This window comes from Sphingobium nicotianae, from assembly GCF_018603885.1.
GTDB classification, from domain to species: Bacteria; Pseudomonadota; Alphaproteobacteria; order Sphingomonadales; family Sphingomonadaceae; genus Sphingobium; species Sphingobium nicotianae.
Map to the genome: position 1 here is coordinate 126247 of NZ_JAHGAW010000007.1, position 56552 is coordinate 182798.

A 56552-nucleotide genomic window follows, 5' to 3' on the forward strand; every position below is an offset into this window, starting at 1 on the left:
GAAGAGTGTCGAGACGGTCACGGGCGGCGCATCGGCCGCTTATGGCACGGACGCGCTCGCGGGCGTCGTCAACGTCATCCTCGACAAGGAACTGAACGGCATCAAGGGCCAGGTCGACTATGGCCAGACCTTCCGGGGCGACGGCAAGACAACGCACGTCTCGTTCGCGGCGGGCACCGGCTTTGACGGCGATCATGGCCATATCATCTTCGGCGCGGAATATCAGAACAGCGGCGTGGTCGGCGACTGCGTCTATGTCCGCGAATGGTGCGCCAAGTCGCCGGACACGTTCGACAATCAGTTCTTCGCGACGAACAAGCTGCCGCGCACCATCCGCGGCGATAACGGCGCCTACACCAATTACGCGCTCTCGACGGTCATCCGCATGACCACCCTCGGCCCGCGCTTCAACCCGCTGCCGCTGCGCGGCCTGGTGTTCAATGATGCGGGCACGCAGGTGCTGCAATATGACGCGGGCCAATACACGTCGAACAGCGGCTTCGGCGAGCGCCAGGGCGGCACCTGCACGCTCGACTGCTCGCCCTGGTCGGAAGTCCAGCTTCGTCCCGAGGTCAAGCGCCTGTCGCTTTTCTCGCATGCGGACTATGAATTCTCGCCCAAGCTCAAGGCGTTCATCGAAGGATCCTATGCTTCGCGCGCCTCGCACGTCGCGGGCATCTCGCTCGGGCCGTCCTCGGGCACGCCGATCCGTTCGGACTATTTCTACCTCAAGGGCGTCACTTATTATGATCAGGCGAGCGGCACCAACAAGCTGCTGTCGGATCTGATCGCGGCCAACCCATCGAGCCAGCCGACCATGAACGGCATCTCGCAGGCGCCGGGCGTGCCGACCACCGCGCTCTTCATCGCCAAACATATGCGCAACGTTCCGGGCACGCGCCAGTCGGTCAACACCGACATGGGCACCTGGCGGATCGCCACCGGCCTGAAGGGCGACCTGGACATCTTCAACGGCCTGAAGTGGGATGCCTATTATCAATATGGCCGCACCACACAGGACGTTGTGGTCACCGGCAACCGCGTGAACCGCTTCTTCATGTATGCGCTCGATGCGGTCGATCAGGGCCTGGCCACCACCGGCGTTGCCAACGGCGTCGCTGTCTGCCGCGCCACGCTGCCCGGCCCGGCGAACACCTCGACACCGGCCGGCTTCGAGCAGCACTGGAACCAGGCTGATGCCGCAGGCTGCGTCCCGCTGAACATCCTGGGCAAGAACACGGAAAATCCGGCCGCCATCGCTTATGCCTATCGCGACGCGACCGAGCGCTTCACCTACAATCAGCATGTTGCGGCACTCAATGTCAGCGGCGATGTCTTCGACGGCTGGGCCGGTCCGATCAGCATCGCGCTCGGTGGCGAGTATCGCTTCGAGAGCGGCGCGACGACGCACAACAAGCTGCCGTTCAACGTGACCAACACCAACAGCCCGTTCGGCAACGACATCAAGGGCGATCTGAAGATTCTCGAGACCTACGGCGAAGTGAATCTGCCGCTGCTCAAGGATTTCCCGATCGCGCAATATGTCGAGCTGAACGGCGCTGTCCGCGAAACCTTCCAGACCAACAAGGACGGCACGAGCGGCAATTCCAAGAACCTCAAATTCACCACCTGGAAGGCCTCGGCGATCTGGGATGTGACCGACTGGCTGCGGTTCCGTGCGACCCGCTCGCGTGACGTGCGCGCGGCGAGCTTCACCGATCTCTACACCAATCTGCCGACGGTGGATCCGGGCCCGCCGGCCGGCGGCGTGCCGAACTGGTATATCCCGCCGAGCAGCTATCCCAGCACGGTCGTCAACGACTTCGCGAAGGTCACCTACCCGGCGAACTTCGCGCTGAAGCCGGAAGTCGGCAACACCTTGACGGTGGGCGTCGTCTTCCAGCCGAAGGGCTTTGCGACGGGTCTGCGTCTGTCGGTCGACTATTATCGCATCGACCTGCAGGGCGCGATCGGCGTGTTGACGGCGAATGACGTCTTCGCGGCCTGTTACAATGCGAACAGCTTCTGCGACAAGATCCTGGCCGCCGACGGCACGCCGTTCAGCCAGCTGGCCGTCAACGATCCGAAGCGTCAGGATGTCGGCACGGTCATCCGCGGCGCCAACAATATCGGTTCGGTGCTGACGGAAGGCTGGGACGTCGAGCTGCTCTATTCGCTGCAGCTCGACAAGATCGCCGCGTCCCTCCCGGGCCGGCTGACCCTGCGCGGTCTGGCGACGATCAACGACAAGATGATCGTCGACCCGAACACGACGGACTCGATCAAGGGCGTCGATTATCACAATCAGACGGGCGGCTCGGCCTTCTCCGGCTTCACGGCGCCGTCCAAATATATCCTGACCAGCTACGCCACCTATGACATTGGCGGCTTCAGCATGACCTGGGATGCCAAATATATCCCGAGGGGCATCTACGACGTGCGCAAGAGCACCTCGCTGCCCTACACGGATGGCTTCAGCATCAACAACAATGACGTGGGCGCCCGGCTCTATATCGGCCTGTCGACCTCCTACCGGTTCAATCTTGCCGGCGGGAAGCAGAATGCGGAATTCTTCCTGTCGATCCGCAACCTGTTCGACCGCGATCCGCCGAGCACGCCGAGCAACGTCAATGGCTCGTCGGGTTATGTGGCGGGCAATGGCGGGCCGACCAACCCGGTCTTCTACGATACGCTGGGTGCTCGCTGGCGCGCAGGTGTCCGCGTCGCCTTCTAAAAAATCCTTGCAAGGAATCTTCGGCCACGGCGCACCTCTCCTCGGTCGCCGTGGCCGATTTTTTCCTGATGATGAGAGAAGGCGCCTTTCGCGCCTAGCCCGCCAGTCCCAGCGTCGCCCAGTCGAGGGTAAGAGCCGTGTCGCCGGCTTGTGCGGGGGCAGCACCGGCAGGTCGGATGATCAGCGCGTTGGCCTGCGCGGCGGCGCGCATTGCGGCGCTGTCCTGATAGCCAAGCGGCGTGGCGATGCCGTCCTTGAGCGTTGCGCGGATGAAATCGGTGCGATTGCCGACCCCAGCCATGTCCGCACCCAGCCGCGCGGCCTGGGGTCGGGGAACCGCATCGGATGCGCCGGCCAAATGACGGACCAGCGGGAGCAGGAAGAGCGCGCCCGTTACCAGCGCTGAAACGGGATTGCCGGGGAGACCGATCACGATCGCCCGATCGAGCCGTCCGACGATCAGCGGCTTGCCCGGCCGCATCGCGATCCGCCAGAAATCGATGCTGCCGCCTGCCGCTTCCAGTGCCGGACGGACGAGATCATGATCGCCGACCGAAGCGCCGCCCGATGTCACGATGATGTCCGCCTCGCCGGCCGCGCGCAGGGCGTCGGTCAGGGCCGGCAGATCATCGGGGGTCAGCCGCTCGTCAAGGATCGTGCCGCCGGCGCCTTCGATCATCGCGCGCAGCATGATGCCGTTGGAGGCGGGCAGCTTGCCCGGCGGGCAGGGCGCGCCGGGCGGCACCAGTTCGTCGCCCGTGGAGAGGATTATCACGCGCGGACCGGGGCGCACCGGCAGCTCGGCATGGCCGGCCAGCGCGGCGAGCGCGATCTGCGGCGGACCAAGGCATGTTCCGGCGGGGAGCAACAGGTCGCCCAGGGCAAAATCGCTGGCCCGGGGCCGCACATGGCGGCCGAGCTCGCCCGGCCCGTCACCGGTCATGCGTACCGTTCCGACCCGCGCCTCGACATCCTCTTGCAGCACGACCGTATCCGCGCCGGCGGGCATGGGCGCGCCGGTGAAGATGCGCATGGCCGTGCCCGGCGCGATCGCCTGCGCCGGGGGCACAGCCCCGGCCGCCATCTCGCCGGCCAGCGTCCACGGGCCGGGAATGTCGGCATAGCGCACGGCATAGCCGTCCATCGCCGAGAGGTCCGTCCACGGCTGATCGCGCCCTGCGAGGAGCGGCTCGGCGAGATAGCGGCCGATGGCCTCTCCGAGCGGCATCGGCCGGGCGGGCAATGGCGTCGCCAGCGCGAACAGCCGCGCCTGCGCCTCCTCGACCGGGAGCAGGCTCATGCCGCGGCTCCGTCGATCATGCGGCGGAAATAGACGACGCGTTCGGTCTCTTCGAAGCCGATCGCACTGTGAAAGGCGTGGCTGGAAAGATTGTCGAGCAGGGCATCGGACGCAAGCTCCGCAGCGCCGCGCGCGCCACCCCAGCGCTTCGCTTCCTCGACGAGCGCCCGCGCCACGCCCTGGCGGCGATGACCGGGCGCGACATAGATGCCTTCCAGGAAAGCGACGGGTGATCCGTCGCAGCCGTTCACATAATCCCGGCGGAGCGTGACTTCGGCAAAGCCGATCGGCTCATCCCCGTCAGCACATGCGATCAGGACAAGATAACTGGGCTCCGCGCCAATCATGTCTGGCGCCAGGATCGTCAACTCGTCGATCGAACTATCCGGCCAGAGTGCCAGGCGAAGGGATTCGATTGACGCCAGATCGTCAAGCGAGGCAGGCACGATCCGCATGGCTCACGCCGTCCAGTCGCCGGACTTGCCGCCGGCCTTGGCCGAAACATGAATGTCACCGATTGTCATATGCTTATCGACCGCCTTGAGCATGTCGTAGAGGGTCAGCAAGGCAGCGGAAACCGCCGTCAGCGCCTCCATCTCGACGCCGGTCTTGCCGCTGGTCCTGACTGTCGCGGTGGCAGTGGCGCCCGTGGCATCGAGTGCCAGATCGAGCGTGATACCGGTCAGCGGCAAGGGATGGCACAGCGGGATGATCTCGCTGGTGCGCTTGGCGGCCATGATCCCGGCGATGCGCGCGGCGGCGAACACGTCGCCCTTGGCGGCGCTGCCCTCGGCAATGGCGGTGCGCGCCGCGTCGTTCATGGCGATGCGGCCGGTCGCGGTCGCGGTGCGCGCCGTGTCGGCCTTGGCGGTGACGTCGACCATGCGCGCCGCGCCGGCCTCGTCGGTATGGCTGAGCTTGCTCATGCCCGGAACCTCATGCGCCGATCAGCGCGCGCGTCGCCGCCTCGACATCGGCCTGGCGCATCAGGGACTCGCCGACGAGGAAGCAGCGCACGCCATGCGCGGCCATCGCGTCGAGATCGGCACGCGAGCCAAGACCGCTCTCCGCGATGAAGGTTCGGTCCGCAGGCGCGCGGCCCACAAGCTCATAGGTTCTCGCAAAATCGACTGTGAAGTCCTTCAAATTACGATTGTTCACGCCGATCAGCTCGGACTTGAGCAGAAGCGCGCGGTCCAGCTCCGCCTCGTCGTGCACCTCGACCAGTGCGTCCATGCCGAGTGCCATCGCCACTTCCTCGATCTCCAGCATCTGCGCGTCGGAGAGGGCCGCGACGATGATCAGGATCGCGTCCGCGCCGATCGAGCGGCTCTCCAGCACTTGCCAGGGGTCGACGATGAAATCCTTGCGCAGCACCGGCAGCGAACAGGCCGAGCGCGCCGCCACCAGATAATCCTCATGTCCCTGGAAATAGGGTGCATCGGTCAGCACCGAGAGGCAGGCGGCGCCGCCGGCCTCATAGGCGCGGGCATGGGCCGGCGGATCGAAGTCGGCGCGGATCAGCCCCTTGGACGGGCTCGCCTTCTTGACCTCGGCGATGAGGCCATAGCCATCGAGCGCCGCACGATCGAGCGCCCGGCGGAAGCCGCGGGGCGGCGTCTGGCCGGTGCAGCGCAACTCCAGCTCGGCGAGGCCGGTCTGGGCCTTGCGTGCCGCCACTTCCTCGCGCTTGGTCGCGATAATCTCGTCGAGCTTGTTCATCGATAGGCGATCCAGCAGTTGAGCAGGGCGTTGGCAAGCCCCTTGTCGATCGCCTCGGCCGCTTCCTCAACACCTTCAGCCAATGTGTCGACGGCGCCCGCGACCATCAGGGCGGCGGCGGCGTTGAGTAGAACCGCATCGCGATAGGCGCCCGGTTCGCCGTGAAGCAGGGCTCGCAGCGCGGCAGCATTATGCGCCGGATCGCCACCACGGATCGCCTCGAGCGGATGGCTCGGCAGGCCGGCGTCGGCGGCGCTGATCCGACGCATCGCGACAAGACCATCGCCGCGCACCTCCGCGACGTCATTGCCGCCGGCAAGGCTGAGCTCATCCAATCCCTCATCGCCCGAGATCACCATGGCATGCTCGGTGCCGAGCGCGGCCAGTGCCTGCGCATAGATCGGCACATAAGCCGGCCGGGCAATTCCGATCAGCTGACGCGTGACCCCGGCGGGATTGGCGAGCGGCCCCATCAGGTTGAAGATCGTGCGTCGGCCGATCGCCTTGCGGATCGGCCCGAGCCGCTTGAGCGAAGGGTGGTGCGCCTGCGCGAAGAGGAAGCAGATGCCGATGTCGGCGAGGCTGCGCTCGGCATGGCGCGCGGCGGCATCGAGATCGAGCCCCAGCGCTTCCAGCGTGTCGGCGGCGCCCGCCTTGGAGGATGCGGCGCGATTGCCATGCTTGGCCACCGGCACGTCGCAGGCCGCGACGACGAGGCTGACGGCGGTCGAGACATTGAGCGTGTGATGCCCGTCGCCGCCCGTGCCGCAGACATCGATTGCCCCTTGCGGCGCCGCGATCGGAATGAGGCGCGCGCGCATCTCGCGTGCGGCGGCGGCGATCTCGATATCGGTCTCGCCGCGCTCGGAAAGCGTCACCAGGAACCGCGCGATCGCTTCCTCGCTCACCTTGCCGTCGAGGATCGCCGCAAAGGCGTGCGCGGCTTCGTCCGCGGCGAGCGGCGATGCTGGATCGGGCAGGGCGGTCAGGGCAGTCATAACGGCGTCCATAGGGGCGGTGACGCCGAAATGTCGAGCCGTTCGAGCGCGTGGAACGCGAAATGCTCGGCATGCGCTGCGAGGCCGGACAACGGAGCATTCGGGATATTACGCATTATTGCCCTGTCAGTCGGAGCGTATCTGACGGGTAGCATCGGCGTACACGCCATGCCTGCCGATCCGAAAGGCCGGCCGGGCAGCGCCGGTTTCGATTGAGGAGAAGCTTTTCGCTTTGCCGTGTGCTCATGGAGGATGCCATGAATCGCTCGATTTCCCTGCTGGGTCTCTCCCTGTTCGTCGCGCCGCTCGCCGCCTGCGTGGACGACGGCTATGGCGTCATGTCGGTGGGCATGTCCTATCCCTATTCCGGTTATTATGACGGCTTTTACGGGCCGATCTATGATGGCTATTGGGGCAGTAACGGCTTTTTCTACTATCGGCAGAACGAGCGCGACCGGTTCCGGCGGGGCGGGCATGACCATTTCCGCAGGGAGGGGAATATGCCCGGCGGCAACTTCCGTCCCATGCAGGGCAATGTGCGGCCGGACGGACGTGCGCATATGCCGCATTTCGATGGCGGGCGCGGCCGCGATGGCCGGCCCGGTCGGGATGAAGGCGGGCACGATCACCACTGACAGGCTGATGGCGGCGTGACGCGGTGAGAGGGGGACGTTAGGCCCGCTTCTTCATCGTCACGCCCGCCGCCCTTATGGAGTTGGCGGATCGCGAGAAAGCGGGAAAGGCTCGCTACAGGGCGGCCTGCTCGGACTCCACATCGGCCTCGGGGATATCCACGATCCGCCAGACGACCGGCACCTTGCCGCCGCCTGCCTTGCGTCCGCTCATATCCGCTTCGAGCCGGCCGCCGCTTTCCTGCGCGTCGTGCACCAGCCCCCAGCCGATGTCCGCCAGCCGCGCCTTGACGCGATTGACGTAGCCCGGAAGCTCGGTCCGCTGCCAGGAGAGATAGACGAACCGGTCCTGGGGCCGCCCGAAGGCGAAGGGACCGAGGAACACCGGCGGCTGCGTTTCATCCTCCGCCGCCGCGACCCGCAGCTCGAAATCGAAGGCCAGCTTGCCGTCGTCCCGCAGGACGCCCTCGTGCAGCTGCTCCTTGTTGTCCTGCAGACCGAAACGGACCGCGCTCCCATCCCCATCGGGCGGCTTCGGATCGTCACGCAGCAGGCGCATCTTGAGCGCGGTCGTGGCTGCCATCAGGCGCGCTCGGCGACTTTCATGCCCGCCGCCGTCATGAAATTGGCCAGCATGGCGTGGCCATGCTCGGTGGCGATGCTCTCGGGATGGAACTGGACGCCGTGGATCGGCAGGCTCTCGTGGCGGAAGCCCATGACCGAGCCGTCCTCGCTGGTCGCATTGATCAGCAGGCTGGCGGGAATATCCTCGACGATCAGCGAGTGATAGCGCGTCGCGGTGAAGGGCGAGGGCAGGCCCGCGAACAGCCCCGTGCCATCATGGCGGACGGGCGACGTCTTGCCATGCATCAGCCCGCCACGCACGACCCGCCCGCCGAAATGCTGGCCGATCGTCTGGTGGCCGAGGCAGACCCCGAGCAGCGGCTTGCCCGCATCGGCGCAGGCCGCGACGAGATCGAGGCTGATGCCCGCCTCATTCGGTGTGCAGGGGCCGGGCGAGAGCAGGAAGGCCTCGGCGCCTGTCGAGAGCGCCTGGCCCGCCGACATGGCATCGTTGCGCACGACTTCCACCTCGGCACCCAGCTCCATCAGATAGTGGACGAGGTTCCAGGTGAAGCTGTCATAATTGTCGATGACGAGGATCATGGCTTCGCATCTAGGGCGCGGGCGGGTGGTGCGCAAGACGCGAGGCAGGCTATAGGGACAGCATGACCGACAGCGACGATCCCATCATCCTGCTCACCACCGGCGGGACCATCGACAAGCTCTATTTCGACGCGCTCAGCGAATATCAGATCGGCGAGTCCATCCTGCCGCGCCTGTTCGCCATGGCGCGGGTGACGCAGCCGTTCGAGATCGAGGAAGTGCTGCGCAAGGACAGTCTCGAACTGAGCGATGCGGACCGCGCCCTGATTGCCGCGCGGGTCGCGGCCGCGCCGTCCTCGCGGATCGTCATCACCCACGGTACCGACACGATGACGGAAACGGCGCGGGCGCTGGCGGACATTCCCGGCAAGACGATCGTGCTGGTTGGCGCGCTGGCCCCGGCGCGCTTCGTGGAGAGCGACGCGACCTTCAATCTCGGCATGGCCTTCGCCACCGCGCAGGTGGCGCCGCCCGGCGTCTATATCACGATGAACGGGACGGTGTTCCGCGCGGATCAGGTGGTGAAGGACCGGGAGCGTGGGGCATTCGTGAAGACCCGGTGAGGTCTACTCCGCCATGAATTGCGCCACGTCCGCGATCCAGTATTCCGGCCGGAACAAGGTGCCGTGCCCCCGCGTCTTGTCGCTCGCCGACACCAGCACGAAGCGCGCATGCGGCATCCGCGCCACCGCCTTGTCGGCGATGCCCAGCGAGACCGGATTGACGAGATCGTCGGCGAAGTTGATCCACAGCAGCGGCGCGCTGATCCGCCCGAGCTTGTCCCAGGGATTGTAGGTTCGCGAGGCGTCGGTCTGGTAGATCATGTCATTGGCATCGCGACCCGACGCCAGGCTCGCCGCCATGCCCTGCTCGACGAACGCGTCCGCCGCCGCCCGCGTCGGATAGCCGGTCTGTAGATTGAGCGCGCTTCCCGACATCAGCATCTGGATGCTCGTCGCGGTGCGCAGACCGGCGAGGGGCGGCGTGGTGTAGTTGCCCCCCTTCCACAGCGGATCGGCCTTAATCGCGTCGATCGTCAGCTTGCGCTGCATCCGGTTCTGCCCGGCGACTTCGACCGGATAGGCACCGATCGGGATGAACTTCTCCGCGAACTCGGGATAGGTCGTCGCCCATTGGAAGGTCATCATGCCGCCCATCGACATGCCGATGATCGCCTTGAGTTTGCGCACGCCGAGCTTCGCCAGCATCGCCTTCTCGCCCTCGACCATGTCGGCATAGTCATAGGCGGGGAAGGCCATGCGCAGCCCGTCGCTCGGCTTGGAGGAGCCGCCATGGCCGATCGCGTCGGGCAGGATCACATAGTAACGGCTCTTGTCGAACGGCGCGCCGGAGCCGAACAGCGCGGTGCCCAGCGGCTCGCCGAGGAAGCTCGCGCCATTGCCGCCGGTGCCGTGGAGCGCCATCACGGCATTGTCGATCTCGCCGCGGGCATTGCGATGCGGCGTGCCGACCGTGGTCCAGGCGAGCGTCAGCTCAGGGAGCTTCGCCCCGTCATGAAAGACAAAATCCCGGACGGTCAGCGTCTCGTCCCTGCGGGTCGCATCGCCCTGGGCGGAGGCCGGCGCGCTCATGACAAGCGCGGCGACGGTGACGACGGCTGAAACGACTGCATGAAGGCCCATGCTCCTCTCCCCTCTGCCTGAGGCGTTTCAGCAATCCTGCCCGCACGCCTCGTCCTGGTCCACCTCGATCTGGATGGTGACATGGTCGATCCGGAAATGCGCTTCCAGATCCCGCGTGAGGCCGCGGATGAAGGCATTGCCGGGATGGCCGCCGGGCATGAAGAGATGGGCGGTCAGTGCCGTCTCGGTCGTGCTGATCGACCAGATATGCAGGTCATGCACGTCCGCGACGCCGGGCTGGCCGCGCAGATAGACCGCGACCTGGCCATGATCGATATTGGCCGGCACGGCGAGCAGGCTCATCTTGACCGCATCGCGCAGCAGCCCCCAGCTCCCGGCAGCGATCACCAGGATGATGACAAGACTGGTCAGCGGGTCGATCCAGAGCGCGCCAGTGAGCATGATCAGCACCCCGGCCGCGACCACGCCGAGCGAGACCAGCGCATCGGCCGCCATATGCAGATAGGCGCCGCGAATATTGAGATCGCCATGGCGCCCACCCATGAAGAGCAGGGCCGTGCTGCCATTGATGACGATGCCGATCGCCGCGACGATGATCATCATGAGGCTGTCGACCGGCGCGGGTTCGAGGAAGCGCTGCACCGTTTCCAGTGCGATGGCTCCCACTGCGACCAGCAGCAGCGCCGCATTGATCAGCGCCGCGAGGATCGACGAGCTTTTGAGGCCATAGGTGAAACGGTGGTTCGGGCTGCGCTTCGAGAGGATCGTCGCGCCCCAGGCGATCAGCAGGCCGAGCACATCCGAGAGATTGTGCCCGGCGTCGGCGACCAGCGCCATCGAGCCGGAGAGGATGCCGTAAGCGCCCTCGATGACAACGAAGCCGGTGTTGAGGACGACGCCCATCGCGAAGGCACGGCCGAAATCCGCCGGAGCGTGGCCGTGACCCGGGCCGTGATGATGGCTATGCTCGTGCCCATGCCCATGATCGTGTTCATGGTCGTCAAGGTCATGGTCGTGATGGCGGTGTGCCTCCATGCCGCCTGCCTATCAGAGCCTGTCTCGCGCTCCAAGTCGTGCGCGTCACTTCAATGCCGCGAACCAGTCGTCCATCATCCCGGTCAGTCGCATCAGCACCGAAGGCGCATAATGATAGGCATGGCCGAGCATCTCGGTCTCGGTGACGATGCCGCTGAGGTCGATCGTCTCGATATGCGCAGGATGCCGAGCAGCCGCGGCGCGCCACAGCGCGTTGAAGGCCCTGTCGCGGGCCTTGAGCTCGGCGCCGGTCAGATGTGGCAGTACATTATGGAAGTGGTCCGGCGCGTGCTCGGGGGGCAGGAACAGCAGCAGCTTGCGGTCGCTCGCTACGATGAACGCGCACATCGCCTCGAGGGCCCGGGTATAGACGGCCGGCTCGATCCGCGTCGCCACGTCGTCCCAGCGCCAGTCCATATAGTCTATGGCGGCATTGTAGACGAGGAATTCCGGGAAGGATCGTTCCTCGTAGTTGCCCGTCACCATTGACGACATCTTGAACACACGGGGAATATTGTCGAAGTCGATCTCGTCCTTGAAGCGGCTGTAGTGATGGAAGCCGCCGGACATGCAGTCGCTCATCACTCGCAGCCGGATCTTCGACCAGTCGCGCGGTGCCTGGGCGGACAGGATCTGCTCCCGCACCTCTTCGAACGGCACATAGCGGATCGCAGCCGAGGATTGGGCGGGCAGCGGTCTGGCCAGGAGGGAAAGGTCGATCTCGCCATAGCGTTCCTGGAGCGCCCTGATCAGGAAGTCCTCGACGCCCATGTGCATGATCCGGCACGAAAAGGCGAGGTGGACCGGCCTGCGCGTCCAGCGGTGATACACCACCGTCCCAACCAATCCCTCCAGCCCATGATGACCGTATTTGTCCCAGATGAAGGCGCAGAACACGTCATAGTCGGTGACGTTCATCACCTGCTCGCGCAGAGTGCCGGGGACGATGCGGGTTTTGGTGTAGTTGAGCGGATCGGCACGGTTGATCAGCTCCTCGATACGCTCGACGAAGCTCAGATTGTCCATCCGCGTCGTGTAGGTCGCGCAAATATCGCTCTGCAGCAGGAAGTCGGCATCCGAGAGGGAGCGACGGTCCGCGACCCGCGCCTCGAGGATGCGATAGTCTGCGATGCGGTTGCCGGCGATCGGTGGCTGGTCGAGCAGCCGCAGCAGCATCGCGTCGCACGCTGGCGAGCCGGCAAGCGCGACATGGAGGCCGGGCGCAGCGGCGGCGGCTTGGGCCAGCCCGCCCTCGTCGCTGTCGATGAAAAGCACATTGCCTGCCTCGAGCAGCATGTCCTCGATCGTCTGCGCAACCACCTTGCCTTTCGGCTCGGCGCCGATGTGCGGGAATACCAGCTCGTCCCACAGGCCGGCCGCTTCGAGCCGGGCTTTTACCGTCTCGAAATCGCCTTCGGCGCAGATCGCCGACACGATGCCGCGTTCGTTGAGCGCGTGCACGATGCCGGCGTCCAGCCGCCAGGGCGCGCCATCCAGCCCCCAGATGATCAACTTCGCCTTGAAGTGATCCTTGGCAGCGGAGGCGAAGAAATCGCCGATCGCCCTTGCCGTGATGGCCAGCTCCGCCGTCAACCTGCGCAGCAGTGCCTCGTCGAGCAGCTCATTGGCACGGGTGCGGTGGCCCATGCGGTGCGTGAGCAGGGCGAGGCCGAGCAGCGCGGAGTCGTCGAGGGCAGCGAGATCGCCGACATGGCCCTCCGGGAAGAAGGCGAGCAGCAGCAGGCTGTGAGCCTTGGCTGCCAGTTTGGGCGGAACGGCTCCGGCTGTCCCGATCGCGAGTGCCGCCTCGCCTTCGGTGATCGCGTCGAGTAGCAGCGCGACCGCTTCGACCAGGAGCACCTGGCCCGGCTCGGAATCCCAGAGGTCGGGCCGGGTGTCGGCCTCGGCGAGGATCGGCGCCAGCGCGTCCGGTGCCTTGCGGGCCAACGCGTCGTGGGCGAGGTCGAGATAGTCCGCGTCTGACAGGCTGGCTTGCGCCGCCCGGATCGCTGTCGCCTGCATTGGTTGCCGGTCCCTTTCTTTTGGCAGGCCGCAGCGCTACCAAAACAGGGTTAACTCGCCGTAAACCGTTATTCTGCGGCGTTCGCTACTGGCCGAAGCCCGCCTCGCGCGCGATTGTCACGGCCTCGCGCGCCGCCGCGATCAATGCGCCGGACTTGGCCTCGCATTCGCGCTGCTCGTAGGCCGGCTCGCTGTCCGCGACGATGCCGGCGCCGGCCTGCACATGCATGACCCCGTCCTTCACCAGCGCGGTGCGCAGCACGATGCAGCTGTCCATGTTCCCGTCGGGCGAGAAATAGCCGACGCCGCCGGCATAGGGCCCACGTGTCTCGGGCTCCAGCTCGGCGATGATCTCGCAGGCGCGCACTTTGGGCGCGCCCGACACCGTGCCGGCCGGGAAACCGGCAAACAGTGCATCGAGCGGATCGCGCCGTGGATCGAGCTTGCCGACCACGTTCGAGACGATGTGCATCACATGGCTGTAGAACTCGACCGTGTAGCTGTCGGTCACCTTGACACTGCCCGTACTGGCGACGCGCCCGACATCGTTGCGGCCGAGGTCGAGCAGCATCAGATGCTCGGCGCGCTCCTTGGGATCGGCCAGCAGCGAGGCGCGGTTCTCGGCATCCTCGCTGGCCGTCTTGCCGCGCGGACGGGTGCCGGCAATGGGTCGGATCGTCACCTCGCCGTCGCGCACCCGCACCAGGATCTCGGGACTGGAACCGGTCAGCGCGAAGCCCGGCAGGTCGAGATGATAGAGGAACGGCGAGGGATTGATCCGCCGCAGCGCGCGGTAGAGATGGATCGGCGGCAGGGTGAACGGGGTGGTGAAGCGCTGGGCCAGCACGACCTGGAAGATGTCGCCGGCGATGATATAGTCTTTCGCCTTCAGCACCATGTCGCGATAATGCTCCGGCGCGACGACCGGCGTGACGGCGATGTCGGCCGGGTCGATGTCCGGGGCCTGCGCGGCTGGCAGCGGCTTGGCGAGCAGCGCGGCGGTCTCCTCGATCCGGTCCTCCGCGTTGGCCAGCGCCCGATCGATATTGGCGCCGATGTCGCCGACTTCGCCGGCCCAGACCGGCGCAACGAGGTACAACGCATCGGCCAGCCGGTCGAACACCAGCACCACCGTCGGCCGGACGAACAGCATGTCCGGCGTGCCGAGGCCATTGTCGGCCGGGCGGGGCAGCTTCTCGACAAGGCCGATCGTCTCATAGGCGAAATAGCCGACGAGGCAGGCGAGCGCGCGCGGAAGGGCCGGGTCAACGTCCGCGCGGCACTCGGCGACGAGCGCACGCAGGGCGCTGAGCGGGTCGGTTCCGAGCGGTATGAAGGCCTCTCGATCGGTGCGCCATTGGCGGTTGATCTCGCAATCTGTCCCGGTCGCGCGGAAGACGAGGTCGGGCGCGAGGCCGATCAGGCTGTAGCGCCCGCGCACCGATCCGCCCTCGACCGATTCCAGGATGAAGTCGCCGCGCTCCGGCTCGATGAGCTTGAGCGCCGCCGAGACGGGCGTCTCGGTGTCGGCGATGATCCGCTGCCAGACGAGCGCCGAGCGTCCCTGCGACAGGGCGTCACGGGCGGTGGCGATGCTGTCCTGCGCGTTGGTCAAGCGGCGGCCCTATTGCGCTGCCGCGGCGCCATTGGCCTGGCGCAGTGCCGCCTCGACCGTGGCGAAGGCGGCCTGGTTGCGCTCGACGCCCAGGTCGTTCTCGATCGCGACGAGGAACTGGCGGGCATATTCGCCGCCGAGCACGTTACTGAGGCCCGCCTTGGTCGACTGCATGAGCTGCGGGATCTTGGTCGGGTCGTTGGGCGTGATCTTGTCGAGCCGCACCACCAGGAAGCCCTGGCTGTTATCGAGCGGCAAAACCTTCGTCGCGCCGACATTGATCGTGAACAGCGCCTGGAGCGGCGGCGGGATCTTGCCATTCTCCTGATTGTTGATGTCGGCGCGCCGGGCGTGGAGCTTCTGCTGCGGCACCGTGGCGGGAATGCCGAGCTTGGCGAGGATCGCCGCGGGATCGCCGCCGCGACCCAGTTCGGCGGCGAGCTTCGTCGCCACTTCGCGCGCCTGGCCGGCCCCCTTGGAGAGGCCCCAGGCGATCTGCACGGCGGCCTTCACCTCGGCATAAGGCGGCGGACCGGCGGGCACGACCTCGCCGACCGCCAGCACGGCGGCTTCCTCATCCGGCTTCACGGGCACGATCTGCGGGTCGTCGTCGGACGACATCGCGAAGCCCTGCTTGAGCAGCGCCGTCAGCGTCGGGTCGGCCTTGAAGTCCGGATCCTTGAGCGCCTTGCCGTCCTTGATGATGAACGGTGTCTCGACGATCTCGAGGCCGTTCGCCTTGGCCAGCTCGGCAAAATTCGCGCCTTCGCCCAGCTTGCCGTCGAGCTTGTTCAGAAACTCGCTGAAGAGCTGCTTCTGCTTGGCGGTGCGTGCCTCCGGGATCAGCTCTGCCTTGGCCTGCTCCAGCGTCTTGCCGGGGATGTCGCGCACCTCCTCGACCCGCAGCACCGCCCAGCCGAGCGGCGCGCGGATCGGGCCGATGATGCCGCCCTTGCCGGCGGCGAAGGCGGCCTTGGCGATGTCGGCATTGGTCTGCGCCGCGAGCTGGGTCTGGTCCACGCCGTCGATGCGCGTCGCCGACAGGCCCAGGGTCTTGGCCACGTCGGCGAGCGGCGTTCCGGCCTTGGCCTTGGCGGCGGCATCCTTGGCGGCGGCTTCGCTGGTGAGAATGAGCTGGCTCATGTCGCGCGACTGGCGCGCCTGATATTGGGCTGCCTTCGCCTTGTAGGCCTGGACAAGCTCGGCATCGGTCGGCGTCGCGGCCGCCTCGAAGCGGGCGAGATTGATCGTCGCGTAGCGCAGGCGGCGCTGCTCGGGCACGGCGAACTGGCCGCCATTGGCGCGATAATAGGCCTGCAGCTCGGCGTCGCTCGGCGGCGTCTTGGGCGCGAAGGCGGCCGAGGGGATGGCGTACATGCCGCCGTCGCGTTCCTCGATCAGCATGGCCGCATAAGGCGGCACCATGCCGTCCGGCGTGCGCGCGCCGGCCGAGACGGCGCCGAGCATCTGCTGCTGGAGGATCTGCCCGGTGATGTCGGTGCGCATGTCCTTCTCGCTGACGCGGCGCTGGGCAAGGAGCTGACGGAAGACCGTCTCGCTGAAATTGCCGGTCGCGTCGACGAAGGCGGGATTGCTGGCGATCTGCGCATCGATCAGCTTCTTGCTGATCCGCATGCCATGCTTGTCGCCATAGGCGATCAGCGCCTGGATGCCGATCAGCTCGTCCGCGACACGGCGCAGGCCGCCCTGGCTGATGAACTGGTCGATCGTCAGCGTGGGCTGATCCTCGCGCATCCGCTCGAACACGAGCTGGGCGCGCGCCTGCAGTTCGTTCACCGTCAGCGCCCGGCCGCCGACCTTAGCGACCTCGCCTTCGCTGGGCGCACCGAGCACGCCGATTCCGCCCGATCCCTTCATGTCGCCGATCACGAACGCGAGGGCGATCATGCCCAGAAAGAGCACGGCGATCGTGCCGCCCCATTTGGAGCCGATAATGCGCCGGAAGAAATTCATGTCGTTGCGATCCAGAAGCTGTCGGGCAGAAGATTGGCGCTCGCTTTAGGGCGGGGCAGGGGCGGCATCAAGCGTGAAGGGCGCGAGGCACTGGACAAAGCTTTCGAGCCCGTCCAATCGCTCGGCAACTGACAACGGACTTTTACTGGGAAAGGAAGGCGCGGGAATGACCGGTCGACGCAAGCTCATCGCGGGAAACTGGAAAATGAACGGCCTCAAGGCCCATTTGAGCGAAGTCTCGGCGATCGCCAAGCTTGCGGGTGCGCGGGATGACATCGATGTCGCGCTGTTCCTCCCCGCGACGTTGATCGCGGCGGCCGCGCCCCTGGCGGACGGTGTCCTGATCGGCGGGCAGGATTGCCATCAGGCGCAATCCGGCGCCTATACCGGCGATATCTCGGCGGCGATGCTCGTCGAGGCGGGTGCCGGCGCCACGCTGGTCGGTCATAGCGAGCGGCGCGCCTATCATGGCGAGACGAGCGCCGATGTCGCCGCCAAGGCCGCCTTCGCCCATGGCGCCGGCCTCAAGGTCGTCCTCTGCGTCGGCGAGACGCTGGAGACGCGCGAGCTGGGCGACGAGGAAGCGCAGGACTGGGTGGTCGATCAGCTCCTCGCCTCGCTGCCGGAAGGGGCCGATCCGGACTGGCTGACCATCGCCTATGAGCCGGTCTGGGCGATCGGCACGGGAAAGGTCGCGACGCCGCCGCAGATCGCCGCGATGCACGCCACGCTGCGCGCGGCGCTGGTCGCCAGGCTCGGCGAGAAGGGCGCGGCCATGCGCCTCCTCTATGGCGGCTCGGTCTCGGGCGACAATGCCGCGGATATCCTCCACCTGCCCGATGTCGACGGCGCGCTGGTCGGCGGCGCGAGCCTCTCCGCGGCAAAGTTCGCGCCGATCATCGCGGCGGCCTGACCGGCATCGCCTTTCTCTCCCCGGTTTGTGGCGGGGAGGGGCAGCCAAATGAAGCCAAACGGAAAGTCGCTCGACAGATAAACCCGGCTTATGATCGGCGCGTCTCGCCTTATTGGACGCGCCGGCCGGCGCGCGATATCCGACCGGATTGTGGGAAACGGATTGTCAGGATCGTCCGGCGGCCGCTCAAGGCGGCGCCGCTCGGCATCACGAGGTGACCATGCATCGCTCCCGAATCAACGGCATATTGATCGATTGTCACAGCGAGGATATCGACGCGGCGGCGCGCTTCTGGGCAGACGCGCTCGGCCGCCCGGTCGATCCCGATCATCCCGGGACGCGGGGCAACTACAGGATGCTGGCGACCCCGCCGGGCGAGATCAGCGTGCAGATCCAGCGCGTCGACCACGAGAGCCGCATCCATCTCGACATCGAGACGGACGATATTCCCGCCGAGGTCGAGCGTCTGGAAAAGCTCGGTGCGACGATCGATACGCAGATGGCGCGCTGGGTGGTCATGCGAGCCCCCACCGGCCAGCGCTTCTGCGTCGTGCGCGTCCAGCGTGATGGATTTGCCGACGATGCGAACAGTTGGGACCAGACGGCTGGGACGGATCGACATTCAAGCTTCTGAGCGCGGCAGGCGCCCTTTTTCGTGGACAGTCGTCATCCTGAACTTGTTTCAGGATCCATCGCGCTAATAAGCCCCGGTCTCGATGGCGAGATGGGTGCTGAAACAAGTTCAGCATGACGAAAGATGGCGGAGGCAACCCGCCGAATGTCAATCGGGGCGAGACGCTTCCGGAATTGCGCGAGGATGATATCATGACGAAGACCGTGCTGGCGATCGGTATCGATCCCGTCTTTTCTGATCTAAGCGCCTTCCCGACCCTGACGCCTGAAATCGTGCGCGCCTACCTCGATGACCAGATCGGCCGGATCGGCGCGCTCGGCTATGCCGTGGACAGCTGCCTGGTGGATATGGGCGCTACCGCCGCGGAGCAGGTCGAGGCGGCGCTGCGCGCGCGCAGCTACGATTGCATCGTGATCGGCGCCGGGCTGCGCGAGCCGCCCGAATTGCTGCTGCTCTTCGAGACCGTCATCAATCTCGTCCACAGCCTCGCGCCGCAAAGCCGGATCGCCTTCAACACCACGCCCGCCGACACCGCCGAGGCGGCGCAACGGGCAATGGGATAAGGTCCGCGCCAAGCGACCGATCCTCATCGGGTGCGATCGACACAGGCCAGTCTGACCCGGACGGGCCGTTGGCAGGGCAAGATGCGCATTCTTCTCGCGTTCGCCTGTCATTCGGTGAGGCCGTCCCGCGTTGTGAAATCGATGCGATCTCGCTTATAGCTTGTCGATGATCATCGAGCTCAGCGGACATGGCGGGGTCGGAAAGCTGACCATTGGCCGCGCCCTGGCCGACCGGATGAGCGGCCGATTGCTCGATAATCACACCATCTATAACCCCGCCTTCGCGATGACCACGTTCCGCTCGCCCGAGTTTTACGAGACGGTGCAGGCGGTGCGGACGATCGCCTTCGATCGAGCGGCGCAACTGCCCGCACAGGTGCCGATCGTCATCACCATGGCGACCGGCACGGCGCTCTGGTGGACGCGGGACTGGCAGGTCGCGATCCGCGATCTGGCCGACCGGCGCAGCGTTCCGCTCCTGGGCGTCCACATTCACTGCACGCTGGAGGAGAACGCCCGGCGCATCGCGGAGCCAACGCGCGCCCTCCTGCGCAAACTGACCGATCCGGCCAGTCTCAACGACGGTCTGGACCGTCCGGTGCTGCTGGATCATTGTGATCGGACGATGGACCTGGATGTGACTGCGCTGGATCCTGAGCAGGCTGTCGATCAAATCCATGCCTGGACAGGGATGTGCCCCGGAGTATGAGGGAAATCGGCGCTGTCCTACGACCCCCGCGCCATGCCATGGTCGGCTCATGTCCGTTTCGTCCATCAATCGGCCCATTCGCTCGACAAGAGTCACCGACCCCGGACTTTATTATGTTTACACCGTGACTTTCGTGACCTTCGGATCCCGGTCGCGTGAATTTGTGGATCAGTCGCGGACGCGCCGATGACCAGCCTCGCCACCACCGCGATCATCTGCTCCGTCCGCGCGCATGGCGAGCATGGCGCGATCGTCCGCGCGCTCACCGCCGAGGCGGGGCTGCTCCCCGGCTATGTGCAGGGTGGGCGTTCGACGCGGATGCGGCCGGTGCTGATGGCCGGCAATATCGTGCGCGGCATCTTCCGGGCGCGCACCGAGGATCAGCTTGCGAGCCTCTCGGCCGAATTGCTCCGCAGCCGGGGGCCTCTGCTCGGCGAGCCCTTGCCGGCCGCCGCGATCGACTGGGCCTGCGCCTTCACGGCGGCGACCTTGCCGGAGGGCCACCCCTATCCCGCGCTCTACAGCGCGCTCTCCGCCGTGCTCGACGCGGTCGAGGCGGCGCCCGCCGCACGGGGCTGGGCGGTGGCGCTGGTGCGCTATGAGCTGCTCGTGCTGGCGGAGCTCGGCTTCGGGCTTGATCTCTCCGAATGCGCGGCGACGGGCGCAACCGACGATCTCGCGTTCGTCAGCCCGCGCACGGGCCGGGCAGTGAGCGCGGCGGGGGCGGGCGTGCATGCGCAGCGGCTGCTGCCCTTGCCGGCCTTCCTGACCGTCGGTGGAGAGGCAAGCTGGGCGGACATCTTCTCCGGCTTCGCGCTCACCGGGCATTTTATCGAAACCAGCCTGGTCGACCCGCGTCGCGCCGAGATCCTCGCGGCGCGCGAGCGGCTGATCGAGCGTCTGAAAAGAGCGGTTGCGTGAGGGCGGGGGAGGTCACTAAGGCGCTCCGTCATTCCCGCCAACGCGGGAATGACGGAAGATGGAGTAGGGAAGCGCATGCTCGTAGCAATTCTGCCCGGTGACGGGATCGGCCCGGAAGTGACCGCGCAGGCCAGGCGTGTGTTGGATGCGCTCGCCGTGCCCGGCATGACCTATGAGAGTGCGCTCGTCGGCGGCGCGGCCTATCATGCCACGGGCCATCCGCTGCCGCCCGAAACGCTGGACCTTGCGAAGCGCGCCGACGCGATCCTGTTCGGCGCGGTCGGCGATCCGACTTGCGACAGCCTGGAGCGGGCGCTGCGTCCGGAGCAGGCGATCCTCGGCCTGCGCAAGGAACTGACCCTCTTTTCCAATCTGCGGCCCGCGAAGATGTTTCCCGAACTGGCCGACGATTCGACCCTGCGCCGCGAGATCGCCGAGGCGATCGACCTGCTCATCGTGCGCGAGCTGAATGGCGACGTCTATTTCGGCGAGAAGGGCATGCGCCGGACGGCGGACGGTCTGCGCGAAGGCTATGACATCATGTCCTATAACGAGGCCGAGGTGCGCCGCATCGCGCACAGCGCCTTCAAGGCGGCGCAGGCCCGGCGCGGCAAGCTTTGCTCGGTCGACAAGGCAAACGTGCTGGAGACTAGCCAGCTCTGGCGCGATGTGGTGATTGAGGTCGCGGCGGACTATCCGGACGTCGCGCTCAGCCACATGTATGTCGACAATGCCGCGATGCAGCTCGTGCGCAATCCCGGCCAGTTCGACGTGATCGTGACCGGCAATCTGTTCGGCGACATTCTCTCGGATCAGGCCAGCATGTGCGTCGGCTCGATCGGCATGCTGGCCTCCGCCTCGCTCGATGCGAACGGCAAGGGCCTGTACGAGCCGATCCACGGCAGCGCGCCGGACATTGCCGGGCAGAGCAAAGCCAATCCGCTGGCGACGATTCTCTCCGCCGCGATGATGCTGCGCTTCTCGCTCGGTCAGGCCGAGGCGGCCGACCGCATCGAGGCGGCGGTGGCGAAGGCCCTCGCCGGCGGCGCGCGCACCGCCGATCTGGGTGGTTCGCTCAGCACCAGCGCAATGGGCGATGCGGTGCTGGCCGCGCTTTAACGCCAGCTGTCGAGCCACATCCAGCGGTTGAAGTCCTGCGGATCGCCGAGCGGCGCGGCCGAGATGATCGGGTAGAATTCGAGGAACAGCAGCGCGCAGAAGCCGATCGCCAGCGCCGGGATCACCCGGTTGCCCGCCTGCCAGAAGGCGCGATCGAGCACCCCGGCGATGGCGAAGCAGAGCAGCAGCGAGGCCGGGAAGTAGTGGTAGTAGAACATCACCGGCTTGGGGATGATCACGAAGAAGGCGACCGATACGACCCAGAGCAGCGGAATGACCAGCAAGGCCGTCTGCCCTTGCCGCAGCCCCGCGTACAGGCAGAGCAGCAGCGCGACGAGGCCGCCCCAGCCGATCGCCGGATTGCCGATGAACAGCACGCCGCGCTGAATGCCGTCCAGCGGCTCGTAGAAGTACCAGATCGGCCGGATCATCAGCACCCACTGCCACCAGACGCTCTGATAAGTGTGTGAGGCCATCGGCGAGCTTTGCAGCTTGTACATCTCCCATTGCCGGGGAATGATCCCGCCCAGCGACACGGCGTCAAGCTGCAGGAAGAGATAGGGCAGGAAGCTCGCCAGATAGACGAGGATCGCGAACGGCCCGAGCCACATCAGCCCCTCGACGAAGGAGGTTTGCTGCGGTGTTGCGGACCGGTCCCGCCAGCGCAGGGCGACGTAGAGGCCGATCGCGGTGGCGACGAGTGGAATGGCCGTCCATTTGCAGGCGACTGCGCAACCCAGGAACAGCCCGGCGAGCATCAGGCGCGGCCGGCTGCGGAAGCCGTCGCGCCCCGCCGCCGCCATCATCCAGAAAGCCAGCATCAGGAAGCTCGCGACGAAGATGTCGAGCATGGCGATGCGGGACTGGATGAAGAGCATCGGGCTGACCAGCAGCAGCGCCCCGGTCATCGTCGCGGCGGCCCGCGTCGCGAGCAGCCAGCGCGCCGCCATCACGCCGGCAAAGACCAGCACCGCGCCGAAGACCACGCTCATGATCCGCCAGCCGAACGGATTGTCGCCGCAAAGGGCCATGCCGAAGCCGATCAGCCATTTGGCAAGCGGCGGATGCTCGGCGTTGGGCAAATCGGTGAAGGTCAGCAGGGTGCGGACCGCCGGCACATAGTGAGTCTCGTCGAAATCCAGCTTGGCGGGGTCGCTCAGGCGAAACAGGAACAGCGCAAGCGCGGCCAGCGCGAACAGGGCCGCGATGCCCCGATCGCGCCAATCCGGCGCGGTGAAGGGCCGTGCGGGTCGCGGCGCCGGGGTCATCTGGGGCGTCGCCGTCTGTGTCATGTTGCTCGCCATGGTTGACCACGCAAAGGGAGCGACTAGAAGCGGCCGCATGAAGAGACATAGTGGACAAGACCGCTCCCTCACAAGCCGCTGGCGTCCCGCGACGCAGGCGGTGCGTGGCGGCACCTGGCGCTCCGAGCAGGGCGAGACGAGCGAAGCGCTCTTCCTGACCTCAGGCTATGCTTATGACTCGGCCGAGGAAGTCGCCGCGCGCTTCGCGGGCGAGTCGAAGGGGATGCAATATTCCCGCTTCCAGAACCCGACCGTCCAGATGCTGGAAGAGCGCATCGCGCTGATGGAAGGCGCGGAAGCGTGCAAGGTCCAGGCGACCGGCATGGCGGCGATGACCAGTGCGCTGCTGTGCATGCTCAACCAGGGCGATCACGTCGTCGCCGGCCGCGCCGCCTTCGGCTCGTGCCGCTGGATCCTCGACAATGTGCTGAACCGCTTCGGCATCACCCACAGCATTGTCGACGCGCGCGACAATGATCAGTGGAAGGCGGCGATCCAGCTCAACACCAAGGTGTTCTTCTTCGAGACCCCGGCCAACCCGACGCTCGACGTCGTCGATCTCGCCTATGTCTGCGGCCTTGCCCGCGAGCACGGCATTCTGACGATCGTCGACAACGCCTTCGCCACGCCAATCCTGCAGCGCCCGATGGATTTCGGCGCGGACATTGTCGCTTACTCCGCCACCAAGCTGATGGACGGGCAGGGCCGCGTCCTCGCCGGCGCCGTCTGCGGCTCGGACGAGTGGATCAACGGCAAGCTCTCGCCCTTCCAACGCAACACCGGCCCGATCCTCTCCCCGTTCAACGCCTGGGTGGTGCTGAAGGGCCTGGAGACGCTGGAGCTGCGGGCGTTCAAGCAGTCGGACAATGCGCTCAAGGTCGGCAAGTTCGTCGAGACCCGCGTCGAGCGCGTGTTGCATCCCGGTCTGCCGAGCCACCCGCAGCATAATCTCGCGATGAGCCAGATGGCCGGTGCGGGGCCGATCTTCTCCTTCATCCTGGAGGACCGCAAGCAGGCGATGGCGATGCTCAACGCCCTGCAGATCGCCGACATTTCCAACAATATCGGCGACTCGCGCACCCTGCTTTGCCATCCCGCCTCGACCACTCACAACAATATGGGGCCGGAGAAGCGCGCCGAGGCGGGCGTCGAGGAAGGCATGATCCGCATCAACGTGGGACTGGAAGATCCCGACGACATCATCGACGATCTGGATCAGGCATTGACCGCCGTGGGCCTTTGATGAGGGTGTGTCCCGATACCCGACAACGGCCGGGACGGAGCGAAATCTGGCGCACGGCAAGGCGCGAGGAGGGAGCGATGCTTGTTCATCGTGACCGACGAGCAACGACGCCGTGCGCCAGATTTCGCCCGCCGCGCAGCGGTTGTGCTCGGCGGTCCGTCGGCTTCGTTCCTTGCTTGCGCGTAGCATTTGCTACGCGACTGCGCCGCGCTTCTCGCCGACGGACCGCCGAGCACAATCACGGCCATTGTCGGGTATCGGGACACACCCTAAGGTCCGGGCAGGTCACAGGACATCGCTCATGTCGAACACGCATCGCATAATGGACGCCTTCTTCCCTTATGCCGAGACGACGCAGCAAATCACCGTGCGCGTCGCGGTGACATTCCATGCCGAGAAGTCGGACCCGGAAATGGGCCAGTGGTTCTGGTGCTACCATATCCGGATCGAGAATGGCGGCCGCACGCCGGTGCAGCTCCTAACGCGCCGCTGGACGATCGCGGACGGGCGCGGCGCGCTCTTCCAGCGCGAGGGCAGGGGCGTCGTCGGCGAGGAGCCGGTGATCCAGCCCGGCGAGGCCTATGACTATGTCTCCGGCTGCCCGCTCGCCACGCCGACCGGCTGGATGGAAGGCAGTTACGCGATGATCGAGGGCGGCGGCGGCATGCTCGACGTGCGCATCCCGCGCTTCCCCCTGCTGGCGCCGGCGGTCTCGAATTGAAGCGCACCCATCTCCCGTTGAACGGCCTGCGCGTATTCGACGCGGCGGCGCGTCACCTGAGCTTCACCCGCGCGGCTGATGAGCTGGCGGTGACCCCGGCCGCCGTCGGCCAGCAGATCCGCGCGCTGGAGGACATGCTCGGCGTCGTCCTCTTCCGCCGCACCCCACGCGGCCTCGAGCTGACGCCGGAGGCCGAGGCGGGCCTCCCCGCGCTGCGCAGCGCGTTCCTGGAACTGGAAGAGTCGGTCCGCGCCATGCAGTCGGGCCAGAGCTCGCAGCATCTGACCATCGCCGCGCCGCGCGATTTCACCGCCAAATGGCTGAATGCGCGCCTCGCGAGCTATGCCGCCGTCGAGCCCGACCTGCATTTCCTGCTCGTCGCAGCCGACGAGGCGCTCGACTTTACCGAGGCCAATCTCGATGTCGCCATTCGCCTTGCCGATGGCCCCGGCGAGCATGAAGGCATCAAGCTGGGCGAAGGGCGTTTCGTCACGGTGAGCGCGCCGGACGGCAGGGGTGTCGACGCGCCGATCGCCTGGCCCGGCTGCCCGGGCGAGGACGGCAAGGCGATCATGCGGGTTGCCGATGCGGGCCTCGCCATCGACGCGGCGGCGAGCGGCTTCGGCCGCGCCTGCGTGCCCGAGCTGCTGGTCCGCGCCGACATCGACGCGGGTCGCGTCGCGATGGTCGGCGAACCGCGCGAGGGCACCGGCTACTGGCTGATCGCGCCGCTGCCGCAATGGCGGCAGAAGAAGGTCCGGGCGCTGGTGACGGCGCTCACCGGGGATTGAGACGCTTTCTCAAATAAATTGCGATCGCCGTCATCCAATGCGCCGTTCGGGCGTTGGGAAGATATGGCGGGCGAACAGGAAAAGGCGGCGGTCAAGGCGCAGGTCAAGCTTGCGCGCAGCGCCGGCAAGCTTGAAGAGAGCGCGGCGGTCCAGACCGACAGCGCGGATCGGCGGACCGAACTCGCGGCGGATCGAACGATCCTCGCAGCGGAGCGAACCTATGCGGCCTGGGTGCGCACCGGCCTTGCGGCGCTGGCCTCGGGCGTCGGCGCGCGCACGTTGCTCGATGGCGTGGTGACGCCCTGGCTGATCCTGTCGACCGGCAGCCTGCTCATCCTGTTCGGCGGATTTTGCTTCGTCGCCGCCATCTGGCGGCAGATGATCCGTGTCGCGCCGCCCCGACCGGACACGCCCCGGCTCCCGTCCGTGCTGCTCGTCGCCATCAACGGCTTCCTGATGCTGGTCTGTCTGGCCGCGCTGGTCGGTATCTGGACGGCCCGATGACGACGCCGCAATGGCTTTCGATCGGCACTTTGATCGGCATGATGGCGCTCTTTCTGTGGGGGCGCTTCCGCTATGACGTGACAGCCGTGATCGCGCTGCTGGCAGCGGTGGCGATCGGGATCGTCAAGCCCAAGGATGCCTTCAGCGGCTTTTCGGATGATATCGTCATCATTGTCGGCTCAGCGCTGGTCATGTCGGCCGCAGTGCAGCGTTCCGGCGTAATCGAACTGGCGCTCGGCTTCGTGGGGCGTCGCGTACGGCGCGTGCGGTCGCAGTTGCTGCTGCTGACCGCGTCGGTCGGCATCGCCTCGGGGCTCGTCAAGAATGTGGGGGCGCTGGCCATGTTGATGCCGGCGGCCGTCCAGATGGCAAAGAAGAATAGTGCCAGCCCGTCCGTCTTCCTGATGCCGATGTCATTCGCATCGCTGCTCGGCGGGCTCATGACCTTGGTCGGGACATCGCCCAATATCATCGTCAGCCGCGTGCGCGAGCGGATGACCGGCGAGCCGTTCGGCATGTTCGATTATTTCCCGACCGGCTTTGGCCTTCTGATCGTCGGCCTCGTCTTCCTGCGCTTCGGCTATCGGTTGCTGCCGCGCAGCCGCCGCGCCGCGCCCACGATGGGAGAGGCGCTGAACATCGGCGGCTATTCGACGGAAGTCACCATATCCGAGGGATCGCCGGCAATCGGCGAACGCATCGGCACCTTCCAGCGGCGGCACGAAGGCGAAGTGACGATCGCGAGCCTGCTGCGCGGAGGCAAGCGTCGTTCGACCCACGCCAATGCCATTCTGCACGAAGGCGACCTGCTGATCCTGAACGGCGAGCCCGATGCGCTGGAGCGCGTCATCGCCATCGACAAGCTCGCGCTGGAAGGCACGCAGCGCACGGTGCCGGAAGGGCGCGAACGGGACGAGATCGGTGTGATCGAGGCCGTGATCGGGGCCGATTCCGTCCTGATCGGCCAGACCGCCGTGGCGCTGCTCCTGCAGGAGCGTTACGGCGTCAATCTCATCGCCGTGTCGCGTCAGGGCAAGAACCTGACGCGCACCCTCGGCCGGACGCCGCTGCAGCAGGGGGATGTGATCGTGCTGCAAGGCCCGGCCAGCCTCTTGCCCGAACGTCTGGCCGAGCTGGGCGCCTTGCCTCTGGCGGAGCGCGCGATCCGGCTCGGCCGCAGCAAGCGCGGCTGGCTGCCGGTCGTCATCCTCGCGGCTGCGATGATCGCCACTGCGACCGGTACGGTGCCGGTGGCGATCGCTTTCTTCGCGGCGGCCGGCCTGATGGTGATCACCGGCGCGCTGCCGGTCGGGGAGGCCTATGAGGCGATCGAATGGCCGATCCTGATCATGCTGGGCGCGCTCATCCCGGTCAGCGACTCCCTGCGCACGACCGGCGCGTCCGATCTGATCGCGACCGGCCTTGCCCAAGCCGCGGCGGTGCTGCCGCCCTGGGGCGCCGTCGCCATGATCCTGATCGCCGCAATGGCCGTGACGCCGTTTCTCAACAATGCAGCGACCGTGCTCGTCATGGCGCCCATCGCCGGCGTGTTCGCGCATGATCTCGGCTATCGGCCTGAAGCCTTTCTCATCGCCACTGCAATAGGTGCCGGCTGCGATTTCCTGACGCCCATCGGCCACCAGTGCAACACGCTGGTGCTGGGGCCGGGCGGATATAAATTCAGCGATTATGCCCGGCTCGGCGCGCCGCTCTCGCTGCTCGTCGTGCTGGTCGGCACGCCGCTGGTGATCTGGACCTGGCCGCTCCACTGAGCGACCATGCGTCAGCCGTTCAGGAAGGCGGCGAGCTTGTCGAGCGACGAGGTCATGCCGGCTTGATGGTCCGCCGGATCGATGCCGGGCGGCACATCCTCGGCCGCTACTGAGACCAGAGTGCCGCCGGCCGCCGGAGCAAAGGTCCAGCGCATCGTCATCGTGCCGGCAAAGGCGGGATCGGCTGAGGCGAAGGTGAACCGCCAGACGATCCGTTCGTTGAGGGTCAGCTCGACAAATTGTCCCTCGATCGTGTCGCTGTCTTCCGTGGTCTTGCCCGCCGCCTTCTCGAAGACCAACGTCATGCGAAACGCGCCGCCAGGGTGCGGTTCGAAGCCATGCATGATGCCGCGCGCGCCCTCGGGCGGAAGCCAGCGTATGACTGCCGCCTTGTCGAGGAAGGCCGCATAGGTGCGCGGGGGCGGCACCTTGACGAGCCGTTCGGCGCGATCAACCCGGCCGGGCATCACTCGTCCCGCGCACGGACGTCGTGGCGGAATGCCAGCCCGACATTTGTCGCCGTCGCGTGATTTGGCATCGAGAGGAATTGCCTTTCAACTGGCCCAGGGCGAACGGACCAGTTTATCGAAATTCGGGCGCTAGAGCTGCTTCAGCCCCAGCAGGTCGCGCGATTCCGCCGGCGACATCGGCTCGTAGCCGAGCTCGCTCATGATGCGTACCTGGCGCTCGATGAGCTGCAGGTTGGTCGCCTTCTGCCCACGCGCATAATAATGATTGTCCTCCAGGCCGACACGGACATGGCCGCCCATCAGCAGCGCCTGCGTGGTCGCGGGCAACTGCGCCGGGCCGATGCCCGAAATGCACCAGATCGACTGGGGCGGCAGGCACTTCACCATGAAATTGAGGATGTCCATGCTGTAGGGCATGGCGCCCTGGAAGCCCTTCTCGCCGCCCAGCACGATGTTGATGTAGTAAGGCGGCTTGTCGTAGCCCTTCTCGATGAGGCGCGTGACGTCCTGCAGGATGTGATCGGGCGAGAAGACTTCCCACTCGGGCTTGATCCCCTTGTCGATCATCGTCTTGACCAGTTCCTCGCAGCGCGTCGGCGGGGTGAGCACCAGCACGTCGTGTCCGGCCATCGTGTCGACCACGGTCACGCCATCGAAGGTGCACATCTCCGCACCGCCGTCGGTGCCCTTCAGACGCTCCTCGAAATTATTCTCGAACCGGCCGTCCGCGCGCGGCTCCAGCATGTCGCCGGTATTGCCGCCGCCGGTCGAGTTGTTGGTGATGATGTCGCAGCCGGCGCGGATGCGCTCGTTGATGTCGCGATAGATGGCGGCGTTGCAGGTCGCCTGGTCGTCCGGGCGGCGGGCGTGGATCGCGGCGATCGCGGCGCCGGCCTTGGCGCAGGCGATGACGTCGCGCGCGATTTCGTCGGGCTGGGTCGGGAGAGCCGGGTTGGCGGACTTCATCGAGGTGCCCCCGGTCGGGGCGATGGTGACCATGCGGCGGTTGCTCATGTCTCTCTCCTGCAATTGGCGCGATCTCGTGCGCCTGCTGCCCAATCGGGGGGGCAGGGTCAAGCCATTGAGGACGAACGTTCCAAATTCACCCCTCCCTTTCAAGGGAGGGGTAGGGGGTGGGTGTCGCGAAGCGATCTGAAACGTTGCAGCCCCACCCCAACCCCTCCCCTGAAGGGGAGGGGCTAAAGAGGCGGTCACTCCACCCAATCCAGCCCGATGTCGCGATAGACCTGCCGGTCCTCGTCCCAGCCTTCCTTCACCTTGACGTGGAGATAGAGGTGCACCTTCACGCCGAGCAGCGCGCTGAGCTCCGCGCGCGCCTTGGAGCCGATCTCCTTGAGGCGCTGGCCGCCTTTGCCCAGGATGATGCCGCGCTGCGTCGGCCGGGCGACAAGGATCTGCTGGTGGATCTCGACCGATCCGTCCCCGCGTTCCTTATATTGCTCGGTCTCCACCGCGCTCTGATAGGGCAATTCCTCGTGGAGCTGGTGATAGAGCTGCTCGCGCGTGATCTCGGCGGCCAGCAGCCGGTCGGTGGCATCGGAGACCTGATCGGCCGGGAAATGCCACGGGCCTTCGGGCATGGCCTTCGCCATCGCCGCCTTGAGTTCCGGCAGCCCATCACCCGTGCTCGCGCTGACGTAGAAAGTCTCGGCGAAGGCGACGCGCTCGTGCAGTTTCTGCGTCAGAGTCAGCAGCTTCTCCTTGGCGGCGATGTCGACCTTGTTGAGGATCAACCACTTCACCTCGCGGCGATTGGCCAGCCCGTCGAGGATCGGATCCATCTTCGGCCCCAATCCCGCGCGCCCGTCCACCACCAGCGCGATGAGGTCCGCGTCCTGCGTCCCGCCCCAGGCCGATTGCACCATCGCCCGGTCGAGCCGTCGCCCCGGCGCGAAGATGCCGGGCGTGTCGACCAGCACGAGCTGCGTGTCGCCCTCCAGCGCCACGCCCATCACGCGCACCCGTGTCGTTTGCGCCTTCGGGCTGGTGATCGCCACCTTCTGCCCGACCAGCGCATTGACCAATGTCGACTTGCCCGCATTCGGGGCGCCGACGACGGCGATGATGCCGCAACGTTGCGTGGAGATTCCTTCGATAACCAACTAATAACTCCGTTCGCCCTGAGCTTGTCGAAGGGCTCTACTTCTCTTGCTTCTTTTTCGCGAGCGCCGATATCAATGCCCAGTCACCTCGGATTAGCGCCAGCTTCTTCGCGCGGCTCCATCCCTTAAGTTTGCGTTCTGCCTCGAGCGCTTCGGCCCGCGTGCCAAATTCCTGCGACCAGACCAGCTTGACCGGCAGGCGTGTCGCAGTGTGGGCGCTGGCAACGCCTTGGTCATGCTGTGCAATCCGCTGATCGAGCGCGTCCGTGTGCCCGACATAGAAGCTGCGGTCCGCGCAGTGGAGCATGTAGGTCCAAAAGGGCATCGCCGAATTAAAGAACAAGGAGAGCCCTTCGACAAGCTCAGGGCGAACGGATGATGAGAGAAGGGGGGTGAGGAAACGCGGCGTTACCCCTCCAGCCGCTCCAGCAAGGCCAGCGCCGCCGCTGTCTCCGCCTCCTGCTTCGAGCTGCCTTCGCCGCGCGCCTCGCCCGCGCCGTTGATGGAGACGCTCACCGTGAAGCGCAGCGCATGCTGCGGCCCGCTGCGGTCGATCAGCGCATAGTCCGGCGGCTTGCGGTTGTTCGCCGCCGCCCATTCCTGCAGTGCCGACTTGGGATGTTTGGGCGCGCTCGCCTGGCCCTCGACCATCGGCTCCCACAGGCGCTTCACCAGCGCGCGCGCGGCCTCCATCCCGGCGTCCAGATAGAGCGCGCCGATCAGCGCCTCCATGACGTCGCCCAGCACATTGTCGCTGTCGATCGCGCCGTCGTCGCGCGCCTGTTTGCCGAGGCGCAGGAAATGGCGCACGCCGATCTCGCGCGCGATCGCCGCACAGGCGTCTCCCGCGACGAGCTGGTTGAAGCGGCGGGAGAGCTGACCTTCCTTCTCGTCGGGAAAGCGCGCGTAGAGCCAGTCGGACATGGTGAGGCCGAGCACCCGGTCGCCGAGAAACTCCAGCCGCTCATAATTGACAGCGCTGGCGCTGCCATGGGTGAGCGCCTGCTCGTAGGGCGCAAGATTACCCGGCGGGCTGCCGATCAGCCCGCTCAGCCACTCGCGAAGACTGCCGCCGCTCAAAAGCCCCGATCCCTGAAAATCCGCGCCCTCAAAACCCTTCCCCGATGCGCTCGGGGCGGGTGGCGCCGAACCAGGTCCACGGCAGCAGCAGGCTGGCCGACCCGTCGGTCGAGAAGAAGCTGACCATCGCACGGCCGACCAGATGGTCCATCGGCAGCGCGCCGACCCCGCCGCTCTCCACCGAGATGCGGCTGTCGGCGCTGCGATCGCGATTGTCGCCCATCACGAAGACATGTCCCTTCGGCACCACATAGACGCCGGTATTGTCGGCCGGTCCGTCGATCAGGTCCAGCACTTCATAGCTTTTTCCGTTGGGCAGCGTCTCGCGATAGCGCGGATAGCGGCAATGGCGCGCGCCCATGGCGTCGGAAAACTCGAATTCCTCCCGGAAGCAGGGCGAGAGCGCCCGCTCGTTTCGTGCGGCGGCGACCATGTTGGGGCTGACCGGGATGACCAGATCGGCAACGCGCCGCTTGGGGATCGCCTGGCCATTGAGGAAGACGATGCCGCTGCGCACTTGGATATAGTCGCCCGGCAGGCCGATCACGCGCTTGATCCAGTCCTCGTCCGGATTGCGCGGCGCGGCGAAGACGACGACGTCGCCGCGCTCGGGCACGCTGCCCAGGATGCGGCCGTCGAACAGATGCGGATGGAAAGGCAGGCTGTAGCGCGAATAGCCATAGGGCCATTTCGACACGAGCAGATAGTCGCCGATCAGCAGCCGCGGCTGCATAGATTCCGAGGGGATATTGAACGGCGAGACGAGCAGTGAGCGGAACAGGACGACGACCAGGGCCAATTTCACCAGAAACGAGATCAGATCCCAGGTTTCGGACTTCTGGGACATGAAGATTGGGCTTTCGTGGCTGGGAACGGATTGTGTCATGCGGCGCCGTGTCTTTGCGAGCCGCCGCCCGGCACGTCAAGCGCGAGAGCGAGGCCCGTTCTTCCTCTTTTCGCCCGGAACAGTTCGTCCCTTCGCACGTGCAAAAGTCCCGCGAAGCCGATAAGCCACCCTCAGCAACCGACCACGGAGCCTCCCCTCATGCTCGACCAAGCCAAGATCGCCGACTGCTGGAGCCAGCTCAAGGGGATCGCCGTCCCGGATCTGCGCGGCCTGTTCGAGGAGGATGCCGATCGCTTGCCGAAGCATCTCGTCGAGGAAAGCGGCCTGCGCTTCGATTTCTCCAAGACGCATCTGTGGGAAGCCAGTCTCGTCGCGTTCGAGGAACTGGCGGCGGCTGTCGATTTCACCGGCATGCGGGCCGCCATGTTCGCCGGCGAGGTGATCAACACCACCGAGGGCCGCGCCGTCGAGCACACCGCCGAGCGCGGCGAGGGCAATGCCGAGAGCGTTGCGGCCGCGCGCGAGCACCAGCGGCGCATGCGCACGCTCGTCGACGTGATCGAGGCCGGCGCGCTCGGCGAGATCAGGCATATCCTCCATGTCGGCATCGGCGGCTCGGCGCTGGGGCCGGACCTGCTGGTCGACGCTCTGGCGCGTGACGCCGGCCGCTACGACGTTGCGATCGTCTCCAATGTCGACGGCGTCGCGATCGAGGAGGCGATGGCCCGGTTCGATCCGCACCACACGCTGCTCGTGGTCGCCTCCAAGACCTTCACCACCACCGAGACGATGCTGAACGCGGCCAGCGCCATCGAGTGGATGCAGGAAGCCGGCGTCGAGGATCCCTATGGCCAGGTGATCGCGCTCACCGCTTCGCCGGACAAGGCGATCGAATGGGGCGTCGACGAGACGCGTATCCTGGGCTTTTCGGAGAGCGTCGGCGGGCGTTACTCGCTCTGGTCGTCGATCGGTTTTCCTGCCGCGCTGGCATTGGGCTGGGACGGGTTCGAGGCGCTGCTGGAGGGCGCGGCGGCAATGGACCGTCATTTCCGCCACGCCCCGCTGCGCGAGAATGCGCCGGTGCGCGCCGCCTTCGTCGATCAATTCTACTCGCGCGTCATGCTCTGCCAGACCCGCGCCGTCTTTGCCTATGACGAGCGGCTGCGGCTCTTGCCCTCCTATCTCCAGCAGCTCGAAATGGAGAGCAACGGCAAGTCGGTGAAGGCCGACGGCACGCCGACCTATGGCCATACCGCCGCGATTACCTGGGGCGGAGTCGGCACGGACGCGCAGCATGCCGTGTTCCAGCTCCTCCACCAGGGCACCCACATCGTCCCCGTCGAGTTCATCGCCGTGACGGAAGCGGGCGACGCGCTCGATCCCGCCCATCACCAGACCTTGCTGGTCAATTGCTTCGCGCAGGGCGCCGCGCTGATGCAGGGGCGAGAGAATGCCGCCGATCCCGCGCGCGCCTATCCCGGTAACCGTCCCTCGACCACGATCCTCCTCGACGCGCTCACCCCCCACGCGCTCGGCGCACTGATCGCCTTCTACGAGCACCGCACCTTCACCAACGGCATCCTCATGCAGATCAACAGCTTCGACCAGTTCGGCGTCGAGCTCGGCAAGGAGATCGCTAGGTCGATCGAGAAGGACGGGGCGAGGGGCTTCGACCCCTCGACCATGGCGTTGATCGAGCGCGCGCTGGGGTAGGGCGCAATCCAATGAATGTCTGCCGGTGGAAAGCAGTCATAAGCCCCTCCTCTTCAGAGGAGGGGCTCGTTAAGTCGTCATGTCCTGATCGTCCGCTATCGGGCGGAGCTCCCGCCGCAGGGCCGGAGTTCTGCCTCTGGCGCCAAGCCCGAACCCAAATTCCCGCGCGGATTCAGTCGACTCGATTGACAGCGCGGCGACCGCAAGAAATAGCTGGCCACGGAACAATTTATCCCAAAAGTTGAATTAGGAAGAGGGCAGCCGACATGAGTGACCCAACCGAGTCCGGTGCGCAAACGCCGACGCTGACGACGCAGGATTATATCGACATCCAGCAGCTGAATGCGCGCTACGCGATGGAGATCGATGATTATGAGGGCGACGGCTACGGCTATGCCGATCTCTACACCCCGGACGGGACATTCGGCGTGTCCGAGAAATGGGGCGATCCCGGCACGACGTTCGCGCGCACGCGCGATGAGCTCGCCACCGCAGCCGGAGGCGGCCCCGATGGTCGCCAGCCGGCCCGTTTCGGCACCAGCACCCATATCATCTGCAACCTGATCATCGAGCCACGGCCGGGCGGCGCCTGGGGCCGCTGCAAATTGCTCGCGATGAAGCTCGACGAGGATCCGATGCGCAACGAGCCGCAGGGCGGCTATGAGGATTTTTATGTGAAGACCGACAAGGGATGGCGCTTCAAGTCGCGCGTCCATGTCTTCCCGAACATGCGGCAATCACTGCAGTTCGGCCCGACGAGCAAATATGCCCTGCCACCGAAGCAGGGCTGAGGCGCTGCCGACCTGAGGCGACCGCCCCCGGGGTCGGGCGGCAAATCGGGGAGTTGCATCCCTTTTCGTCACGGCGTCACTCCATGAAAGAGGACGCCGGCTGCTTTCGGGAAACTTGAATGTCGATCCGCCCGGGGGGCGGTCGGTGAACCGGCGTCGCCGGTCAGTCCATCGGAGGAGAGGATCATGCGAACACACAAGCCCCGGCTGACGCCCTTGCGGGACGATGAGCTCGATGCCGAGCAGGACGCGGCCGTCGCGCCCTATCGCGCCAATGGTGGGGACATCGGCATCACGCGCACGATGCTGCGCCACGCCGCAGCGCTCAAGGCCTATAATCCGCTCGGCGTCTATGTCTTCAACTCGCCGAGCAATACGCTGGCGCCGCGCGACAAGGAGATCCTGATCATGCGGACGGCCTGGCGCTGCCGGTCCGGCTATGAATGGCACTATCACGTCCTTCTCGGTCGCCGCGCCGGCGTGACCGAGGAAGAGATTGCCGCGCTCAGGCTGCCGGTCGAGGAAGGCGGCTGGAGCCCGCGCGACGCGGCGCTGGTCGCCACGGCCGATGCGCTCGTCGCCGATCAGTTCGTGCCGGACGATGTTTGGGCAGAGCTCATCAAGCATTTCGACGACAAGCAGTGCATCGACGCCATCTTCGCCGTCGGGCTCTACACCTTCGTCGGCATGTTCCTGAACACGCTGGGCATCGAGCTGGAGAATGGCGCCCCGATCGATCCGGATCTTGATCTGCGGCCATGAGGACGGATAATCTTGTCCTACAACAAGCCCGGATGTCAGGCTTGCGACTTTCCGCTCTTTGAACCGTCCATCATCCGACCGCATCAGCGCACCGGCGGCTGTGTCGCGCCCGGACTTTTCGAAAATCACCATGCGCGATATGTGCGATGTTCGTGAAGGTTCGAGGCGAAAAATGGGAGGAATCCCCCATTTCTCTCATGCGATCATCACGCGGAAGTTCACACGTTCATCGCCGGACACTATCAACGTCATTAGCAAAATTGCTTTGCCGCCGGGCCTTCGCGCTCCCATATGCGCGCCGTGACATCATCCGGTGGTAGGGAATTTTCATGAGCGACTATGATTTCGACCTGTTCGTGATCGGCGCGGGGTCCGGCGGCGTGCGCGCGTCGCGAGTCGCGGCGAGCCATGGCGCCCGCGTTGCGGTGGCCGAGGAGCATAAGGTCGGCGGCACCTGTGTCATCCGCGGCTGCGTCCCCAAGAAGCTGCTCGTCTATGGCGCGCATTTCGCCGAGGATCTGAAGGACGCGCGCAATTTCGGCTGGAAAGTCCCCGATTGCGCGTTCGACTGGCCGACCCTGCGCGACAATGTCATTGCCGAGGTGAGCCGTCTGGAGGGCCTCTATCAGCAGACGCTCGACAACAACAAGGTCACGACGTTCCACGAGCGCGCGACGATCGAGGGGCCGCACGAGGTCCGCCTCGCCAGCGGCAAGCTCGTCACCACGAAATATATCCTCGTCGCGACGGGCGCCTGGCCGGTCATCCCGGACGTTCCGGGCGCCGAGCATGCCATTACCTCCAACGAGGTCTTCCATCTCGAGACCATGCCCAGGCGCGTCACCATCTTCGGTGGCGGTTATATCGCCAATGAGTTCGCCGGCATCTTCCACGAGTTCGCCAGCGACGTGACCCTGGTGCTGCGCGGCGACCAGATGCTGCGCGGCTATGACGAGCAGATCCGCGACAGGCTGCTCCAGATCAGCCTCGCCAAGGGCCTCAAGTTTCGCTTCAACGCCACCTGCGAAAAGATCGAGAAGCAGGCGGACGGCTCGCTCAAGGTGTTCACCGGCACTGGCGATCCGATCGAGACCGATCTCGTGCTCTTCGCGACCGGGCGCGCACCCAAGATCGACGGGCTCGGCCTCGACAAGGCCGGCGTCGAGATCGAGAAGGGCGCGATCAAGGTGGACGAGTATAGCCGCACCAATGTCGAGAGCATCTATGCGGTGGGCGACGTCACCAATCGGGTGCAGCTCACGCCCGTCGCGATCCGCGAGGGTCATGCCTTTGCCGACACCGTGTTCGGCAACAATCCGCGCACCGTCGATTATGGCTGCATCCCCTCGGCGGTCTTCTCCAATCCGCCGATCGGCGCGGTCGGCATGACCGAGGCGCAGGCGCGCAACAAGCTCGGCTCGGTCAAGATCTACACGTCCGATTTCCGCCCGATGAAGAATGTTCTGGCCGGCCGCAACGAGCGCAGCCTCTACAAGCTGGTCTGCAATGCCGAGACCGATCAGGTGGTCGGCATCCACATGATCTCGCCGGACGCGCCCGAGATCCTCCAGGCGGCCGCGATCGCGGTCAAGGCGGGCCTCACCAAGGCGGATTTCGACGCGACCGTCGCGCTCCACCCGAGCATGGCGGAAGAACTGGTCCTGATGCGCTGAACGGGGCGAGCGCATGGTCAACGGTCCGTTAACCATGCGCTCCTATCGTCCTCGCGACCAAAGCGAGGACCCGCATATGACATTCGGCACCTTCCTGACGCCCGACCGAGACCTCGAGACGCTGGCCGAGCCCAATCTCAAGCTTGGGATCCGAACCTTCACCGGTGCGCGCGCGCTTGACGACGTCAGGCAGTTCAGGGGCCAGAATCGCATCTTCGACGCGATCATCGATCGGCTGGATGCGGTCGAGCTGACCTGCGAGGATCAGTGCACCGCCCAATATTATTTCGACATCGTCCGGACGCTCCGGGATTTCCACGGCGAGTTCTCCCGCGTCGTCGAGGTCGGCGTCTATATGGGCGGGTCGACCTCCGTCCTGGCCGGCTGCATCGAGCCCTTCGGGTGCGACCTCGACCTCGTCGATACGAGCGACGTCTATCTGCGCTACGCCTACGAGCGCGCGCGCCGCATGTATCCGCATCTCGCCCACCGCATCCGCATGTTCCACGGCGATCTGCCGAGCTACGTCCGCCACGTGATGATGGAAGAGCGGCCGCAACAGACGATCGTGCATCACGACGGCGCGCATGCCTTCAATCAGGTGGTGATGGACATGGCGTCATTGTCCTATGTCCGCGAGCAGCTCTGCGCGATCATCACGCAGGACACGCATCTGCGAGGCAGCCCCAAGCATATGAACTTTGTCGACATGGCGCTCTATGCCGTGTTCGGCCTCGATCTCAACTATGCGCCGATCGGCGCCGTGCATGAGTTCATGACGATGCCGGACAATTTCTTCGGAAATTATGTCCGTGCCGGTGTGCCCGAGGGCTTCGTGCTGCCCATGTCGGTTAATGAATTCGTCTACCCGCACCAGTTCGCGAACATGGACGATTTCCTGCCCGCGCGGCAGGCGAACCAGCGCGCGGCCGCCTGAGGCGGGACGGCTCGTAGCCGCCTAGATAAAGGTCAGCGCATTCGGCAGGCGGGGTGACGGCAACGGCGGCATGAAGTCGCTGATGTCGTCGTCCGCTTCGGGCAGGGTCACGGCCGAGCCGGCATATTGGTCGCGACGCACCCTGTCACGGCTGACCTCCCTCAACAGTGTCAGGAAAGTCAGGGACTGGGAGCAGAGGCAGCTTTTGTCGAAGCAGGCGACCACGCCATACTCGAATGCCTGTGCGCAGACGGCGGCGTCGCGCTTGGCGGAGCTTGAAACCACGATCACTTTCATGGCGTTCCAGGGATCGCGGATCTGCTCCTGTGCCCCGTCGAGGAAAGCGAAGCCATGCCGGCTTCGCAGGGCCAGGTCCAGCAGGACGATGTCCGGCCGGATGGCGGCGATCTCGTCAAGCGCGTCGTCGACGTCGGCGGCTAACCCGCATACGTCGAAGGCCGCGTTCCGCTCGATCAGCGATTGCATCATCGCGCGGATCGTGAGCGAGTCGTCGACAATATAGACGCTCATATGTTTCATCTGCTGGTCCTTCTCGTCCTTGAGTTGAAGGACGGGCGCGGGCCGAAGATGTTTAGCCGTTTGAGACGAAGCGTTGAGCCGCCTAACCGACGCTATAGGGGAGTATCCCGCGGCGCGCCGGATCGATCCGAATCGGCCGGTCGAGCGGTGGAAAGGCGCGATGCCCGCAGGTTTCGCGCGGGCACAGGCGGCACGAGGGGCCGATCGGCGTAGGAGCCGCTTCGTCGGTGAGGCGCAGACCATCGGCGTAGATGACATGTGAGGCATGCTCGACCTCGCAGCCCAGTGCCAACGCGTAACGGCGCGGCGCCCGGCCATAGCCGCCCGACGGCTTGACCAGTCCTCTGGCGATGATGACGTAGCGCGTCCCCTCGGGCATCTCGGCAAGCTGCACGAGGATCCGGTCCGGAATCGCCACGGCTTCATGCACGTTCCAGAGCGGGCAGGCGCCGCCGAACTGCGCGAAGTGGAGCCGTGTGGCGCTGTGGCGCTTGATGATGTTCCCGGCCATGTCGACGCGGCAGAAGAAGAACGGGACGCCGCGCAGGCCCGGACGCTGCAGCGTCGCGAGGCGGTGGCATGCCTGCTCGAAGCTGACGCCGAACCGGGTGGCGAGCGGCTCGACATCGTGCCGCAGATCGCGCGCCGCCTGGCGGAAAGCCCCATAGGGCATGAGCAGCGCGCCGGCGGCATAATTGGCAAGGCTGAGCAGCAGGAGCTGCTCGGTCGTCGGATCGCCGAACCCGGCCTCCTCCGTGATCTCCGCCATCTGCGCGTCAAGCTCGAGCTGCATGAGCTGGTTGGCGAGCTGGAAGGCGCGGCTCGGCGGAGGGAGGGCGGCGCGGACCGTCAGCTCCCGCGTCGCGGCGTCATAGGCGCGCAACGTGCCGGCGTCGCGCGCGCTGAACCGGGTGCGGCAATCATGGCGTCGCGACAGGGCGTCGATCAGTCGCGCCTCATTACCCATGCCCTCCAGCCCGAGCTGGCGGCTCAGATCCTCCGCCGCGATGTCGAGGGCATGGACGTAATTGTCCGTCTCGTGGAACCAGTCGCGTACAAGATCCCAGGGCGCCCGTGCGCCATCCGCCGCTGCCTCCTCGACCATGGCAAGCCGGTCCTGCGTCTGGCGCAGGGCGTGATGCAGCTCGACATAGCGCGCCGCGAAATCGGGATAGTGCAGATGCAGCCGCTCCGCCCGCTCGGGATCGGGTGGCGGCGAGCCGAGGCCCGGATTGGCGAGCGCCCAGTTGAACGCGCCGAGAAGCTGTTCTTCCGGCCGCTCGTCGAAACCGGACCAGTCGAGCGGGAAGGCGCCGGCCAGCGCCGCCTTCACCTTGGCGGTAAGGGGCCGGTCGTCATTTTCGAGCTGGGAGAGATAGGAGATGGAAATGCCCAACAGCCGCGCCATCGCCGCCTGGTCCATGCGCGCGTAGCGCCGCAGCTGGCGGACCTTCTGGCCGACGAAGAGGCGCGTGCCGCGGGGCATCGGCATGGCGTAGTTTGCGAAATGCCATTTTGCAAGTTCGCAAAGATCAGAAAGCGCCGGCACTGATCGACATAGTGGGACCGGCTGCCTATGAATGCGCAATCATCCGCAGGCTCCCCGATCGAGCCGCGACCCAGCATCTTAGGACGAGCTTGTCATGTCTGATCCCACCCTCATCCTCTCTTATGCCCGCACCCCGATGGGCAGCTTCCAGGGCAGCCTTGCGCCCGCCAGTGCCACGCAGCTCGGAGCGGCTGCCGTTCGTGCTGCCGTCGAGCGCGGGGGCGTCGATCCTGCGACCGTCGAGCGCTGCTACATGGGCTGCGTGCTCCCCGCCGGTCTTGGACAGGCGCCTGCGCGGCAGGCGGCGCGGGGCGCAGGACTGCCCGACCATGTCGAAGCGACGACGGTCAACAAGATGTGCGGCAGCGGCATGATGGCCGCGATGATGGCGGCTGATGCGATCGCTGCCGGCTCCGCCGACATCATCGTGGCCGGTGGCATGGAGAGCATGTCCAACGCGCCCTATCTCATGAAGAAGCATCGTGCCGGCGCCCGCATCGGCCACGACACCATCTATGATCATATGATGCTCGACGGCCTGGAGGACGCCTATGAGCCGGGCAAGGCGATGGGCGTGTTTGCGGAGGCCACGGTGCGGGACTATCAGTTCACCCGCGAAGGGCAGGACACCTATGCGATCGAGTCTCTCATACGCGCTCAAAAAGCACAAGCAAATGGCTGGTTCGACAAGGAAATCGTGCCCGTTGACGTCACGACCCGCAAGGGCAGCGAGACGATCGCCAGGGACGAGCAGCCGCTGAAAAGCGACCCATCCAAGATCCCAGGCCTGCGCCCCGCTTTCGCCAGAGACGGGACGATCACCGCCGCCAATGCCAGCTCCATCTCGGATGGGGCCGCCGCGCTGCTGCTGGCGCGGGCGTCGGTAGCGGACGCGAAGGGCCTGAACCCCGTCGCGCAGATCGTCGCGCATGCCGCCCACGCCAAGCTGCCTGCCCAGTTCACCACCGCGCCGATCGGCGCGATCGAGAAGCTGCTCGCCAAAACAGGCTGGAGCGTCGCCGATGTCGACCTGTTCGAAATCAACGAGGCCTTCGCCTGCGTGACGATGGCGGCGATGCACGATCTCTTTATTCCACACGAAAAGGTGAACATCCATGGCGGCGCCACCGCGATGGGCCACCCCATCGGCGCCTCGGGCGCGCGCATTCTCGCGACCCTGCTCGCGGCGCTGGAGCGCACCGGCGGCAAGCGCGGCGTCGCGTCGCTCTGCATCGGCGGCGGCGAGGCGACGGCGATGGCCGTGGAACTGCTCTGATGTCCGAAGTCATCCTCCAATCGGCCCTCGATGAAGGCGTCCTGACCCTGACGCTTGATCGCCAGACACGGCTGAACGCGCTCTCGACCGACCTGCTTGCCGGGCTGTTGACCGCGCTCGACGAGGGTGTCGCCGCGGGCGCCCGCGCGGTCCTGATCACGGGCGCCGGCCGTGCTTTCTGCTCCGGCGCCGATCTGGCCGGCGATGGCGGCGTGACCGCCGATCTCGGCGATACGCTGACCGCATATTATCATCCGCTGTTCGATCGGATCGCGGCGCTCGACATTCCCGTGGTGAGCGCGGTCAACGGCCCTGCGGTGGGGGCGGGTGTCGCGCTGGCGCTGGCGGCCGATATCGTGGTCATGGCGCGCTCCGCCTATCTGCAACTCGGCTTCGTCAATATTGGGCTGGTGCCGGATGCGGGCGCCACCTGGCTGATCGCCAAGAGCGCGGGCCGGGCCAAGGCGCTGGAAATGGCCTTGCTCGGCGAGCAGATGACGGCGCAGCAGGCGCAGGATGCCGGCCTCGTGGCGCGCGTGGTCGACGATAGCTTCCTGCTCCCCGATGCGCTGGCCATCGCCCGCAAGCTGGCTGCCGGGCCGACGATCGCGATCGGCCTCATCCGCAAACAGGTCGCCGCCGCGCTCAACCAGACGCTCGCCGAGACGATGGAGCAGGAAGCCGGCAACCAGACGCGCGCCGGCCGCACCGCCGATTTCCTGGAAGGCGTGACAGCCTTCGTCCAGAAGCGACCGCCGATTTTTCGCGGGCAATGAGATCTATAATCATGGACCGACGAAACCATACAAGACGCGGGCACGACCCTCGGGCATAGACGGATCGTCTGCGCGCCGTCCGGCGCCGCGCAAAGGGAGGACGTCAATGACGCAGAAGATCGACACGTTGGCCATTCACGCCGGGACCGCGCCGGATCCGACCACCAATGCCCGCATCACGCCGATCTACCAGACGGCTTCCTATGTGTTCGACGATGTCGATCATGCCGCGCGGCTCTTCAATCTCGAACAGTTCGGCAATGTCTATACCCGCCTGATGAACCCCACCAATGCGGTGCTGGAGGACAAGATCACGGCGCTGGAAGGGGGCGTCGCCGGGCTCGCCGTCGCTTCGGGCCATGCCGCGCAGTTCATCGCCTTCCACACGCTGATGGAGTCGGGCTGCCATATCGTCGCGGCCAAGAAGCTCTATGGCGGCTCGCTCAACCAGATCGGCCACAGCTTCAGGAAGTTCGGCTGGACCTCGACCTTCGTCGACGCCGATGATCCGGCAAACGTCGCGGCCGCCATCACCGACAAGACGCGCTGCGTCTTCATCGAGAGCCTCGCCAATCCGGGCGGCGTGGTGCAGGATATCGCCGCGATCGCCAAGGTCGCGCATGATGCGGGCGTGCCGCTGATCGTCGACAATACGCTGGCGACGCCCATCCTCTGCCGCCCGATCGAGCATGGCGCGGACATCGTCGTGCATTCGACGACCAAGTTCCTCAATGGCCATGGCAATTCGATCGGCGGGCTGATCGTCGATTCGGGCAGGTTCGACTGGGCGAAGTCGGGCAATTACCCCTCGCTGACCCAGCCGAACCCCTCCTATCACGGCATGGTGCTGAACGACGCGCTGGCGCCGATCGGCCCGATAGCCTTCATCATCGGCTGCCGCGTGCTCGGCCTGCGCGATCTCGGCCCGGCCATGGCGCCGATGAACGCCTTTCTGACGTTGACCGGCATGGAGACGCTGGCGCTGCGCATGGAGCGGCATTGCAGCAACGCGCTGGCGCTGGCGCAGTGGCTGCAGCAGCATCCCAAGGTGGACTGGGTTTCCTATGCCGCGCTGCCCGGCGACAAATATCAGGCGCTCTGCCAGCAATACCTTGGCGGCAAGGGCGGGGCGGTGTTCACCTTCGGCGTCAAGGGCGGCTATGAGGCGGGCGTCAAGATCGTCTCGTCGGTCAAGCTGTTCAGCCATCTCGCCAATATCGGCGACACGCGCTCGCTGATCATTCATCCGGCTTCGACGACGCACCGCCAGCTTGAGGCGCAGGAACTGATCGATGCCGGCGCCGGGCCGGACGTGGTCCGCGTCTCGGTCGGCATCGAGCATATCGACGACATCATCGCCGACCTGTCGCAGGCGCTGGATCAGATTTGACCCCCTTGCGAACGACCGAATGAAACGCCGTTCGCCCTGAGCTTGTCGAAGGGCCGTATTTCTTTCTTGAAAAAGAGGAAGAACAGGGCTTCGACAAGCTCAGCCCGAACGGAGATTTTTGAATGACTGAGCCACGCACCGATTGGACCCGCGAGGAGATCGCCGCTTTGTTCGATCTGCCGTTCATGGACCTCGTCCACGACGCGCAGACGATCCACCGCGCGCGCCACCCGCGCAACGAGGTGCAGCTCTCGACCCTGCTGTCCATCAAGACCGGCGGCTGCCCGGAGGATTGCGGCTATTGCAACCAGTCCGTCCATGCCGAAACCGGTCTGAAGGCCACCAAGCTGATGGACGTGCGCGGCGTCCTGCAGATGGCGGCGCAGGCCAAGGACAATGGCTCGGGCCGGTTCTGCATGGGCGCGGCCTGGCGCAATCCCCGGGATCGCGACATGCCAGCGCTGGTCGAGATGGTGAAGGGTGTGCGCGCCATGGGCCTGGAGACCTGCATGACCCTGGGCATGCTGACGTCCAAACAGGCCGGCATGCTCGCCGAGGCGGGCCTCGATTACTATAATCACAATATCGACACCGCCCCCGAGAAATATGCGGAAGTGATCACCACGCGCAGCTTCGAGGACCGGATCGAGACGCTGGAAGCCGTGCGCGCGGCGGGGATCAATGTCTGCTGCGGTGGCATCGTCGGCATGGGCGAGACCCGCAGCGACCGCGTCGGCTTCATCCACGCGCTGGCGACCATGCCCCACCCCGAGAGCGTGCCGATCAACGCGCTGGTGCCGGTCAAGGGCACGGTGCTGGGCGACATGCTGGAGGGCACGCCGCTGGCGAAGATCGACGAGATCGAGTTTGTGCGCACCGTGGCGGTGGCGCGCATCACCATGCCCGCCTCGATGGTCCGCCTCTCGGCCGGGCGCGAGAGCATGAGCGAAGCCTGCCAGGCGCTCTGCTTCATGGCCGGCGCGAACAGCATCTTCACCGGCGACAAGCTGCTCACCACGCCCAACGCGGGCGACGACAAGGACGGCGCCATGTTCGCCCGCCTGGGCATCACGCCGATGCAGGCCGCGCCCCACGCGCACATCGAGGAGGCGGCGGAGTGAGCCTGGGCAGGAAGGCGCTCGTCATCCTCGCGGCCTATGTCGCCACGGTGCTGGTGCTGATCCCGATGATCTGGGCCATCATCTATCTCCTGTCCTTCGCTCCAAGCGCGCCCAAGATCGTCGTCTATGTCGCGCTGGCGATATGCGTGATGACCGGGGTCGGCCTGCTGCGCTGGTTCCGCGTCCGTATCGAGAGCCGGATGCAATGACGGGCCGGACGGGCATCGCGTTTCTTGGATTTGGTTTCTTCGCCATTCTGTCGGTGCCCGACGCAGCGACCGCCGCGCCCGCGCTCAAATGTCATGATCCGCAGACGCAGATGGAGATCAACCTCTGCGCAGCAGAAGACGCCAGGAAAGCCGATGCCGAGCTCAATCGGCAATGGTCCGCGACAGCTGCAGTCATGCACGCGCAGGACAAGGCCGGCTATGCGCCAAGGGACGGGCGGCCGGGCTATTATGCGGCGCTGCTGGAGGCGCAGCGGGCCTGGATCCGGTTCCGCGATCTCGAATGCCGGGCGCAGGGCTACGCGATGCGGGGCGGAAGCGCCGAGCCGATGATGATCAGCGGCTGCCTCGCCGAGGTGACCCGGGCGCGGACGAAGCAGCTCAAGGACATGGCGGCGAATTACCGGCATTGAAGGGCACCACGTTAACGCGCTGCTCCCAAATTACCCCTCCCTTCCAGGGGAGGGAACGGTTACGGCAACCGATCATCTTCGGCGCGTCGGGATCATCGCCGCCACGGCGCGATATTTTGGCCGGGCGGGGAGTTTCCAAAACCGCACGACTTCCCTAAACTTCGCGAAATATTTTTAGCGAGGGGCATTGCATGGCAACGGTTGTGGCACCGAATGAAGGGGCTGCCGGGAAACAATCGATCCCGCTGATCATCGGGGCATCGTCGTTGGGGACGGTGTTCGAATGGTATGATTTCTTCATCTACGGCACCCTCGCCGCGAGCGGCATCATCGGGCGGACCTTCTTCCCGGCAGGCAGCGAGACATTGCAGACCCTGCTCGCCTGGGCGGGTTTCGCGGTCGGCTTCGGCTTTCGCCCGCTGGGTGCGATCATCTTCGGCTATCTCGGCGATCGGCTGGGCCGCAAATATACCTTCCTCATGACCATCCTCCTGATGGGTATCGCGACGGCGGGCGTCGGCCTCGTGCCTTCGGCCGCGGCGATCGGCTGGGCCGCGCCCATCCTCATCATCCTGCTGCGCGTCTGCCAGGGGCTGGCGCTCGGCGGCGAATATGGCGGGGCGGCCATCTACGTCGCCGAGCATGCGCCGGAGGGCCGGTCGGGCTTCTACACCAGCTTCATCCAGGCCGCGGTGGTCGGCGGCTTCATCCTGTCGCTCATCGTGGTGCTCTGCGTGAAGGGCACGATGACCGGCGAGACCTGGGACGACTGGGGCTGGCGCGTGCCGTTCGTCCTCTCGCTGCTGCTGCTGGCGGTTTCGGTGTGGATGCGCTCGAAACTGCACGAGAGCCCGGTGTTCGAGGAACTGCGCAAGACCGGCAAGATGTCGCGCAATCCCTTCGTCGAGAGCTTCACTTATCCCGGCAATCCGCGCCGGATCATCGTCGCCATGTTCGGCATCGCGGCCGGTCTCACCGTGATCTGGTACACGGCGCTCTTCTCCGCGCTCTCTTTTCTGCAAGGGCCGATGAAGGTCGCCGGCACGACCGCCCAGATCACCGTCGCGGCGGGCGCGCTGGTCGGCCTCGGCTGGTTCATCCTGTTCGGCCATCTCTCCGACAAATATGGCCGGCGCCGCGTGATCGGCATCGGCTATGCGCTGACCCTGCTCCTGCTCATGCCCATCTTCTGGCTGATCGGCAGCCAGGCCAATCCGGGCCTTGCCGAAGCAAGCGCGCGCGTGCCGATCGTCGTGAGCGGCGCGGACTGCCACTACGATCCTTTCGCGAGCAAGCAGGCGACGCCCTGCGCGAGCGTGCTTGGTGAGCTGACCGGCAAGGGTGTTCCCTATCGGATCAAGGCAGGCGATCGGCTGCGCGTGACGATCGGTGGCAGCGAAGTGGCAGATCCGCATGGCGATGCATTGACCAATGCCATTGCCAATGCTGGTTACGGCCTCGATCCTCAGACGCCGGCGCCCGCCAACCTCTTCATCGTCTTTCTCGGGGTGGTCGCGCTCTGCTTCCTCTCAGGCATGACCTACGGCCCGGTCGCCGCGGCGCTCGCCGAGATGTTCCCGCCCGAAGTTCGCTACAGCTCCATGTCGATCCCCTATCATATCGGCTGCGGCTATTTCGGAGGCTTCCTGCCGTTCATCGCGAGCTATATCGTTGCCAAGACCGGCGATCCCTATTCGGGCCTGTGGTATACGTTGGTCGTCGTCGTGATCGCGCTGATCGCCATCCTGTGGGGCGACGGACCGAGCTGGCAGAAGAATCTCGACGGAGCCGACACGGCGCGCTAGTCCCGCGCCGATGATCGATCGCCCTTCCGCGCCGCTCGCGCTGCATCTCGACAGCGCCGCGCTCAAGGCCAACTGGCAATGGCTGGCGAAGGCAAGCGGCCCGGCGCGCTGCGGCGGCGCGATCAAGGCCAATGGCTATGGTCTGGGCGCTGTCGAAGTGCTCCGCCATCTCGCCGCAGCGGGATGCCGGGACTTTTTCGTCGCGACATGGGGCGAAGCGGCGGAACTGCTCCCGCATCTCGGCGAGGCTTCGCTGGGCGTTCTTCACGGCGTGCGCGAGGAGGATATGGCGCTCGCCGTCGGCGCAAAGGCGCTGCCGGTGCTGAACAGCCCACAGCAGATTGCGCGCTGGAAGGGCGCGAATGGCGGCCCGTGCCATGTGATGCTGGATACCGGCATGAACCGGCTCGGCCTCGACGGGCATGCACTCGATCGCACGCTGCTTGAAGGCCTGCCCATAGAGACGCTGCTCAGCCATCTCGCCTGCGCCGACGAGGATCATCCGCTCAACGCCACGCAGCTCGCGCTGTTCCGGCAGCTAGTGGTCGGGGTCCCGGCTAAGTCGCTCAGCCTGGCGAACAGCGCCGGCATCCTGCTCGGTCCGGACTACGCCTTCGATCTGACGCGCCCCGGCCTCGCGCTCTATGGCGGCATTCCGCGCGCCGAAGCAGCGGGGCATATCGCACAGGTCGTGCGTCCGCACGCGCAGATCCTGCAGCGGCGCACCGTGCGCTCCGGCGAGTCGGTCGGTTATGGCGCGACCTTCGTGGCGACGAGCCAGCGCGAGGCGGCGGTGCTGAACCTTGGCTATGCGGACGGCTATCTGCGTGGTTTTTCGGGCAAGGGCGCCGCGTTGCTCGACGGGCAACGGCTCCCTGTGCTGGGTCGCGTCTCGATGGACCTGATCGCCGTCGATGTGACGGACGCGCCGCATCTGGGGGAGGGGGACTGGCTCGAACTTGAGTTCGATCTGCCGACCGCATCGGCGCAATCCGGTCTGTCGCAATATGAACTGCTGACGACGATCGGTCGTCGCTATGAACGGCGCTGGATCTAGCGCTCAGTAGCTTGGTTGCGCGGCCATGCCGGCCTGATCGCCGCGCACCACTTCGCGCAGCCCGCGCACGATCTGGAGCACCGTCGCCGGCTTGCGGATCGAGCGACAGTTGGCGAACTCCTGGACATAGTCCAGATCCTCATAGCCCGTGCAGAAGAGGAACGGGATGCCGAGCCGCCGCAGCGAGCGCGCAAGCGGAAAGACCGGCATGCCGGCGAGGTCGACGTCGAGAATCGCGGCGTCGGGCCGCTTGCGATCAGCGGAGAGGAGGCGATTGGCTTCGTCGATCGATCCGGCGGGACCTATGATCGACCAGCCGAATTCTTCGAGCGATCGGGACATTTGCATGGCGAGGAGCGGCTCGTCTTCGACGATCAACAGAGTCCCTAGCTCGCTGTCGCCGCTGCCATTCTGGACTGTCTGCCCCATGCCGGCGCCGCCTCCCTTGCCACCCCTGGTGCCTGCACTCCGGTCGGAGCTGATTTGCAGAACGGTTTCGGGGAGATTTAGTTGCAGACGAATTCCCGCTGGATCCCAATGTTGTTCGAGCGTGCCGCAGAGCTGATTCCTGGCGATCTGCTGGATGAGGCTGCTGCCAAAGCCGGCCTTCTCGGGTTGCGTGACGCGCGGCCCGCCACTCTCCTGCCAGAGCATCGCCACCTCGTCATTGTCGCGCCGGGTCCAGCGCAGATCGACGTGGCCGCCGCGCGCGGAGAGCGCGCCAAATTTGACGGCGTTGGTCGCCAGTTCGTGGATCAGCATGCTGATCGGTTGCACGGCGCGCGCCGACAATCTGAGATCGGGCCCTTCGATGGTGAAGCTGTCGGGATCGGCATAGGTGCCAAGCTCGTCCTGCGCGACCTGGCGCAGCGAGGCGCCCTGCCAGCGGCCGCGGGCCAGAAGGCTGTGCGCGCGGGACATGGCGCCGATGCGGCCAGAGAGGGACTCCGCATAGGCTTCGCGCGTCGGCGCCTGAGTCAGGGACACGAGCGAGGAGACGATGGCGAGGATATTTTTGGCGCGATGGTCGACCTCACGCGCCAGCAGTGCCTGTGCGTCCTCCTGCGCCTTGCGTTCGGTGATGTCGCGCAGGATGACGGTGGTCATGCGCTCGTCGCCGATCTGCGCTTGCGAGATCGAGGCTTCGACGGGAAATTCCTCGCCGTCCGCCCGCAGCGCGCTGATCGCGCCATGCATGCCGGTCGGACCGGCATCGGCACGAAACCTCTCGGGAATGAATCGCTCGATCGGCGTTCCCATCACCTCCTGCGCGCTGATTCCGAACATCTTCTCGGCGGCGGGGTTAAAGCAGATGATCTGCTGTGCCTCGTCCGCGCTGATGATGGCGTCCATCGCCGTCGCGACAATCGCTTCGAGGCGATCATGGGTGCGGGCAGGGGTGGCGCTTTGATCGATGAATCCGGACGTCATGGACGAAATTGCTCCCCGCCCCAAAGTTGCGCGTCTTACCCGGACGCCCAGCTATCCGCCGAACCATCGAAAAAAACAATGAAAACTTCGCTATCCGGCCGGATCCGAACGTGATCGGACCCGGCACAATCATTTATTTGTTCATTACCGCTCGATGCACATGGCGATGCCCATGCCACCGCCGATGCACAGGGTGGCGAGGCCCTTATGCGCGTCGCGGCGGGCAAGCTCGTGAATCAGGGTGGTCAGGATGCGCGCGCCCGATGCGCCGATCGGGTGGCCGATCGCGATGGCGCCGCCATTGACGTTCACGATGTCGGGATTCCAGCCCAGCTCCTTGCCGACAGCCAGCGCCTGCGCGGCGAACGCCTCGTTGGCCTCGATCAGGTCGAGATCACCGATCGTCCAGCCAGCCTTCTCGAGCGCCTTGCGGCTTGCCGGTGCCGGGCCGATACCCATGACCGAGGGATCGACGCCGCAGGTCGCCCAGCTCGCGATGCGTGCGAGAATGGGGGCGCCGCGCCGGGCCGCCTCGTCGGCCGACATGACGACGAGCGCCGCAGCGCCGTCATTGAGGCCGCTGGCATTGGCGGCGGTCACCGTGCCGTCCTTCTTGAACGCGGGGCGCAGGCCAGCCATCGCCTCGATCGTCGCGCCAGCGCGGATATATTCGTCGGTATCGACGATCGTGTCGCCCTTGCGACCGCTGATCGTCACCGGCGCGATCTCGCCGGCGAACTTGCCGGCGGCGCGGGCGGCCTCGGCCTTGTTCTGGCTGGCCGTGGCGAAGGCATCCTGCGCCTCGCGCGTGATCTGATATTTCTCGGCCACATTCTCGGCGGTGATGCCCATGTGATAATCGTTGAACGCGTCCCACAGGCCGTCCTTGATCATCGTGTCGATGAAGCTGACATTACCCATCTTGGTGCCGGCGCGCATATTCTGCGCATGGGGCGACATCGACATGCTCTCCTGCCCACCCGCGATCATGATCGTCGCGTCGCCGGCCTGGATCTGCTGCGCGGCGAGCGCGACCGAACGCAGGCCCGACCCGCAGACCTGATTGATCGCGAAGGCGGTGCGGTCGGTCGGGATGCCGGCATTGACCGCGGCCTGACGCACTGGATTCTGGCCCTGCGCCGCGGTCAGCACCTGGCCGAAGATGACTTCATTGACCTCGTCCGGCGCGACGCCAGCCTGCTCGAGCGCGGCGAGGATCGCGACACGGCCCAGCTCGTGAGCCGGCGTATTGGCGAAGCTGCCGAGGAAGCTGCCGACGGGCGTGCGCTTGGCGGCGGTGATGACGATGTCGGTCATTGTGGCGAATCCCTAGATTGAGGCGCCAGGAGAGGCGCGGAAGTCAGTCCGTCGCGCGCGTTAGCATCAGCCACCGCAACGCGAAAGCCAGTCGCTCAATCCTCTCCACAAAGCCTGTTCCGCCCGGCTGCCGATCATCATGCCGACATGGCCGAGCGCCAGATCGATCCGCTCGTGCGCGGGCGGCGTGGTCGCGGCGGGTACGATCCGGTCGCTGGTCGAGGCGATGGCGAGCGTCGGGCAATCGAGTGCCGCCGGGTTCGCCACGGTGCCGCCGATGGACCACGTCCCGCTCCCCGTCATATTGGAAGCGTAACAGCGCTCCGCAAGGTCGCTGCCGGCGCCGAGCGTGAGCGGCGCGCCGTCATTGGCCCAGTCTTCCAGGGCAATGAAACCATGATAGGCGGGAGTGCCTTCCTCGATCTCGCCGAAATTCGCATATTTGGCGATGGTCCGCTCCGGATCGAGCGACCAGAAGCCGGTCTGGAACACCTCCATCGGAACCAGGCCGAGCGTTTCGCAGCCGGCCCGGGATTGCTGCCAGGTCGCGGCGATCTTTTCGCGGAAGCTCTCGTCATATTGCGCGAAGTCCCATGGCGCCGCGATCGAGGCGACGCCGGCGGCCGGGCGACCCAGGGCAGCCAGACGCGCCGCCGCGCCGATCGCCAAAGTGCCGCCGAGGCAATAACCGACCAGCAGGGGCGGGCGTCCCAACCGATCGAGCAGAGGGATGAGCAGATCTTCGACATGGCCGGCAAGGTCCACCGTTCGCTCGTCCGCGCCCGGCGTGCCCCAGTCGAGCAGATAGGCCTCATGGCCCTCGCGCTGCAGGAAGCGCAGCAGCGATCGCCGCTCGGTCAGGTCGAGCACGTTGGGCGGATTGATCAGCGACGGCACGAGGATCACGGGCGATTTTGCGGATGCATTTTGTGCAACGCGGTGTCGCGTCGCCAAAGTTGCGCGATCTTTCCGCGCAACAATTTCCGGCGGATTCGGGTCGATTCGGCGCGAGGCAGCCTGATAGCGGCGCAAACCGGCGAACGCGCGCCGCCGCAAATCGGCATCTTGTGCCGTGACGGACCACAAAATCGACAGAAACAGCGGCAAAGGCCGTGGTCCATGTTGCGATGCGGAAAGAATCGATGCTATGCTGCGGCGACCGGTGGGCGGAGCATTAGATATGGCAAGATCGAAGTCGGGTGGCGAATCGGGTACCATCGTTATCAAGAAATACGCCAACCGGCGGCTTTATGACACGGAAACGTCGAGCTACATCACGCTCGAGTTGCTCTCGCAGATGACCCGCGAAGGTCGCGACTTCGTCGTGGTCGACGCCAAGTCGGGCGAAGACATCACGCATAATGTCCTTACCCAGATCATCATGGAAGAAGAGCAGCGTGGCGGCAGCGAGAGCATGCTGCCCGTGAGCTTCCTGCGCCAGCTTATCTCGCTTTACGGCGACTCGATGCAGTCCATGGTGCCGCAATATCTCGAAGCCAGCATGGACGCGTTCCGCAAGAATCAGCAGCAGTTCCAGGAAGCTATGCAAGGCGCCTTCGCCGGCGGCCCCTTCGCCGAGATCGCCAAGCGCAACATGGAAATGCTGAATGCCGCCGCCAGCGCTTTCAAGCCGCCGGCGCCGGCCAAGCCCGCGCCCAAGAGTGAAGGCTCGGACGAAGTCGCCGAACTCAAGGCGCAGCTTGCGGCCCTGAACGCGAAGATCGACAAGCTGGGCGGCTGACGACTTCTTCGAAACGATAAATCCGTTCGCCCTGAGCTTGTCGAAGGGCCGTCCTTATCTTCTGCGAAGATAGGAAGATGAAAAGCCCTTCGACAAGGTCAGGGCGAACGGCCGTTTGTGTTTTCGCCTTGTCGCTCTAAAGCCCATGCCATTCCATCCACCATCGAAGCCCGGACCCATGAGTATCCCCAATTTCAAGCATGCCCTTCCCGTCACGCGCGCGCAGGACTTTGCCGCCTGGTATCAGGCCGTCGTCTCCGAGGCCGATCTGGCCGAGGAAAGCGGCGTGCGCGGCTCGATGGTCATCCGGCCGTGGGGCTATGGCATCTGGGAGCGCATCCAGAAGCTGATGGACGCGCGGATCAAGGCCGCGGGCGTCGAGAATTGCTATTTCCCGCTGTTCATCCCGTTGTCCTATTTCGCCAAGGAAGCCGATCATGTGGACGGCTTCGCCAAGGAGATGGCGGTTGTCACCCATCATCGCCTCAAAATGATCGACGGCAAACTCTCACCGGACCCCGAGGCGAAACTGGAAGAGCCGCTGATCGTGCGGCCGACTTCCGAGACGATCATCGGTGCCGCTATGGCGCGCTGGGTGCAGAGCTGGCGCGACCTGCCATTGCTGGTCAACCAGTGGGCCAACGTCGTGCGGTGGGAGATGCGGACTCGCATGTTCCTGCGCACCACGGAGTTTCTCTGGCAGGAAGGCCATACCGCTCACGCCACGGCCGAGGATGCGCGTGCCGAGACCATGCGGGCGCTTGAAATGTATCGCGACTTTGCCGAGACTGCGCTCGCGATGCCGGTCGTTGCCGGTGAAAAGCCCGAAAATGAGCGCTTTCCGGGCGCCGTCGCAACCTATTCGATCGAAGCTATGATGCAAGACGGGAAGGCGCTGCAGGCTGGTACGTCTCACTATCTGGGCACCGGTTTCGCGGAGGCTGCTGGTATCAAATACCAGGATGCGGAGGGCGGTCAGCAATTCGCTCACACGACAAGCTGGGGCACCACGACCCGCATGATCGGCGGCGTCATCATGGTCCACGGCGATGATGACGGCCTGCGCTGCCCGCCGATGATCGCGCCCTATCAGGTCGTCATCGTGCCGATGTTGCGCGACAATGACGAGGACGCGGCTGTGCTCGCTTATTGCGAGGATCTGGCCAGGGCGCTGGGCGAAGTGGATGTGTTCCGCGAGCCGCTGCGCGTGCTGCTGGACAGGAAGCCGCTCAAGGCCTCGAACAAGCGCTGGGCCTGGGTCAAGAAGGGCGCCCCAATCATCGTCGAGGTCGGCGGGCGTGACGTTGCGGGCGGCAACGTCTCGGTATTGCGCCGCGACCGGCTCTACAACGAGACCGGCAAGACGGCGAGCGCCATCGTGCCGCGTGGGGATTTCGTCGCGAGCGCCGCCGAGACACTGCGCGATATTCAGGCCAGCCTCTACGGCGAGGCCAAGACGCGGCTCGATGCCAATCTGCGCCGCGACGTGACCGACAAGGCGGCGCTGGCCGCCGCCTTCGCGGGTGACAAGCCGGGCTGGGTCGAGGTCGAATGGGCAAAGCCGACGGGTGCTGCGCTCGATGCGGTCGAGGAATGGCTGAAGGGCGAGAAGCTGACCCTGCGCAACACGCCGCTCGATGCGGCGCCGGCGACGGGCCAGTGCATCTTCACCGGCGAAAAGGCCGTCGAACGCGTGATCGTCGGCCGCAGCTACTGACGCAGACCGACAGGCAAACAAAAAGGCCCCGCCGGATAACGCCGGCGGGGCCTTTTCTTGGTCAGTCGATCAGGTTCAGGCGAAGGCGACGGCCGACTTGCGGGCGCGCATCGCGGCACCGGCGAGGCCCATGCCGGCGATCATCATCGCCCAGGTCGCGGGCTCCGGAACGCCCGGCGTCGGCGGCGTGACGGGCGGCGTGTAGGCCGTTCCGCCGAAAGCGGGCGAGTTCAGCGTGCCGTTGATGTAGCTGCTGCCGGTCGGAAAGCCGCCCGAGAGCAAGCGAACCGAGATCACGCTGCCTTCGAGGTTGAAGCGATAGTCCTGCCCCTGGAAGGTGAAGTTGGTCAGGAACACGAAGCCGTTGAAGGCGCCGTTGTTATACTGGATGCCGGCGAGGCGCTCGGCGTCCAGATTGTCGGCCTTCGTCCAGGTGAACGGCCCGAAGTTGATCGTGAAATCATCGGCATCCGGAATGGTCGCGGCGTCGGTAAAGTTGTCGAAGAAGATGTTCTGGAAGCCCGTGCCCGAGCCCGGAACCAGATCGGTCTGGTAGACGAAGCTGCCGGTGACCGACATGCCGCCGGTAAAGCCATTGTTGCGAAATGGCGGCTTCACATTGGGCGTGCTGCCCAGCTGGCCATCGAAGTTCGCCTTCACATAGGTGGCGGCGGCAAGCGGTGAGGTGCTGGCGAGAAGTGCCAGTCCAAGAATGATGTGCTTCATTTGAATTCTCCCTAATCCCACTGGAGCCCATGCTGAAGGCTTGTAGTCATATGTCGCCCGTTTAATAAATTGTAAACGAAAGCTTTCGTCCCAACAGAGGACGTTTCACTTCGATACGTTAACTAAACTTAATCATCTTCTGTGACGTTTGGACGAAACTCTCCGTTTTTCGCCTATTGGAGAAGGCGGCCGACGCTGGCCTGGTCGAGACGGTGCAGCGAAGACAAGCGTCGCTACGAGCGACGGTCTGGCGACGGCCGTTGCCATGGTCGCCTGGGGCGCGCGGCTGGTCAGCGCTCCATGAGGCGAGGCATCAGCTCGACGAAGTTGCAGGGCATGAAGCGGCTGTCGAGCTGGTGGACCAGGATCTGATCCCAGCCGTCCTTCACCGCGCCGGTCGAGCCGGGCAGCGCGAAGATATAGGTGCCGCGTGCGACGCAGGCGCACGCGCGCGACTGGATCGTCGAGGTGCCGATCGTCTGGAAGCTCAGCCAGCGGAACAGCTCGCCGAAGCCGGGAATGGGCTTGTCCTGGATTTTCTCGATCGCTTCGGGCGTCACGTCGCGGCCGGTGACGCCTGTACCGCCCGTAGTGATGATCACGTCGATCCAAGGGTCATCGATCCAGCGATGCATGTGGGCGAGGATCGCCTCAACGCTGTCGACGCTGATCTCGCGAGCCGCCACGACATGGCCGGCGTCGGTGATCCGCGCAGCAAGCGTATCGCCCGAGCGGTCCTCGGCGCGCGTGCGTGTGTCGGAGACGGTCAGGACGGCGATGTTGACGGGCAGGAATGTCCTGCTTTCGTCAATCGGCACCGAAGCTGACTCCGCTCGGCGCCATGCGCACGGCGATCGTCTTGTTGCCATCCGGGAAGCGCGTCCACAGGCCTTGCGCCATAGCCGCCAGCGCCGGCGATTTCCCGCCGCTCTCGTCCATCTGATAGATCCAGTAATTGCGCAGCACGGCGTTCAGATAGGCGCGGGTCTCATAATAGGGAACCGACTCGATGAACAGCAGGGGGTCGCCTTCGTCGCGCACCTGCACGTTCCAGCGCTCGATCGGCAGCGGGC

At 65.7% G+C, this 56552-nt stretch carries 56 protein-coding genes (2 of these 56 only partly in view); 29 read left to right on the forward strand and 27 right to left on the reverse strand.

Annotated elements, in window-relative coordinates; all coding sequences use genetic code 11:
- Positions 1 to 2734, forward strand: the 3' portion of a protein-coding gene (locus KK488_RS11765) for a TonB-dependent receptor domain-containing protein (RefSeq protein ID WP_214623735.1). The gene continues 455 nt to the left of window position 1, outside the view; only the last 2734 of its 3189 coding nucleotides appear in the window; its start codon lies off the left edge, out of view; the stop codon is at positions 2732 to 2734.
- A 94-nt stretch (positions 2735 to 2828) separates the two neighbouring features.
- Here KK488_RS11765 and KK488_RS11770 read toward each other — a convergent pair whose 3' ends face one another.
- Genes KK488_RS11770 through trpD form a run of 5 tightly spaced genes read right to left on the reverse strand, consistent with a single transcriptional unit; the run spans position 2829 to position 6754 of the window.
- Positions 2829 to 4034: a molybdopterin molybdotransferase MoeA gene (locus KK488_RS11770; RefSeq protein WP_214623737.1), complete on the reverse strand. Its 1206-nt coding sequence runs from the start codon at positions 4032 to 4034 to the stop codon at positions 2829 to 2831.
- Positions 4031 to 4489 carry an aminoglycoside 6'-N-acetyltransferase gene (gene aac(6'), locus KK488_RS11775; RefSeq protein WP_214623739.1) on the reverse strand — a complete coding sequence of 153 codons (459 nt, stop codon included), beginning with the start codon at positions 4487 to 4489 and terminating at the stop codon, positions 4031 to 4033. Before aac(6') ends, KK488_RS11770 begins: the two co-directional genes overlap by 4 nt.
- Positions 4490 to 4492: 3 nt before the next feature.
- Positions 4493 to 4960, reverse strand: a complete 468-nt coding sequence (moaC, locus tag KK488_RS11780; protein WP_214623741.1) for a cyclic pyranopterin monophosphate synthase MoaC — start codon at positions 4958 to 4960, stop codon at positions 4493 to 4495.
- Positions 4961 to 4970: 10 nt separating this feature from the next.
- Positions 4971 to 5756: an indole-3-glycerol phosphate synthase TrpC gene (gene trpC / locus KK488_RS11785; RefSeq protein ID WP_214623743.1), complete on the reverse strand. Its 786-nt coding sequence runs from the start codon at positions 5754 to 5756 to the stop codon at positions 4971 to 4973.
- Positions 5753 to 6754, reverse strand: coding sequence for an anthranilate phosphoribosyltransferase (gene trpD / locus KK488_RS11790; RefSeq protein ID WP_214623745.1), 1002 nt, complete (start codon positions 6752 to 6754; stop codon positions 5753 to 5755). The genes trpC and trpD overlap by 4 nt, the downstream gene beginning before the upstream one ends.
- A 257-nt stretch (positions 6755 to 7011) precedes the next feature.
- On the opposite strand from trpD, the gene KK488_RS11795 reads away from it, so the two are divergent.
- Positions 7012 to 7389: a hypothetical protein gene (locus tag KK488_RS11795; RefSeq protein WP_214623747.1), complete on the forward strand. Its 378-nt coding sequence runs from the start codon at positions 7012 to 7014 to the stop codon at positions 7387 to 7389.
- 112 nt (positions 7390 to 7501) lie between these two features.
- Here the strand turns inward: KK488_RS11795 and KK488_RS11800 are convergent, their stop codons facing one another.
- Positions 7502 to 7969 carry a DUF5990 family protein gene (locus tag KK488_RS11800; RefSeq protein ID WP_214623748.1) on the reverse strand — a complete coding sequence of 156 codons (468 nt, stop codon included), beginning with the start codon at positions 7967 to 7969 and terminating at the stop codon, positions 7502 to 7504.
- Positions 7969 to 8553, reverse strand: coding sequence for an anthranilate synthase component II (locus KK488_RS11805; RefSeq protein WP_214623750.1), 585 nt, complete (start codon positions 8551 to 8553; stop codon positions 7969 to 7971). The genes KK488_RS11800 and KK488_RS11805 overlap by 1 nt, the downstream gene beginning before the upstream one ends.
- A 62-nt stretch (positions 8554 to 8615) precedes the next feature.
- Between KK488_RS11805 and KK488_RS11810 the strand changes: the two genes are divergently transcribed.
- Entirely contained in the window at positions 8616 to 9116 is a 501-nt protein-coding gene (locus KK488_RS11810) for an asparaginase domain-containing protein (protein ID WP_214623751.1), read from the forward strand.
- A gap of 3 nt (positions 9117 to 9119) precedes the next feature.
- Here the strand turns inward: KK488_RS11810 and KK488_RS11815 are convergent, their stop codons facing one another.
- The 5 genes from KK488_RS11815 to KK488_RS11835 all read right to left on the reverse strand — a co-directional run bounded on the left by KK488_RS11815 (position 9120) and on the right by KK488_RS11835 (position 16803).
- Positions 9120 to 10196 carry an alpha/beta fold hydrolase gene (locus tag KK488_RS11815; RefSeq protein ID WP_214623753.1) on the reverse strand — a complete coding sequence of 359 codons (1077 nt, stop codon included), beginning with the start codon at positions 10194 to 10196 and terminating at the stop codon, positions 9120 to 9122.
- Between the two features lie 27 nt (positions 10197 to 10223).
- The gene (locus KK488_RS11820) at positions 10224 to 11192 is read right to left on the reverse strand and encodes a cation diffusion facilitator family transporter (RefSeq protein ID WP_214623755.1); all 969 of its coding nucleotides are present in this window, start codon (positions 11190 to 11192) and stop codon (positions 10224 to 10226) included.
- Between the two features lie 45 nt (positions 11193 to 11237).
- Entirely contained in the window at positions 11238 to 13214 is a 1977-nt protein-coding gene (locus tag KK488_RS11825; RefSeq protein WP_214623756.1) for a hypothetical protein, read from the reverse strand.
- A gap of 85 nt (positions 13215 to 13299) precedes the next feature.
- Positions 13300 to 14829, reverse strand: coding sequence for an anthranilate synthase component I (gene trpE, locus KK488_RS11830; protein ID WP_214623758.1), 1530 nt, complete (start codon positions 14827 to 14829; stop codon positions 13300 to 13302).
- Positions 14830 to 14838: 9 nt separating this feature from the next.
- The gene (locus KK488_RS11835) at positions 14839 to 16803 is read right to left on the reverse strand and encodes a peptidylprolyl isomerase (protein ID WP_214623760.1); all 1965 of its coding nucleotides are present in this window, start codon (positions 16801 to 16803) and stop codon (positions 14839 to 14841) included.
- A 166-nt stretch (positions 16804 to 16969) separates the two neighbouring features.
- Here KK488_RS11835 and tpiA point away from each other — a divergent pair, with 166 nt between their 5' ends.
- The 6 genes from tpiA (at position 16970) to leuB (ending at position 21662) form a co-directional block, all read left to right on the forward strand.
- On the forward strand, positions 16970 to 17716 hold the full coding sequence (tpiA, locus tag KK488_RS11840; protein WP_214623762.1) for a triose-phosphate isomerase: 747 nt from the start codon (positions 16970 to 16972) through the stop codon (positions 17714 to 17716).
- A gap of 220 nt (positions 17717 to 17936) precedes the next feature.
- The gene (locus KK488_RS11845) at positions 17937 to 18350 is read left to right on the forward strand and encodes a VOC family protein (protein WP_214623764.1); all 414 of its coding nucleotides are present in this window, start codon (positions 17937 to 17939) and stop codon (positions 18348 to 18350) included.
- A 191-nt stretch (positions 18351 to 18541) separates the two neighbouring features.
- Positions 18542 to 18913, forward strand: a complete 372-nt coding sequence (locus KK488_RS11850) for a hypothetical protein (RefSeq protein ID WP_250890318.1) — start codon at positions 18542 to 18544, stop codon at positions 18911 to 18913.
- 166 nt (positions 18914 to 19079) lie between these two features.
- Positions 19080 to 19622 (forward strand): AAA family ATPase, encoded by a 543-nt coding sequence (locus KK488_RS11855; protein WP_214623766.1) that lies wholly within the window; start codon positions 19080 to 19082, stop codon positions 19620 to 19622.
- Positions 19623 to 19808: 186 nt separating this feature from the next.
- Positions 19809 to 20543 carry a DNA repair protein RecO gene (recO, locus tag KK488_RS11860; protein WP_214623768.1) on the forward strand — a complete coding sequence of 245 codons (735 nt, stop codon included), beginning with the start codon at positions 19809 to 19811 and terminating at the stop codon, positions 20541 to 20543.
- Between the two features lie 75 nt (positions 20544 to 20618).
- Complete coding sequence (gene leuB, locus KK488_RS11865; RefSeq protein WP_214623770.1) at positions 20619 to 21662, forward strand: 3-isopropylmalate dehydrogenase; 1044 nt, start codon at positions 20619 to 20621, stop codon at positions 21660 to 21662.
- Here the strand turns inward: leuB and KK488_RS11870 are convergent.
- Complete coding sequence (locus KK488_RS11870; RefSeq protein ID WP_214623772.1) at positions 21659 to 22954, reverse strand: glycosyltransferase family 39 protein; 1296 nt, start codon at positions 22952 to 22954, stop codon at positions 21659 to 21661. The genes leuB and KK488_RS11870 overlap by 4 nt on opposite strands.
- A gap of 49 nt (positions 22955 to 23003) precedes the next feature.
- Between KK488_RS11870 and KK488_RS11875 the strand changes: the two genes are divergently transcribed.
- The 5 genes from KK488_RS11875 (at position 23004) to KK488_RS11895 (ending at position 27997) form a co-directional block, all read left to right on the forward strand.
- Complete coding sequence (locus KK488_RS11875) at positions 23004 to 24209, forward strand: trans-sulfuration enzyme family protein (protein WP_214623775.1); 1206 nt, start codon at positions 23004 to 23006, stop codon at positions 24207 to 24209.
- A 322-nt stretch (positions 24210 to 24531) separates the two neighbouring features.
- The gene (gene apaG, locus KK488_RS11880; RefSeq protein ID WP_214624028.1) at positions 24532 to 24930 is read left to right on the forward strand and encodes a Co2+/Mg2+ efflux protein ApaG; all 399 of its coding nucleotides are present in this window, start codon (positions 24532 to 24534) and stop codon (positions 24928 to 24930) included.
- Positions 24927 to 25721, forward strand: coding sequence for a LysR family transcriptional regulator (locus KK488_RS11885; protein WP_214623777.1), 795 nt, complete (start codon positions 24927 to 24929; stop codon positions 25719 to 25721). The genes apaG and KK488_RS11885 overlap by 4 nt, the downstream gene beginning before the upstream one ends.
- Before the next feature lie 63 nt (positions 25722 to 25784).
- Positions 25785 to 26225 (forward strand): YidH family protein, encoded by a 441-nt coding sequence (locus tag KK488_RS11890; protein WP_214623778.1) that lies wholly within the window; start codon positions 25785 to 25787, stop codon positions 26223 to 26225.
- On the forward strand, positions 26222 to 27997 hold the full coding sequence (locus KK488_RS11895) for an SLC13 family permease (RefSeq protein ID WP_214623780.1): 1776 nt from the start codon (positions 26222 to 26224) through the stop codon (positions 27995 to 27997). Before KK488_RS11890 ends, KK488_RS11895 begins: the two co-directional genes overlap by 4 nt.
- Before the next feature lie 11 nt (positions 27998 to 28008).
- Here the strand turns inward: KK488_RS11895 and KK488_RS11900 are convergent, their stop codons facing one another.
- The 6 genes from KK488_RS11900 to lepB all read right to left on the reverse strand — a co-directional run bounded on the left by KK488_RS11900 (position 28009) and on the right by lepB (position 32517).
- The gene (locus KK488_RS11900) at positions 28009 to 28464 is read right to left on the reverse strand and encodes an SRPBCC domain-containing protein (RefSeq protein ID WP_214623782.1); all 456 of its coding nucleotides are present in this window, start codon (positions 28462 to 28464) and stop codon (positions 28009 to 28011) included.
- A 132-nt stretch (positions 28465 to 28596) separates the two neighbouring features.
- Complete coding sequence (locus KK488_RS11905) at positions 28597 to 29481, reverse strand: beta-keto acid cleavage family enzyme (protein WP_214623784.1); 885 nt, start codon at positions 29479 to 29481, stop codon at positions 28597 to 28599.
- Between the two features lie 197 nt (positions 29482 to 29678).
- Positions 29679 to 30584: a GTPase Era gene (gene era / locus KK488_RS11910; RefSeq protein ID WP_214624029.1), complete on the reverse strand. Its 906-nt coding sequence runs from the start codon at positions 30582 to 30584 to the stop codon at positions 29679 to 29681.
- A gap of 43 nt (positions 30585 to 30627) precedes the next feature.
- Positions 30628 to 30915 carry a GIY-YIG nuclease family protein gene (locus KK488_RS11915; protein WP_214623785.1) on the reverse strand — a complete coding sequence of 96 codons (288 nt, stop codon included), beginning with the start codon at positions 30913 to 30915 and terminating at the stop codon, positions 30628 to 30630.
- Positions 30916 to 30998: 83 nt separating this feature from the next.
- Positions 30999 to 31670 (reverse strand): ribonuclease III, encoded by a 672-nt coding sequence (rnc, locus tag KK488_RS11920; RefSeq protein WP_214623787.1) that lies wholly within the window; start codon positions 31668 to 31670, stop codon positions 30999 to 31001.
- A 28-nt stretch (positions 31671 to 31698) separates the two neighbouring features.
- On the reverse strand, positions 31699 to 32517 hold the full coding sequence (gene lepB, locus KK488_RS11925) for a signal peptidase I (RefSeq protein WP_214623789.1): 819 nt from the start codon (positions 32515 to 32517) through the stop codon (positions 31699 to 31701).
- Positions 32518 to 32715: 198 nt separating this feature from the next.
- On the opposite strand from lepB, the gene pgi reads away from it, so the two are divergent.
- The 5 genes from pgi (at position 32716) to KK488_RS11950 (ending at position 38393) form a co-directional block, all read left to right on the forward strand.
- Positions 32716 to 34230: a glucose-6-phosphate isomerase gene (gene pgi, locus KK488_RS11930; RefSeq protein ID WP_214623791.1), complete on the forward strand. Its 1515-nt coding sequence runs from the start codon at positions 32716 to 32718 to the stop codon at positions 34228 to 34230.
- Positions 34231 to 34496: 266 nt separating this feature from the next.
- Positions 34497 to 35021, forward strand: coding sequence for a nuclear transport factor 2 family protein (locus KK488_RS11935; RefSeq protein WP_214623793.1), 525 nt, complete (start codon positions 34497 to 34499; stop codon positions 35019 to 35021).
- A 186-nt stretch (positions 35022 to 35207) separates the two neighbouring features.
- Positions 35208 to 35783, forward strand: coding sequence for a carboxymuconolactone decarboxylase family protein (locus tag KK488_RS11940; protein WP_214623795.1), 576 nt, complete (start codon positions 35208 to 35210; stop codon positions 35781 to 35783).
- Between the two features lie 329 nt (positions 35784 to 36112).
- On the forward strand, positions 36113 to 37456 hold the full coding sequence (gor, locus tag KK488_RS11945) for a glutathione-disulfide reductase (RefSeq protein WP_214623797.1): 1344 nt from the start codon (positions 36113 to 36115) through the stop codon (positions 37454 to 37456).
- 76 nt (positions 37457 to 37532) lie between these two features.
- Complete coding sequence (locus KK488_RS11950) at positions 37533 to 38393, forward strand: class I SAM-dependent methyltransferase (RefSeq protein ID WP_214623799.1); 861 nt, start codon at positions 37533 to 37535, stop codon at positions 38391 to 38393.
- Between the two features lie 21 nt (positions 38394 to 38414).
- On the opposite strand, the gene KK488_RS11955 is transcribed toward KK488_RS11950, so the two are convergent.
- Together KK488_RS11955 and KK488_RS11960 are read right to left on the reverse strand one after the other, a co-directional pair.
- On the reverse strand, positions 38415 to 38933 hold the full coding sequence (locus KK488_RS11955) for a response regulator (RefSeq protein WP_349356883.1): 519 nt from the start codon (positions 38931 to 38933) through the stop codon (positions 38415 to 38417).
- Between the two features lie 82 nt (positions 38934 to 39015).
- Entirely contained in the window at positions 39016 to 40419 is a 1404-nt protein-coding gene (locus KK488_RS11960) for a helix-turn-helix domain-containing protein (RefSeq protein WP_214624030.1), read from the reverse strand.
- Positions 40420 to 40576: 157 nt separating this feature from the next.
- Here KK488_RS11960 and KK488_RS11965 point away from each other — a divergent pair, with 157 nt between their 5' ends.
- From KK488_RS11965 to alr, 8 genes are all read left to right on the forward strand, one after another.
- Positions 40577 to 41758: an acetyl-CoA C-acyltransferase gene (locus KK488_RS11965; protein ID WP_214623803.1), complete on the forward strand. Its 1182-nt coding sequence runs from the start codon at positions 40577 to 40579 to the stop codon at positions 41756 to 41758.
- Complete coding sequence (locus KK488_RS11970; protein WP_214623805.1) at positions 41758 to 42534, forward strand: enoyl-CoA hydratase-related protein; 777 nt, start codon at positions 41758 to 41760, stop codon at positions 42532 to 42534. The genes KK488_RS11965 and KK488_RS11970 overlap by 1 nt, the downstream gene beginning before the upstream one ends.
- Positions 42535 to 42640: 106 nt before the next feature.
- Positions 42641 to 43924, forward strand: coding sequence for an O-acetylhomoserine aminocarboxypropyltransferase (locus KK488_RS11975; protein ID WP_214623806.1), 1284 nt, complete (start codon positions 42641 to 42643; stop codon positions 43922 to 43924).
- 122 nt (positions 43925 to 44046) lie between these two features.
- Entirely contained in the window at positions 44047 to 45045 is a 999-nt protein-coding gene (gene bioB / locus KK488_RS11980; RefSeq protein ID WP_214623808.1) for a biotin synthase BioB, read from the forward strand.
- Positions 45042 to 45254: a hypothetical protein gene (locus KK488_RS11985; RefSeq protein WP_214623810.1), complete on the forward strand. Its 213-nt coding sequence runs from the start codon at positions 45042 to 45044 to the stop codon at positions 45252 to 45254. The genes bioB and KK488_RS11985 overlap by 4 nt, the downstream gene beginning before the upstream one ends.
- Complete coding sequence (locus tag KK488_RS11990; RefSeq protein WP_214623812.1) at positions 45251 to 45685, forward strand: lysozyme inhibitor LprI family protein; 435 nt, start codon at positions 45251 to 45253, stop codon at positions 45683 to 45685. Before KK488_RS11985 ends, KK488_RS11990 begins: the two co-directional genes overlap by 4 nt.
- 191 nt (positions 45686 to 45876) lie before the next feature.
- Positions 45877 to 47490, forward strand: coding sequence for an MFS transporter (locus KK488_RS11995; protein ID WP_214623814.1), 1614 nt, complete (start codon positions 45877 to 45879; stop codon positions 47488 to 47490).
- Positions 47491 to 47500: 10 nt separating this feature from the next.
- Entirely contained in the window at positions 47501 to 48547 is a 1047-nt protein-coding gene (gene alr, locus KK488_RS12000) for an alanine racemase (RefSeq protein WP_214623816.1), read from the forward strand.
- A gap of 3 nt (positions 48548 to 48550) precedes the next feature.
- On the opposite strand, the gene KK488_RS12005 is transcribed toward alr, so the two are convergent.
- The 3 genes from KK488_RS12005 to KK488_RS12015 form a co-directional block, all read right to left on the reverse strand.
- Positions 48551 to 49978 carry an HWE histidine kinase domain-containing protein gene (locus tag KK488_RS12005; RefSeq protein ID WP_214623817.1) on the reverse strand — a complete coding sequence of 476 codons (1428 nt, stop codon included), beginning with the start codon at positions 49976 to 49978 and terminating at the stop codon, positions 48551 to 48553.
- Between the two features lie 144 nt (positions 49979 to 50122).
- Positions 50123 to 51295, reverse strand: coding sequence for an acetyl-CoA C-acetyltransferase (locus KK488_RS12010; RefSeq protein ID WP_214623819.1), 1173 nt, complete (start codon positions 51293 to 51295; stop codon positions 50123 to 50125).
- Positions 51296 to 51361: 66 nt separating this feature from the next.
- Positions 51362 to 52201: an alpha/beta fold hydrolase gene (locus tag KK488_RS12015; RefSeq protein WP_349356884.1), complete on the reverse strand. Its 840-nt coding sequence runs from the start codon at positions 52199 to 52201 to the stop codon at positions 51362 to 51364.
- Between the two features lie 274 nt (positions 52202 to 52475).
- Between KK488_RS12015 and phaR the strand changes: the two genes are divergently transcribed.
- Positions 52476 to 53036 carry a polyhydroxyalkanoate synthesis repressor PhaR gene (phaR, locus tag KK488_RS12020; protein WP_214623824.1) on the forward strand — a complete coding sequence of 187 codons (561 nt, stop codon included), beginning with the start codon at positions 52476 to 52478 and terminating at the stop codon, positions 53034 to 53036.
- A gap of 178 nt (positions 53037 to 53214) precedes the next feature.
- A complete protein-coding gene (locus KK488_RS12025; RefSeq protein WP_214623826.1) occupies positions 53215 to 54753 on the forward strand; it encodes an aminoacyl--tRNA ligase-related protein in 1539 nt (512 codons plus the stop codon).
- Positions 54754 to 54828: 75 nt separating this feature from the next.
- Here KK488_RS12025 and KK488_RS12030 read toward each other — a convergent pair whose 3' ends face one another.
- The 3 genes from KK488_RS12030 to KK488_RS12040 all read right to left on the reverse strand — a co-directional run.
- Complete coding sequence (locus tag KK488_RS12030; RefSeq protein ID WP_250890323.1) at positions 54829 to 55479, reverse strand: PEPxxWA-CTERM sorting domain-containing protein; 651 nt, start codon at positions 55477 to 55479, stop codon at positions 54829 to 54831.
- Between the two features lie 290 nt (positions 55480 to 55769).
- Entirely contained in the window at positions 55770 to 56297 is a 528-nt protein-coding gene (gene moaB / locus KK488_RS12035) for a molybdenum cofactor biosynthesis protein B (protein WP_214623828.1), read from the reverse strand.
- On the reverse strand, positions 56287 to 56552 hold the end of the coding sequence (locus KK488_RS12040) for a lytic transglycosylase domain-containing protein (RefSeq protein WP_214623830.1). The gene runs 1498 nt beyond the window's last position; only the last 266 of its 1764 coding nucleotides appear in the window; its start codon lies off the right edge, out of view; its stop codon occupies positions 56287 to 56289. Before KK488_RS12040 ends, moaB begins: the two co-directional genes overlap by 11 nt.

Coding starts and splice junctions, on each gene's coding strand:
- KK488_RS11990 (WP_214623812.1), top strand. CDS start 45,251: ATGACGGGCCGGACGGGCATCGCGTTTCTTGGATTTGGTTTCTTCGCC.
- pgi (WP_214623791.1), top strand. CDS start 32,716: ATGCTCGACCAAGCCAAGATCGCCGACTGCTGGAGCCAGCTCAAGGGG.
- phaR (WP_214623824.1), top strand. CDS start 52,476: ATGGCAAGATCGAAGTCGGGTGGCGAATCGGGTACCATCGTTATCAAG.
- KK488_RS12030 (WP_250890323.1), bottom strand. CDS start 55,479: ATGAAGCACATCATTCTTGGACTGGCACTTCTCGCCAGCACCTCACCG.
- KK488_RS11815 (WP_214623753.1), bottom strand. CDS start 10,196: ATGGGCCTTCATGCAGTCGTTTCAGCCGTCGTCACCGTCGCCGCGCTT.
- KK488_RS11900 (WP_214623782.1), bottom strand. CDS start 28,464: ATGCCCGGCCGGGTTGATCGCGCCGAACGGCTCGTCAAGGTGCCGCCC.
- KK488_RS12010 (WP_214623819.1), bottom strand. CDS start 51,295: ATGACCGACATCGTCATCACCGCCGCCAAGCGCACGCCCGTCGGCAGC.
- KK488_RS11800 (WP_214623748.1), bottom strand. CDS start 7,969: ATGGCAGCCACGACCGCGCTCAAGATGCGCCTGCTGCGTGACGATCCG.
- trpD (WP_214623745.1), bottom strand. CDS start 6,754: ATGACTGCCCTGACCGCCCTGCCCGATCCAGCATCGCCGCTCGCCGCG.
- KK488_RS11895 (WP_214623780.1), top strand. CDS start 26,222: ATGACGACGCCGCAATGGCTTTCGATCGGCACTTTGATCGGCATGATG.
- KK488_RS11825 (WP_214623756.1), bottom strand. CDS start 13,214: ATGCAGGCGACAGCGATCCGGGCGGCGCAAGCCAGCCTGTCAGACGCG.
- bioB (WP_214623808.1), top strand. CDS start 44,047: ATGACTGAGCCACGCACCGATTGGACCCGCGAGGAGATCGCCGCTTTG.
- KK488_RS11995 (WP_214623814.1), top strand. CDS start 45,877: ATGGCAACGGTTGTGGCACCGAATGAAGGGGCTGCCGGGAAACAATCG.
- KK488_RS11940 (WP_214623795.1), top strand. CDS start 35,208: ATGCGAACACACAAGCCCCGGCTGACGCCCTTGCGGGACGATGAGCTC.
- trpC (WP_214623743.1), bottom strand. CDS start 5,756: ATGAACAAGCTCGACGAGATTATCGCGACCAAGCGCGAGGAAGTGGCG.
- alr (WP_214623816.1), top strand. CDS start 47,501: ATGATCGATCGCCCTTCCGCGCCGCTCGCGCTGCATCTCGACAGCGCC.
- KK488_RS11935 (WP_214623793.1), top strand. CDS start 34,497: ATGAGTGACCCAACCGAGTCCGGTGCGCAAACGCCGACGCTGACGACG.
- KK488_RS11870 (WP_214623772.1), bottom strand. CDS start 22,954: ATGACACAGACGGCGACGCCCCAGATGACCCCGGCGCCGCGACCCGCA.
- KK488_RS11795 (WP_214623747.1), top strand. CDS start 7,012: ATGAATCGCTCGATTTCCCTGCTGGGTCTCTCCCTGTTCGTCGCGCCG.
- lepB (WP_214623789.1), bottom strand. CDS start 32,517: ATGTCCCAGAAGTCCGAAACCTGGGATCTGATCTCGTTTCTGGTGAAA.
- KK488_RS12025 (WP_214623826.1), top strand. CDS start 53,215: ATGAGTATCCCCAATTTCAAGCATGCCCTTCCCGTCACGCGCGCGCAG.
- leuB (WP_214623770.1), top strand. CDS start 20,619: ATGCTCGTAGCAATTCTGCCCGGTGACGGGATCGGCCCGGAAGTGACC.
- recO (WP_214623768.1), top strand. CDS start 19,809: ATGACCAGCCTCGCCACCACCGCGATCATCTGCTCCGTCCGCGCGCAT.
- KK488_RS11970 (WP_214623805.1), top strand. CDS start 41,758: ATGTCCGAAGTCATCCTCCAATCGGCCCTCGATGAAGGCGTCCTGACC.
- KK488_RS11875 (WP_214623775.1), top strand. CDS start 23,004: ATGAAGAGACATAGTGGACAAGACCGCTCCCTCACAAGCCGCTGGCGT.
- gor (WP_214623797.1), top strand. CDS start 36,113: ATGAGCGACTATGATTTCGACCTGTTCGTGATCGGCGCGGGGTCCGGC.
- KK488_RS11850 (WP_250890318.1), top strand. CDS start 18,542: ATGACGAAGACCGTGCTGGCGATCGGTATCGATCCCGTCTTTTCTGAT.
- KK488_RS11890 (WP_214623778.1), top strand. CDS start 25,785: ATGGCGGGCGAACAGGAAAAGGCGGCGGTCAAGGCGCAGGTCAAGCTT.
- KK488_RS11810 (WP_214623751.1), top strand. CDS start 8,616: ATGACCGACAGCGACGATCCCATCATCCTGCTCACCACCGGCGGGACC.
- KK488_RS11975 (WP_214623806.1), top strand. CDS start 42,641: ATGACGCAGAAGATCGACACGTTGGCCATTCACGCCGGGACCGCGCCG.
- KK488_RS11770 (WP_214623737.1), bottom strand. CDS start 4,034: ATGAGCCTGCTCCCGGTCGAGGAGGCGCAGGCGCGGCTGTTCGCGCTG.
- KK488_RS11905 (WP_214623784.1), bottom strand. CDS start 29,481: ATGAGCAACCGCCGCATGGTCACCATCGCCCCGACCGGGGGCACCTCG.
- KK488_RS11855 (WP_214623766.1), top strand. CDS start 19,080: ATGATCATCGAGCTCAGCGGACATGGCGGGGTCGGAAAGCTGACCATT.
- KK488_RS11835 (WP_214623760.1), bottom strand. CDS start 16,803: ATGAATTTCTTCCGGCGCATTATCGGCTCCAAATGGGGCGGCACGATC.
- KK488_RS11965 (WP_214623803.1), top strand. CDS start 40,577: ATGTCTGATCCCACCCTCATCCTCTCTTATGCCCGCACCCCGATGGGC.
- KK488_RS11960 (WP_214624030.1), bottom strand. CDS start 40,419: ATGCCCCGCGGCACGCGCCTCTTCGTCGGCCAGAAGGTCCGCCAGCTG.
- KK488_RS11950 (WP_214623799.1), top strand. CDS start 37,533: ATGACATTCGGCACCTTCCTGACGCCCGACCGAGACCTCGAGACGCTG.
- KK488_RS11915 (WP_214623785.1), bottom strand. CDS start 30,915: ATGCCCTTTTGGACCTACATGCTCCACTGCGCGGACCGCAGCTTCTAT.
- KK488_RS11805 (WP_214623750.1), bottom strand. CDS start 8,553: ATGATCCTCGTCATCGACAATTATGACAGCTTCACCTGGAACCTCGTC.
- apaG (WP_214624028.1), top strand. CDS start 24,532: ATGGACGCCTTCTTCCCTTATGCCGAGACGACGCAGCAAATCACCGTG.
- KK488_RS12005 (WP_214623817.1), bottom strand. CDS start 49,978: ATGACGTCCGGATTCATCGATCAAAGCGCCACCCCTGCCCGCACCCAT.
- KK488_RS11845 (WP_214623764.1), top strand. CDS start 17,937: ATGCATCGCTCCCGAATCAACGGCATATTGATCGATTGTCACAGCGAG.
- tpiA (WP_214623762.1), top strand. CDS start 16,970: ATGACCGGTCGACGCAAGCTCATCGCGGGAAACTGGAAAATGAACGGC.
- moaC (WP_214623741.1), bottom strand. CDS start 4,960: ATGAGCAAGCTCAGCCATACCGACGAGGCCGGCGCGGCGCGCATGGTC.
- KK488_RS11955 (WP_349356883.1), bottom strand. CDS start 38,933: ATGAAACATATGAGCGTCTATATTGTCGACGACTCGCTCACGATCCGC.
- KK488_RS11820 (WP_214623755.1), bottom strand. CDS start 11,192: ATGGAGGCACACCGCCATCACGACCATGACCTTGACGACCATGAACAC.